This window comes from Streptomyces sp. NPDC102274 (assembly GCF_044766385.1).
In the GTDB taxonomy this organism is placed as follows: Bacteria; Actinomycetota; Actinomycetes; order Streptomycetales; family Streptomycetaceae; genus Streptomyces.
Genome location: NZ_JBIWLW010000023.1, coordinates 1 through 57,135 on the forward strand (window position 1 = coordinate 1; position 57,135 = coordinate 57,135).

A 57,135-nucleotide genomic window follows, 5' to 3' on the forward strand; every position below is an offset into this window, starting at 1 on the left:
GGCACCGCTGGCGCCTACGCCGTCAAGCCCAGGCGCGAGCCAGCCACTACCGCACCCGACGTAACCGACAGTGACACCACCGGCTGTAGTACTAGATGCAATACCGGGTATCGGACCTAGATGACCAGACTCAGCAGCGCCGCCACCACGAAGCCCGCCATCGACAGCACGGTCTCCAGGACCGTCCAGGACTTCAGGGTGTCGCGCTCCGATATGCCGAAGTACTTCGCGACCATCCAGAACCCGCCGTCGTTGACATGCGAGGCGAAGATCGAGCCCGCCGAGATCGCCATGATGATCAGGGCGAGATGCGCCTGCGAGAGGTCCTGGCCCTCGACCAGCGGCACGACGATACCGGCCGTGGTGACGATCGCGACCGTCGCCGAGCCCTGGGCGACGCGCAGGACGACCGAGATCAGCCAGGCCAGCAGGATGACCGGCAGGCCGACGTCGTTGAAGGTGTCGGCGAGGGCGTCCGCGATCCCGCTGCCCTTGAGGACCGCGCCGAAGACACCGCCGGCGCCGACGACGAGCAGGATGTTGCCGACCGGCTTGAGCGAGGCGGTGGAGACAGTCTCCAGGGACTTGCGGGACCAGCCCCGCCTGATGCCCAGCAGGTAGTACGCGAGCAGCAGCGCGATCGTCAGCGCCACGAAGGGGTGGCCGAAGAACTCGATGACCGAGCGGCCCGTCGACGGGTCGAGGGCGATCGACGAGAAGGTCGCGAGCAGGATCAGGAGGAGCGGGGTGCCGATGATCGCGAGGACCGTGCCGAGCGCGACCGGCGTCTCCCGGGGGGTGACACCCGCGGCGCGCTGCTCGGCGGCGACCGCGGCCTTGGCCTCCTCCGCCGCCTCGACCATGTCCTGCGGAACCTCGACGAAGATGCGCTTCCCGATCCAGGCGGCGTAGCCCCACGCGGCGAGAACGGCCGGGACGCCGACTATGACGCCCATCAGGATGACCCAGCCGAGGTCCACCTTGAAGAGTCCTGCCGCGGCCACCGGGCCGGGGTGCGGGGGCAGGAAGGCGTGGGTCATCGAGAGGCCGGCGAGCAGTGGCATCGCGTACAGCATGATCGATTTGCCGGACCGTTTGGTGGCGGCGTACACGATCGGCGCGAGCACGAAGATGCCGACGTCGAAGAAGACCGGGATACCGAAGACGACACCGGTGACGCCCATGGCGAGCGGGGCGCGCTTCTCGCCGAAGAGGTTCAGCAGCCGGGCGCTCAGCACCTCGGCGCCGCCGGACACTTCGAGGATCGCGCCGAGCATGGTGCCGAGTCCGATGATGATCGCGACATGGCCGAGGATGCCGCCCATCCCGGTCTCGATCATCGAGACGGCGGCGGACTTCTGGACCGTACCGAAGAGTTCGGTGACGGAGAGACCCGCCGCGAGGCCGACGGCTATGGAAACGCCGAGCAGCGCCACGAAGGGCTGGAGCCTGACCTTGATGATCAGGAAGAGGAGCAGGACGATGCCGAGGGCGGCGACGGTCAGCAGACCGGCGGTGCCGTCCATCAGGAACAGCAGACCCCCGGTGTGGGGCGGGGTCTCTGGTGGTGCGTCAGCGGCGAGCAGCATGGGGAGCCTCTAGGTCGTGGGCATGGGGGGATCACGACACGGCGCCCGGTCGGCGGGCGCCGTGCCGTACGGCGGCGCGGATACGCGTAAGACGTTCAGCGGTGCGGGTTTCCGGGACAGGGACGACGGGCGACGGAGGGACGGAGCGGCGGCGCGATGGAGCTACGGCTCAGCCGAGGACGGCCAGCGCGTCGATCTCGATCAACAGCCCCTTGGGCAGGCCCACATACACCGTCGTACGGGCGGCGGGCGCTTCCTTCAGACCCTGCTCGCCGAAGTAGGTGTTGTAGATCTCGTTCATCTCGGCGAAGTGGTCGACGTCGGTGAGGTAGACGCGCATCATCATGACGTCGTCCCAGCTCGCGCCGCCCTCCTCCAGGATCGCCTTGACGTTGGCGAAGGTCTGGAGGGTCTGCTCGCGCAGGGTCGGGCCCGCGACGGTGGGCGCCTGGCCCTCGACGGCCGGAAGGAAGCCGACCTGGCCCGCGACCTGAAGGATGTTGCCCTTGCGGACGCCGTGCGAGAACTTCGCCGGCGGGGTGGTGTGTGTCGCCGGGGTCAGCGCGGTCTTGGCGGTCTTGTCGGTCATGAAGCGTCCTTGCTGGGACTGGGGTGGGTGTTGCCGGAATACTCCCCGCTGATCGCGTCGGCGGTACGACGCACCAGCGGGAGCAGGGTGAGGAGTTCCTCGGCGGTGACGACGACATTCGGCGCGGAGACCGACATGGCGGCGACGACCCGGCCGTCCGCACCGCGGATGGGTGCGCCGACGCAGTTGATGGACTCCTCGTGGCCGCCGAGATCGGTGGCCCAGCCCTGTTCGTGTACGGTCGCCAGCTCCTTGAGGAAGGCGGCCGCGTTGGGGCTCGAACGGGGCGTGTACATGGGGTAGTCGAGGCGTTCGGCGAGCGCGCGGCGCTCCGCCTCGGGGAGGTCGGCGAGCAGCAGCTTGGCGACGGCGGCCACGGTGATCGCCACCGGTTTGCCGATCCGCGAGTACATCCGGACCGGGTAACGGCTCTCGACCTTGTCGATGTAGAGGACCTCGCCGTCCTCGTACACCGCGAGATGGACGGTATGGCCGCACTGGCTGTTGAGCGCGACCAGATGGGGGTGGGCGATGTCGCGCATGTCGAGATTCTCGACGGCCTCCTGGGCGAGCGCGAAGAGGCGCGCGCCGAGGCGGTAGCGGTTGTCCTGCTGGCGGTAGACGAGTCCGTGTTCATGCAGCGTACGGAGCAGCCGGAGCGCGGTGGACTTGTGGACGCCGAGCCGGTCGGCGACCCTCCCGAGGTCGGCGGGCCCCTGGGCGAGCAGCGGCAGAATGCTCAGTGCCCGGTCGACGGTCTGGCTCATGGGGTACGTACCTCCTGCTCCGTGACCGCCGTCCAGCCGGGGCCGAGACGAAGTGTGCCCCAGGCGGCGGCGTCGAGGTCCACGAGCCGGTCGGCGTCCGCCCGGGAGGGTGGCGTACCGAGGTCTCCGGGGACGGTGAGGGTCGCCGCGGCCGTCAGATGGCCGTGCCGGAGCCGGGCGGCGGCGGGCAGACCGCGGAGGGTCGCGGAGAGGAATCCGGCGGCGAAGGCGTCCCCGGCGCCGACGGGTGCGACGACATCGACGCGCAGCGCGGGCACGGACGTGACGGTGTCGGCGCCCTCGTCGCCTTGGCCCCCGTCGCTTTGGCCTCCCCCGTCGCCTTGGCCCCCGGTAACGCGGCCCGCGTCCACGCCGCCCACTTCCCGCTCGTACACCGTCGCCCCCGCGCTCCCCCGCTTCACCACCAGCGTCGCCGGCTCCGGGAGCGCGGCCCGGATCGCGTCCCCGCCGTGCAGGCCCCACGCCTCGGCCGCCTCGTCCTCACCGACGAAGACCAGATCGGCGCCCCGGGCGAGATCCAGCAGGACGCGGGCGCCCGAGCCGTCGCGCCAGAGCCCAGGACGGTGGTTGACGTCGAAGGAGAGCAGCGGGCGTCCCGGCGCGCGGGCGGTCAGCTCACGCATCAGGGCGAGGCAGTCGTCCGAGAGCGCGGCCGTGATGCCCGACACGTGCAGCAGGCGCCCGGCCCACAGGTCGTCGTACGACAGGGTCCCCGGCGCCATCGCGGAGGCGGCGGAGCCCGCCCGGTAGTAGGCGACCTCGTGCGCGTCGGTGGCGCGGTCCGTCGCCGTACGGAAGTAGATGCCGGTGGGCCGGTCCGGGTCGCGGCGTACGCCCGAGGTGTCGACCCCGTACGCGGCGATCGCGTCGACGAGATGGTCGCCGAAGCCGTCGGCGCCGACCCGGCTGACCCACTTGACGGTGTGCCCGGCCGCGGCCAGCGCGCAGGCGACATTGGATTCGGCGCCGCCGATCGTACGGGCGAAGGAGGGGACGTCGGCGAGGCGGCCCGGGAGCGAGGGCAGGAAGGTGACCATGGATTCACCGAGGCAGACGACATCCACGCCGGGGTGGAGGTCCGTGTCTACGGTTCCGGTCACTCTGGGGCTCCTCGCCGCTCGACCGGCCCGCGCCGGTCACCGTGACGGGTCACCATTGACCCGCTGTCGGCTCGGATGTTAGACAGCCCTGAGCGATATGCGCAATGGTCATTGCATGTAGTGCAACGATATCGACAGTGGGGAGGCTCCATGGCCGCCGGACGACGAACGGACGAGCTGAACGAGCTCAAGGGGCCCAAGGGGCTCAAGGAATTGAGCGACGAGCGCGTCGACCACCGCTTCAAGGCCCTCCCGCCGGACGCCGACGGCCTCACCGTCGGCGCACTCGCCGCCGAGCGCCGCTCCCTGTTCACCGGTGGCTTCACCACCCCGGTCCTCGCCCTCTCCGCCGAGTCGGTCGAGCACAACCTCGCGCTCCTGGAGACCTACTCCGAGCGCCACGGCCTCGCCTTCGCCCCGCACGGCAAGACCTCCATGTCCCCGCGGCTCTTCGCGCGCCAGCTGGAGCACGGCGCCTGGGGCATCACCGCCGCCGTGCCCCACCAGGCCCGCGTCTACCGCGCGTTCGGCATCCAGCGGATCTTCCTCGCCAATGAAGTGGTCGACGCGGCGGCGCTGCGCTGGCTCGCCGCCGAGCTGGACCGCGACCCCGGCTTCCGCCTCATCTGCTACGTCGACTCCGTGCGCGGCGTCGAGCTGATGGACGAGGCCCTGCGCGCCGCCGGCGCCGGCCGCCCGGTGGAGGTCGTGGTCGAGCTGGGCGCCGGTGAGGGGGCGCGTACCGGCGCGCGTACGGAGGCGGAGTGCGCGGCGGTCGCGGACGCGGTGGCCGCCGTACCGACCCTGCGGCTGACCGGGGTCGCCGGTTACGAGGGCGAGGTGCCGGGAGCGGACGGCGAGAAGGTCCGCGCCTGGCTGCGCCGACTGGTCGCGCTGGCCGCGGAGTTCGACGCGGCGGGGCGGTTCGGGGACACGGACGAGATCGTGCTCAGCGCGGGCGGCAGCGCGTGGTTCGACGCGGTCGCCGATGTCTTCGCGGAGGTCCCCGCCCTCTCCCGGCCCGTGCTGAAGCTGCTGCGCTCCGGCGCGTACGTCTCGCACGACGACGGCCATTACCGCCATCTCACCCCCTTCAACCGCGTTCCAGAGGAGGGTTCCCTCCAGCCCGCCTTCCGGCTCTGGGCGCAGGTCGTCTCCCGTCCGTCGGCCGGGCAGGCGTTCGTCAACGCCGGTAAGCGGGACGCGGCGTACGACCTCGATCTGCCGGTGGCGCAGGTGGTACGGGACGGCAGGACCGGCGAGATCCGCCCGGCGGCGGGGATCACGGTGACGGGCCTGTCCGACCAGCACGGCTGGCTGACCACGGCGCCCGAAGCCGCCCTGGAGGTCGGCGACTGGGTGGGCATGGGGCTGTCCCACCCCTGTACGTCGTTCGACAAGTGGCAGCTGATCCCGCTGGTGGAGGCGGACGGCACGGTCACCGACCTCGTCCGTACGTTCTTCTGAGGAGCCCGCACATGGATCTCGTCATTCGCGACGTACGGGTCATCGACGGCACGGGCGGCCCTTCGTACCGCGCCGATGTCGGCGTCGAGGACGGCCGTATCGCGGCGATACGGCGCGAGGGCGAGCCGCGTCCGTCCGGCGCCCGCGTCCTGGACGCCGCCGGGCTCGCCCTCTCCCCCGGCTTCATCGACATGCACGCGCACAGCGATCTCGCCCTGCTGCGCGACCCCGACCACTCCGCGAAGGCCGCGCAGGGCGTCACCCTCGAAGTGATCGGCCAGGACGGGCTGTCGTACGCGCCCGTGGACGACGCGACCCTCGCGCAGGTCCGGCAGACGATCACCGGCTGGAACGGCGGTGCGCCCGGGGACACCACCGTCGACTTCGACTGGCGCACGGTCGGCGGCTATCTCGACCGGCTCGACCGCGCCTTCGAGGGCCAGGGCTTCGACGGCGGGGGCATCGCGGTCAACGCCGCGTATCTGGTCCCGCAGGGCACGGTCCGTATGTACGCGGTCGGCTGGGACGACCGGCCCGCCACGGACGCCGAACTCGCCCGCATGAAGCAATTGGTGGCCGAGTCGATGGAGCAGGGCGCGGTCGGGATGTCCTCGGGGCTGACCTACACGCCCGGGATGTACGCGAACGACTCGGAACTGGCCGAGCTGTGCCGGGTGGTGGCGCGGTACGACGGCTACTACTGCCCGCATCACCGCTCGTACGGCGCCGGTGCGCTCCAGGCGTACGAGGAGATGGTGACGCTCACCCGGAAGGCGGGCTGCGCCCTGCATCTCGCCCACGCCACCATGAACTTCGGTGTGAACAAGGGCAGGGCGCCCGAGTTGCTCACACTGCTCGACGAGGCCCTGGGCGCGGGCGCGGACATCTCGCTCGACACGTATCCGTACACCCCCGGGTGCACGACGCTCGTCGCGATGCTGCCCAGTTGGGCGAGTGAGGGCGGTCCCGACGCGATCCTGGAGCGGCTGCGCGACGGGGCGACCGCCGAGAGGATCCGCCACCACATGGAGGTCATCGGCGCGGACGGCTGTCATGGCGTGCCCATCGAGTGGGACACCATCGAGATCTCCGGCGTCTCGGCCCCCGGTCTCGCGGACCATGTCGGCAGGACGGTCGCGGACTCGGCGGCGCGGGCGGGCGAGGCCCCGTGGACGACGGCGCGCAGGCTGCTGATCGAGGACCGGCTCGGCTCGACGATCCTCCAGCATGTGGGACACGAGGAGAACGTCCGGCAGATCATGCGCCACCGCGTCCACACGGGCGGCAGCGACGGCATCCTCCAGGGCGCGAAGCCGCATCCGCGCGCCTATGGCACGTTCCCGCACTATCTCGGCCGGTACGCGCGGGAGCTGGGTGTCCTGACCCTGGAGGAGTGCGTGGCGCACCTCACCGCTCGCCCCGCCGCCCGGCTCCGGCTCCCCGACCGGGGCCTGGTCCGCGAGGGCTACCGCGCGGACCTGGTCCTCTTCGACCCGGACACCGTCGCGGCGGGCTCCACCTTCGAGAAACCACGCACGCCGCCGGTGGGCATCCCGCATGTGCTGATCGACGGCCGGTTCGTGATCGAGGACGGCCGCCGCACGAATGTCCTGGCGGGCCGCTCGGTGCGCCGCACCACCTGAACGGCCGATCCCGGCCGGCCGGCGGCCGAGAGCGCCCGGCTCACCGCGGCAAGAAGAATGCCCCGGCGACCACGTGATGGCCGCCGGGGCATTCTCCGATCGCTCAGGCCGAGGCCAGGCGCAGCACCAGCGCGGCGACGGCGAGCAGGAAGAGGACGACGACCGGCGCGATCGCGTAGTCCTTGGCCCGCAGATGCGTGACGGCGGCGCCGATGAAGTAGAGGACCACGCCGATCGCGGCGGCGGCGCCGAGCAGCGGCACCCAGAGCCCGACGATCAGTCCGACAGCGCCCGCCGCCTTCAGCGTGGCAAGGCGCGGCAGCCAGCTCTCGGGCACACCGAGCCCGAGCATCGAGCCGACGATCTTCTCCTGCCGGGTGAAGGTACCGACGGCGGAGCCGGTCAGGGCGACGGCGAGCAGGATGCCGACGACGGCATAGGCGATGAACACGATGACCTCTCGGAAGACATGGATGGCGACTGTCGGCCGCGGGGCACGGGCCTCTGGGAACCGGCCAAGCGGGACGGGTCGAGCGGAACTGCCACCGACCGGGCCCGGCCGATTTCCTCAGTACCTTATTTTAAGTAAGCGAGATCCGCCAGACCCGCGCGCACCGCCCGGCGCGCGCGACGGCGTCGCGAGGCGGGCGAAGTGGTTCTGCGGGGGCGAAGTGGTTCGGACGTGGCCAAAACCACCGGGCACCCCCGCCCGCGGCGCCGTAAGGTGGCCGCCATGCAGGTCATCCAGTCGACGAAGCTCGCCAACGTCTGTTACGAGATCCGGGGCCCGGTCCTCGATGAGGCGATGGCCCTGGAAGCAGCGGGCCACCGCATCCTCAAGCTCAACACCGGCAACCCCGCGGCCTTCGGCTTCGAGTGCCCGCCGGAGATCCTTGAGGACATGCTCCGCAACCTGTCCGGCGCACACGGCTACGGCGACGCGAAGGGGCTGCTGTCCGCGCGCCGCGCGGTGATGCAGCACTACCAGACCAAGGGCATCGAGCTGGGCGTCGAGGACATCTATCTCGGCAACGGCGTCTCCGAGCTGATCCAGATGTCGATGCAGGCGCTGCTGGACGACGGCGACGAGGTGCTCGTACCCGCCCCGGACTATCCGCTGTGGACCGCCTCGGTCTCGCTCGCGGGCGGTACGGCCGTGCACTACCGCTGTGACGAGCAGGCGGACTGGATGCCGGACCTCGCCGACATCGAGCGGAAGATCACCGATCGGACCAAAGCGATCGTGATCATCAATCCGAACAATCCGACCGGCGCCGTCTACGGCGAGGAGATGCTCGGCGCGCTCACCGAGATCGCCCGCCGCCACCATCTGATCGTCTGCTCCGACGAGATCTACGACCGGATCCTCTACGACGGGGCCACCCACACCCCGACCGCCGCCGTCGCGCCCGATCTGCTCACCCTCACCTTCAACGGGCTCTCCAAGAACTACCGGGTGGCCGGGTTCCGCTCCGGCTGGCTGGCGGTCTGCGGCCCCAAGGCGCACGCCGCGTCGTACATCGAGGGGCTGACGATCCTGGCCAATATGCGGCTGTGCGCCAATATGCCGTCGCAGCACGCGGTGGCCACGGCGCTGAACGGCCGGCAGTCGATCCAGGATCTGGTGCTGCCGGGCGGCCGGATCCTGGAGCAGCGGAACACCGCGTACGACCTGCTCACCTCGATCCCGGGCGTGACCTGCGTAAAGCCCAAGGGCGCGCTCTATCTCTTCCCCCGGCTCGACCCCAAGGTCTACAAGATCAAGGACGACCGGCAGATGGTGCTCGATCTGCTGCGCACCGAGAAGATCATGGTCGTGCACGGCACGGGGTTCAACTGGCCGGAACCGGACCACTTCCGGATCGTGACGCTGCCCGCGGCCCAGGATCTGGCCGACGCGGTGACCAGGATCGGCAGGTTCCTGGAGGGATATTCCCAGCCGTAGCCCGCCGCGGTCACTCTTTCGGCGGACACCGCCGGCAGTCGGTCAACGCCGACAGCCGTCAGACCGCTCTCAACTTTAGACTGAATCCAAGGTAGGATGGTCTCCTGACCACGCCAGGAGGCCCTCCTATGTACGAGCCGATCCGTACCAAGTCGGTCCACGCGCTGGCCGACACCGCCGACTTCCCCCACCGCACCCGCGAGGAAGAGCTGAACATCCAGCTCGCCGGGCATCTCTCCGCGCTGCTCGCCGTCACGGACGAGCTCGGCCTCGACGAGGCCGCCGAGTCCATCGCCGGACAGATCGCCAGGCTGCGCGGGGCCCCGCCGGCCCGGCACGCAGGGCTCACCGGCGCCGATCCGGCCGCGCTGCACCGCCGCGCGCTCGCCCTCGCGGGCCGCGCCCTGGTCGTCGCCGCCTCGCGCGCCGACACCGCGGCGGCGATCCTCTCCGCCGAGCGCATGGACGCGCACACCGCCGCGCTGCACGAGCCCCGGCTCGTCGGCGCCCACTGACGGCCCCGGTCCGCGGGCCGCGGAGGCGCGCGGACCGGGCGCCACACATGGCATGGCCCGGTGTATGACGCGGTCCGGTGTATGACGCGGTCCGGTCTCGGTCGCGTCGGGACGAACGGATCCCTCCGGTTCCGCACGTCGGCCGGATCAGGACGAACGCATGCCTCCGGTTCCGCACCGGGATGGGCCCTTCACCTTCCGTACACCCAACTCCCCCCAGAACATAGGCTTCTGGGAGCACGCTTCCCTCGTGAAACGCATCGTAGGAATCGTTCTGGCGGTGCTGCTGATCGGCGGCGTGGCAGCGGCCGTCGTAGCAGGCCGGGAAGACTCGGGAACGAAGACCGTGCGGGGTGTGATCGGTTCGGAGAAGAGCGAGTTCTTCGCCGATCCCGATGTGGTGAAGGCCCTGGCGGACAAGGGCTTCACCGTCAAGACGGAGACCTCGGGTTCCTGGGCCATGGAGGAACTGCCCCTCACCGGCTATGACTTCGCCTTTCCGGCGTCCGAGGCCCCGGCCACGGAGCTGGACACGAAGTACAAGGTGTCCGGCAGCCCGCTGCGGCCCTTCTACTCGCCGCTCGTCGTCGTCGCGCACCGCCCGGTCGCCCAGGTCCTGGCACGCAACGGGCTGGCCACTCTCGACGGGAAGCCGGGCGCCGAAGCGCGCGGCACGCTCCGGATGGACCCGTTCCTCGACGCGGTCCGCGCGGACCGTACCTGGCAGCAGCTCAAGGGCGCCTCGGCGCACGCCGAGCTGAAGGGGACGGTCTTCATCAGCAGCACCGACCCCGAGACCTCCAACTCCGGCGCGCTCTATCTCGCCGCCGCGTCCTTCATCGCCAACGGCGGACTCGTCTCCGACGCCGGTGGAGTCGACCGTACAGCGCCGCTGCTCAGGAAGCTGATCGCGCCGCAGGGTACCCAGCAGACCAGCTCCGACGCGCCGTTCCGGGACTTCATCACCGGCGCGGGCAATCCGCTGGTGCTGGTGTACGAGTCGCAGGTGGCCTCGCTGCTGCTCCAGAAGCAGGACGTCGGAGACATGGTGGTGCTCTATCCGGACACCACGGTCAACAGCGCCCACACTCTCGTCCCGCTCACCGACGACGGCCGCGCGCTCGGCGAGCTGCTCACCACCGACAAACGGCTGCGCGAGCTGGTGGTACGCCACGGCTTCCGCCCGCAGGGAGCGGCGCCCGAGTTCAACGCGGCGACCGCACCCCACGCGGCCTATCTCAACCAGACGCTGACCGGCGTCCACCAGGTGCAAGTGCCCACCACCAAGTGGCTCCAGGCGATGGCGCGGCGCAGCCGCTCCTGATGTTTTCCCGGCATCAGCTCATATTCAGGGGGACCAGATGACCACAGACAACACGGCGGGCGCGCCGAGCGAGCTGATCCTCACGCCGCCCGAGCCCGTCGCCCCGGTGCGTACCGAACAGGCGGCGGGGCTGGTACCGCTCGACGCCTCCGTACGCGACGAGATGACCCGGCGCGCCACGGACTATGTCGGCTCGCTCGCCGGCCTCGACGCGCGCTCGCCCGAATTCACCACGCGCATCGGGGAGATCGCGGCCCTCGGCTCCGGTGAGATCCGCGGCGCCGCCCAGCAGTCCAACCGGATGCTGGACCGTACGATCCGCTCGCTCGCGTCCGGCGGCGAGGAAGCCCAGTCCCGGGTGTCGTCCTCGCTCGTCGAACTGCGCCGTACGGTCGAGGACCTGGACCCGCGCGACACCCCGGGCAAGGGCGCCCGCAAGCTCCTCTCCCGGCTGCCGGGCGGCAACAAACTGCGCGACCACGCCGCCAAGTACGCCTCCTCGCAGGCCACCTTGAACCGGATCGTCAGCTCGCTCAGGGGCGGCCAGGACGAACTGCGGCGCGACAACGCCGCGCTGCACACCGAGCGCACGCGCCTGTGGGAGACCATGGGCAAGCTCCAGGAGTACGCGGTCCTCACCGAGGCGCTCGACACCGCGATCGGGGAGCGCATCACGGCGGTCGACATGACCGACCCGACGCAGGCCGACGCGCTGCGCGCCGATGTCCTCTTCCCCGTCCGGCAGAAGCACCAGGACCTGCTGACCCAGCTCGCGGTGTGTGCGCAGGGCTATCTGGCGATGGACGTCGTACGGCGCAACAACGAGGAGCTGATCAAGGGCGTCGACCGGGCCGCGACCACCACGGTCTCGGCGCTGCGGATCGCCGTGATGCTGGCCTCGGCCCTGGACAACCAGCGCAAGGTGACCGAGCAGGTGAACGTGTTGCGCTCGACCACCGAGGACCTGATCCGGGGCAACGCGGAGATGCTCGCCACCCAGAGCGGTGAGATCCAGCGCATCGCGGCGGACCCGGCGGTCGGGGCGGAGACGCTGCGGTCGGCGTTCCAGCAGATCTACCGGACGCTGGACGCGATCGACACGTACAAGATCCAGGCGACGGAGTCGATGGCGTCGACCGTGGAGTCGCTGACGGCGGAGCTCCGGACCGCGAGCACGCATCTGGAGCGGACCCGGTCCGCGGGCGCGCTGGAAGGCGGCCTTCAGTGAGACGACGGCTGAGGCTGACGGCCACGCTGATCGCGGCGCTGCTCACCGCCACCGCCTGCTCGTCGGGCGGCGGGTCGAAGGACCCCGGCGACGACGGCGCCGACACCGCGTACCACCCCGGCACCCTGCGGGTGCTCGCCTCCAGCGAACTCGCCGACATGCGGGGCGTGCTGGACGAGGCGGAGCGGAAGACCGGCGTGAAGGTACGCCCCACCTGGACCGGCACGCTGGACGCCGCCGAGCTGATCGCGTCCGGCAAGGCCGACGGGAAGTACGACGCGGTGTGGCTGTCGTCCAACGACTATCTGCGGCTGCACCCGGACACGGCCAAGCGCCTCACCAACGAGACACCGGTCATGTCCTCCCCCGTCGCCCTCGGCGTCAAGGCGGCCACGGTCGCCCGGCTCGGCTGGCAGCCGGACGAGGTCACCTGGTCCCAGGTGCACCAGGCGGTGGTGGCCGGGAAGCTGACGTACGGGATGACCGACCCCGTACGCTCCAACTCCGGTTTCTCCGCGCTGATCTCGGTCGCCTCCGGGCTGTCGGGCGCGCAGTCCGCGCTGACGGACACGGATGTGCGCCGGGCGGCGCCGAAGCTGAAGGAGTTCTTCACCGGGCAGAAGCTGACCTCCGGGTCCTCCGGCTGGCTGGCCGGCGCGTACACCCGGCGCGGCAGCGTGGACGCGCTGGTCAACTACGAGTCGGTGCTGCTCTCCATGAACCGCGACAGCCATACCGGACTCACCGTGATCCGCCCGAAGGACGGGGTGGTGACCGCCGACTACCCGCTGACGCTGCTGACATCGGCGTCCCAGGAGGCGCGGGAGTCCGGCCAGGCGCTCACCTCGTATCTGCGCGGCCCGGAGGCGCAGCGGGCGCTGACCGAGGAGACGTTCCGCCGCCCGGTCGTCCCGTCGGTGAAGCCCGCGGCGGGGCTGGACGGCGAGAAGCGGCGCGAACTGCCCTTCCCCGGCTCGCGTTCGGTCGCGGACGGGCTGCTCGACTCGTACGAGAACCAGCTGCGCCGGCCCTCACGCACTGTGTACGTACTGGACACCTCGGGCTCGATGAACGGTGAGCGGCTGTCCCGGCTCAAGGCGGCGCTGGCCGGGCTCACGGGCACGGACGACTCCGCGACCGGGGAGCGCTTCCGGGACCGGGAGGAGGTGACGCTGATGCCGTTCGGCTCGTCGGTGAAGCGGATCCGTACGCATACGGTGGACCCGCGCGACCCGGCCACCGCGCTGAACGGGATCCGTACGGACGCCGGGGCGCTGACCGCGTCGGGCGACACGGCGATCTACAGCAGCCTGCGGGAGGCGTACGCGCGGCTGGGCACGGGCGGCGCCGACGCCTTCACCTCGATCGTGCTGATGACGGACGGCGAGAACACCACCGGGAGCAGCCCCGGCGACTTCGACGCCTTCTACGCGAACCTGCCGGCAGCCCAGCGGGCCACGCCCGTCTTCCCGATCCTGTTCGGCGACTCGGACCGCGCGGAGCTGACGCATATCGCCGATCTGACGGGCGGGCGGCTGTTCGACGCGACGGCCGGCTCGCTCGACGGGGCCTTCGAGGAGATCCGTGGCTACCAGTAGATTCCTCGGATACGTGGAGTCCCGCAAGAACCTCACCGGCAGCGCGGCGGGGCTGGCGGGACTGGCCCTCACCTTCACCGGACTCGCGGGCGCGTACTGGCCGGTGGTCGTCGCCGGACTGTACGGCGCGGGCGCGCTGCTCGCCCCGCCCGAGCGTCCCGAGGCGCCGCCCTTCACCGACCCGTCCGAGCAACTGGACGAGCTGCGCGGTGACTTCGAGCAGCTCATGTCCTATCTGGGCGAGGTGGACCTGCCTCCCGCCGCCGCCGGCCGGCTGACCGAGCTGACCGAAACCCTGGCCGCCCTGCTGGAGCCGGGCTGGGTCACGGACGCCCTGGCCGTGGACCCGGAGGCGGTCCACACCCTGTCCAGGGCGGTCCGCCAGGACATCCCGGAGTCGGTGGACACCTTCGTACGCACCCGCTGGTGGACCCGTCTCCAACCGGGCACCGAGCCGCCGGAACGCCATCTGGAGCGCCAGTTGACGGTGCTCTACGACGAGGCGCGCGCGCTGGCGACGGCGCTGCGGGAGGCGGAGTCGCGCAGGCAGGAGACGCATACGCGGTACTTGGAGGAGCGGAGCAAGGACTGACCGGGGCTGTAGGAACGAACCTGCCGCAGGCCTCGGGCGCGGAATCCTGATCGGCGTGGCCGGAGCCGCCGTGGGCGGTGACGACCCTGCCGACGATGGCGAGGCCGCGGCCCCAGCCGCCCGCTTCCTACCGGTCAACGCTGGACAGACCAGTAGTCCGACAGCATCTCGTTCGGCCAAAGAGGTTCGCGGATTGTGCCACGCGGCCCCATTTCCGTGAAGAAGGGACCCAGGTCATACACGGCTGTGCCGTGGACAGCGTCCAGGTCCGTGACGTGTAGGTCCAGCCCCTCTACCTTCTTCAACCTGGGGAAACTCGTCGCCAGCTGGTTGGGCCTTCGGTGGTTTCGATGCGCGAACGTGCCACTCGGCGGCCAAGCGGGGTTGTTCCGGGGGCTTCGGGCATGGAGGGCAACATCGTCGCTCGACGCTTGGTCGAAGTGCCAGATGACTATCAGATGGGAGAACTCCTCCAAACCCTGAACGACTTCTTGCGGAAAGTCCGGATTGAGGCGAATGATCGACCCGATGTCGCCCCAATAGTCGTCCACCACCTCTGAAACTCCCCCGACCACGGTGCCGATCGGCTTGATTTCGAGCGGTTGCGTCATACCCGCGTCCCCTCACTCGATTCGTTATCGCCAGTCAATGTATCTGTGCCAGGTATGCGGTGGCACGGGCGTCAACAGCCGCGACGGCCGCGATGTTACGCCGCTTGTACGGGGACAGGAGTCGGCGCATATCGACGACAGCTTGACGTGCTCTTCCGGAGTAGATGCCATCTTCCATCGACTCCAGGAGGTTGCTCCAGGTGGCGCAGGCCTCCTCGACACCACCTCCCACCATCTGTGTGGCCCCAAGGTATCCAAGCGTTACAGCGTGTGTGCGCCGGAACGCCGCCCCACGGGTGCGGGCAGAGTGCCGAAATTCGCGCATGGCGCCGCGGTGGTCACCAAGGTCTTTGAGTGTGCACACAGTCTCGTGTGCGAGTGCTGCCTCACCGAAGAAGAACGTCCGATTGGGCTCCGGAATGTCGTCGCTCGCTGTCGCAAGGTCGTCTTCGGCGAGCAGAAGTGCCTTCGTGGCTTGCTGCCTTCGTCCTGTAGCTGCCAGGCTGCGGGCGTGGATCACGCCGAGCAGGGCCCGCTCCCTGGGTGTGGCCGACGCGTAACGATCACCCTGTACAGACGCTGTCGCGAGTTCGAGCCCTCGCTGCGAAAAACCCAGGTCTAGTGACTGGTGGGCCATGGCCCGGAGGATGTGGCCGATGAGGGGAGGGTCATCAGCCTGCGCAGCGAGCTTTACCGCCAGTACGAAGTACTGCTGGCCGATTGCATGTTCGCCGTTGTCAAAGGCCATCCATCCTGAAAGATAAGACAGTTCTGCTGCGGCCGAGAACATCGCACTTCGCACCCGAGCATTCGGAAAGCGACCGTGCAGGAAGTCCCTGACGTCGGAATGCAGATACTGGACAAGAGCCTTTCGGCCGTGTCCGCCCCCTCGCCGCTGGTCCATCCTTGAGAAAGCCACCGTCAATTCCTGGACGGTTGCGACATCGCCCCGGCCAACCCGTTGCCCGCTCAGGGATGTGTCAGTCGGCTGGCGGGCCATCGCTCCCCACCATTCGTGGTTCGGAAATCCTAGGCCGACGGTCGAGTACACCGCACCGGCCAGTAGCTTCCGCCGGTCCCCATCCAAGTCGCATCTCCCCAAGTCGGTCAGCGTGATCAGCGGATCGACACGCCAGTCCAAGGCTCCCGGCGCCGGCGAGTTGGCGACCGTGAAGCCGAGTTCATCGGTGGTCACCACACGCTTCAGACGTCGAGAGAACGCTTGTGCCAAGACTAAGGGGGCACGGCCCGACGGCTGGGTACCGCCAACCCACATGCTCAAGTGCGATCGCCCGATCTGCGTGATTTCGCCTCCGCCGTCATGTGACGACTCAGATACGACACGGTTGTAGGCGTTCACCGCCTGTGCCCGTGACCAGGCCGCTTCGTTGAGCAACCCGGCTAGCCGCTCGTTCCTCACGCGCGTCATGACGCTCCCCTGGCCCTCAGATGATCTTTGACCACTTTGCCGACCTTGCATTGCGGTGAAGCGGTAACGGCATCGGAACATACACCGTAGGGACAGCCCTTAGAGGGCCTGTCTCGATGTCACGCAAGAGGATTCGCCGGCGTTGATCTTTGACCACCTTGACCACCTTGCGGCCCTCGGGGTCATACCCACTTCGCGGTGAACACGGTTCGCTCTAAGTGTCCACCCGCTCACGGTGTTGAGCGAGATGTGAACTCCATGTCGTAGCAACTCCTTTCCGAGCGACGGCCTGAGGGGTACTGGGTGAGAGCCCGACCCACGATGGAGGGGCCTGTGAGTGCGCAAGATGTTGATCCGGTCTTGACTGAGTCCGTGGTCCGTGAATGGTCGATGGACTACACGATGGTCTACGGAGTGGTCTCTCTCGCCCGCATACACGCCCGTAGATACCTGACGCTGATGGATTGGCGTGGGGATGCGGAGAGCGCGGTGCTGATGGTGTCCGAGTTGGTTTCGAACGCCATCGACCACGGTCGCATCCCTGGTCACTTACTGACGGTGCGCCTGGCTATCCACGAGAGCGAGAGGCTGGTCATCGACGTGTCCGATCCCGTGGATTCCTTTCCGAAGTTCGGTGAGGTGATCGAGCCGGGGCCGGATGACGAGAGTGGTCGTGGCCTGCTGATGGTGCGTCATTTCGGGGGCCGACTGTCCTGGTACCCACGGCACGACTACGGCAAGACCGTGCGTGTCCTCGTCGAGCCGGGGGTGGAGGTGTTGTGAGTGTGGCCACTGACATCATCACCCCGGTCCAGTCTCCGCTGGGTCGCAGGTTTTCCGACGACTCGGAGACGCTGGAGCGGGTCCTGTGTGGACTTCAGGGACTGCCCATGCCCGTCATTCTGGAAGGCATCTACGAGAGTCTTGAGGCGGTTCTCGGCGAGTTCGGGGATCCCTCTCCGCCGCATGTCGAGCAACTGACAGAGCAGTTGGGGGCAGCTCTGATGCGGCTCGTGACCGCCATGCTCCGCATGGACCAGGAGCAGCTGGGCCGTGAGGCGGCCGTGGTGACCGAGCGGGCGCGTGCCGTGCGGGTGGAAACGCTGCCGGTGGGGTTCGTAGCTGGCCGGGGACTGATGCGTCGGCGGGCTTTGGCGGCTCTGGATCTCCTGGACCTGCTGATGGAGGAGGCCGGGAGACCACGACCGCGGCGAGGGGGAGGCCAATGGGCTGCGTCTGGCCTCTGAGGGCACGAACGCACCTCGCGCCGGGGTGTAAGGCACAACCTGTCAACGCGTTCTTCGCAGCACGCGGGCGGCATCAACCGCTTCGCGTGCACCCTGTCCGGAGGTCAGGATGTACCCACTGCCCGATCCTGTTGCCGTCGCCGGCGTCGACCACACGGCCTTACAGAACTTCGCGGGCCCTGCGCGGCCAGCTCCGTGTCTCGTTCACCCCGCGCTGCAACATCGCCTGCTGGTTCTGCCACAACGAAGGGGACGTACCGCCCCCGTTGACCCAGCAGGACCGCTCACAGCAGCCGCGCAGCCGCACACTCTCCCCGGACGGCTACCTGACACTGATCGACGCCCTGATGAACACGGGGCTCAAGCGCGTGTACTTCACCGGCGGAGAGCCCCTGACCTCTCCGATGGCCCGGCCTGTCCTGGAGCGACTGCCTGAACAAGGCCCGGACGCCTCCTACACCCTGATCACCAACGGCACCCGCATCCGCACCCACCAGTCCTGGCTGGCCCGCACCCGTCTGGACAAGGTGAAGGTGTCACTGCACTACTTCTCCGACGAAACCCTGCGCGCCATCGCCGGCACCCGCATCGGGATCGACACAGTGCTCGACGGCATCGAGGCGGCCCGCGCGACCTTCGAGCGGGTAGAGCTGAACACCCTGCTCCAGAAAGAGAACGCGCACGAAGTCGAGCGCATCTTGGACTTCGCACTTGAGCGGCGCCTGCCGATGCAGTTCATCGAGCTGGTCAGCACCGGCTTCAACGAAGCGCGAGCCGCCTCCGCTGTGTCGGCCGACGCGATCGTGGCCTATCTGCGCACGCTCACCTCGGACGAGCACACCGAAGTGGCCGGTGTCGGTCAAGGCCGCCGCGTCTTCTGTGTCGAGGGCGTCGAGATCGATGTGATCCACCGAAATCTGGGCCGCCATCACGTCGGCCAGTGCGGCACCTGCCCGCTGCGCTCCCGGTGTGTCGAGGGCTTCTGGGCAATGCGCGTCGATCACGACGGCGGCGTGCAGCCTTGCCTCCTCCGCGACGACCTGCGCATGAATGTCAACGAGCTTCTGGCCGACCCGAAGCGCCCTGTCGAGGCCGTGGCCGGACAGATCACGCGTTTCACCGAGGGGACCCTGTGAGCCTGCCGCCCGCCTACCAACCCCTGTACGACGAGAGCCCGTGCGGTCCGTTCATCGTGCTCGAAGGTGTCTCCGGCATCGGAAAGACCACGCTCACCAGCCTGTTGACGAAGCGCACGGAAGCAAGCAGTCTGCACACGCTGGCGCAGCCGCACACCGGCTGGTCATCAGCGGTGAACGCCAAGCTGCGCCCCCTGCCCCAGTTCGCGTTCTACCTGTCCGGCGTGCTGCACGCCTCTGACTCGTTACGCCTGACTCGCACCCTCGGCCCGGTCGTCGCCGACCGCTACGTCTTTTCCGTGATCGCCTGCCACGCAGCCGCGCACCACGTGGATGTCGACCACGTCTCCCGTCTCCTGGAGCCGTTCCGCCCCTATCTGGAAACTCCGACCCACACGTTCTACCTGCACTGCTCCGAGGCCGCACTACGCGAACGGCTGGCCGGCAAACCGGATGCGAAGAAAGACGACACCGATCTCCTCACCGTTCCGGGCCGCCTGTCCCAACTCCTGGAGAACTTCGCGACTGTGGCCGCCACTGACAACACTGCGGTCTGGGTCGACACCGACGGCAAGACCCCCGACAACCTCGCCGACTGGATCACCACCTACCTGGAGAACGACCGTGCTCAACCCCATCGACGCTGAGGCTGTCATCCGCAACGGCGGCGCGGTCGGCCGATTCCCCGGTCAGATCCACGAGGGCGTCGCCTGGTGGCTGGCGGCCTGTCTGATTGTCACTCAGAAGGCGAGACGCATCGCCGTGGCCCACGACGGGCACCATGCCATCACCGAGTTCGCCGATTCCTTCTGTCGCGGCGCGATCAACGCCCAGCACTATGCCTGCAACGTCCGCTACCTGGGCCATCAGACCGAAGCCCGGCTGCTGCTCGCTCTGAAGGACTTACGAGGAGTTCCCGGCGCTTGGCTGTCCGTGGACGGCTCCAACGACGACGCCATCGTGCACGTCCGGCTCTACAACCGGCAGGGCATCGTCCTCGACGACACCAACGGCCTTGCGGAGATTCGGCGCCTCATCGCCGAGGACCGCGTCCCACTCCCGGTGAACGCGCAGGCCAAAGGAACGATCGAGTCCTGGCATCCGCTACTCACCGACGGAGGCCGTTTGTGATCAACGCAGCCCAGATCATCGATTCCGGGACCAGCATCCTGTTCGTCACCCTGGATTCGTTGCGCCACGACGTCGCCCAAACTGCCTTCGACGAAGGCCGCACTCCGCGCCTGGCCAAACTCCTGCCCGGCGGAATGTGGGAGCGCCGGCAGACCCCCGGCACCTTCACCCTGCCCGCCCACATGGCTTTCTTCTCCGGCTTCCTGCCCAAGCTCCCACACCCCCACCAGCCACCACGGCTGTGGGAATGCCGCCCGCCGGCCTTCAAGACTGTGCCACCCGAGACGTTCGTGTTCGACGCCCCCAATCTCCTCGACGGCCTTGCCCTGCACGGCTACCGCACAGTGTGCGTCGGCGGCGTCACCTACTTCTCCGCTGAGACTCCCCTCGGGTCGGTCCTGCCCGCCATGTTTCAGGAAGCCCACTGGCGGTCCGAGTTCTGCTCCCCGGAGATCGATTCCACCCGCCACCAAGTCGACCAGGCCCTCGCACTTGCCGACACGTACGACGGCCGGCGCCCGCTGTTCCTGTTCGTCAACGTCTCCGCTACGCACGTGCCGCACGGGCACTACCTCGACAGCAGCACAGACACCACTGCCTCGCAGGCCGCGGCGCTCGCGTATGCCGACGAGCACCTGGGGCGGCTGCTCGACGTGCTCACGTCCAAGAGACGGTGGCTGGTCATCCTGTGCGCTGACCACGGCGACGCATACGGCGACGACGGCTATCAGGGCCGCGGCATCGCCCACCCCGTCGCATGGAACGTGCCATACGCGGCCTGGGTGCACGGGTGACCGCTACGCTCAGTCCCCATGAGCGATGGAGTAATGCCCGACGCCTCCGTGGTCGTGGCGCGCGACGCGGACGGCCTGGTCGCCCTGCTGAGCGCCGACTTTCCGGCCCACGGAGGCGAATACCTCTTCCTGCCCGGCGGACGCCGCGAAGACGGCGAAAGCCCCTTGGAGTGCGCGCGCCGTGAACTCCGCGAGGAAGCAGGCGTCACAGCCGAGTCGTGGCATCCGCTCGGTTCGTACGTCATGACGTTGGGCTCCACCGCGCGCATCCACCTGTTCGAGGCCCGTGGCCTCACCTGTGGGCCGCAGGAACTCACCCCCACCGAGGTCGACTTCAAGCTCATGTGTGGCGCATCAGCGATGCGCTGGTGGCCGCAGAAGAAGGCCGCTTCCTCCTGCCCGCCGGGCCGCTGGCCCTCCGGCTGGCCGACCGGCTTGCAACCGCATCGACCGAGCCTCTGACCACTTCGAGCCCAGGCGCCCCAGCCTGATGTGTGCTGTCTGAAGATCCTGACCAACAAGGTCAGGATTTACCGGGGCTTCCGGGGACGCGGGCCGGCGTGCGCCGGTGCCGCCACCCGCCCGCGCCGGCGGGTGGCGGGTGGCGGGGCGGCCGTCAGTCCAGGCGCTCGACCAGGGCGTGGTACTCCTCCCACAGCTCCTTGGGCGCGTGGTCGCCGAAGGTGTTGAGGTGCTCGGGGACGAGCGCCGCCTCCTCGCGCCACACCTCCTTGTCGACCGAGAGCAGGAAGTCCAGCTCGGAGTCGGACAGCGCCAGGCCCTCGGTGTCCAGGGCCTCCTTGGTCGGAAGGATGCCGATCGGGGTCTCGACGCCCGCCGCCCTGCCCTCCAGCCGCTCGACGATCCACTTCAGGACGCGGCTGTTCTCACCGAAGCCGGGCCAGACGAACTCGCCCGCGTCGTTCTTGCGGAACCAGTTCACGTAGTAGATCTTCGGCAGCTTCGACTGGCGTCCTTCCCGCGCGGCGTCCGAGCCGACCTTGACCCAATGGCCCATGTAGTCGCCCATGTTGTAGCCGCAGAACGGCAGCATGGCGAACGGGTCGCGGCGCAGCTCGCCGACCTTGCCCTCGGCGGCCGCCGTCTTCTCGGAGGCGACGTTGGCTCCGAGGAAGACGCCGTGCTGCCAGTCGAAGGACTCGGTGACCAGCGGTACGGCGGAGGCGCGGCGGCCGCCGAAGAGGATGGCCGAGATCGGGACCCCCTTGGGGTCCTCCCACTCGGGCGCGATGATCGGGCACTGCCCGGCCGGGACGGTGAAGCGGGCGTTGGGATGGGCGGCGGGCGTGGTGGACTCCGGCGTCCAGTCGTTGCCCTTCCAGTCGGTGAGATGCGCGGGCGGTTCCTCCGTCATGCCCTCCCACCAGACGTCGCCGTCGTCGGTGAGCGCCACGTTGGTGAAGACCGAGTTGCCCCACATGGTCTTCATCGCGTTGGCGTTGGTGTGCTGGCCGGTGCCGGGCGCGACACCGAAGAAGCCCGCCTCGGGGTTGATCGCGTAGAGCCGGCCGTCCGCACCGAACCGCATCCAGGCGATGTCGTCGCCGATGGTCTCCACGGTCCAGCCGGAGATGGTGGGCTCCAGCATGGCGAGGTTGGTCTTGCCGCACGCGGAGGGGAAGGCCGCGGCGACGTACGTCGGCTCCCCTTGCGGGGGCGTGAGCTTGAGGATCAGCATGTGCTCCGCGAGCCAGCCCTCGTCGCGCGCCATGACGGACGCGATCCGCAGCGCGTAACACTTCTTGCCCAGCAGAGCGTTGCCGCCGTAGCCGGAGCCGTACGACCAGATCTCGCGGGACTCGGGGAAGTGCGAGATGTACTTGGTGGAGTTGCACGGCCACGGCACATCGGCCTCGCCCTCGGCGAGCGGCGCGCCCAGCGTGTGGACCGCCTTCACGAAGAAGCCGTCGGAGCCCAGCTCGTCCAGGACCGGCTGTCCCATGCGGGTCATGGTGCGCATGGAGGCCGCGACATACGCGGAGTCGGTGATCTCGACGCCGATCGCGGAGAGCGGTGAGCCCAGCGGGCCCATGCAGAACGGCACGACGTACATCGTGCGACCGCGCATCGAGCCGCGGAAGACGCCCTCGTCCCCCGTGAAGATCTGGCGCATCTCCGCCGGTGCCTTCCAGTGGTTCGTCGGGCCCGCGTCCTCCTCCTTCTCGGAGCAGATGAAGGTGCGGTCCTCGACGCGTGCCACGTCGGAGGGGTCGGAGGCGGCGTAGTAGGAGTTCGGCCGCTTGATCGGGTCGAGTTTCGTGAAGGTGCCCTTGGCGACGAGCTCCTCGCACAGGCGCTCGTACTCGCTCTCGGACCCGTCGCACCAGACCACCCTGTCCGGCTGCGTTATTGCTGCGATCTCGTCGACCCAGGAGATCAGCTCCTGGTGGTTGCTGGGAACGGTGCTGGGAGCCGCGATATCGCGCGCCACGATTGCTCCTTGATGAGGGTTTTTGAGGTTGTGCCCCTTGGGGGCCGCGACCCGGATGCTTCGTAGCCGCTCATCCGGTGCCGACCGCACTCATTTGATCATCCGACTCATTCGCCCATATGTCCAGAGGGCCTCACACGTGAGCATCGCCACTCGCGTGGCACGCACACGTCATCTCGACGGCACATACATGGCATCCGGGGTCTTCCGTACCGAGGCGTAACCTACGGCCCCGTAGGTAGCATGAGGTCATGACTGACACCACTCCCGATCCGCTCGCCGGCCCCCCGCGGACAGACCCCCCGCGCTCTGGAGGGGGGTCGGTCGAGATCCAGCTGCCGAGCCCGGTCAAACCGAAACTGCGCGGCTGGCTGCACGCGGGGATGTTCCCCGCCGTGCTGATAGCGGGGGTGGCCCTGATCGTCCTGACCGGCTCGACCCGCGCACGTATCGCGTGCGGGATCTACGTACTCACAGCGTGCCTGCTTTTCGGCGTCAGCGCGATATATCACCGCGGCACCTGGGGCCCGCGCGGCGAGGCCGTCCTGCGCCGGCTCGATCACGCCAATATCTTCCTGATCATCGCGGGCACCTACACCCCGCTGACCGTGCTGCTGCTGCCCGACTCGACCGGCCGGACCCTGCTCTGGGCGGTGTGGGCCGCCGCCGCCGCGGGCATCGCCTTCCGGGTCTTCTGGGTCGGGGCGCCGCGCTGGCTCTACACCCCGTGCTATATCGCGATGGGCTGGGCCGCCGTCTTCTTCCTGCCGGACTTCATGCGCACCGGCGGGATCGCCGTGCTCGTGCTCGTGGTCGTCGGCGGGCTGCTCTACAGCGCGGGCGGGGTGATCTACGGACTCAAGCGCCCCAACCCCTCACCGCGCTGGTTCGGCTTCCACGAGGTGTTCCACTCCTTCACCCTCGTCGCGTTCGTCACGCACTTCGTCGGCATCTCGCTGGTGGCGTACCAGCACTCCTGACGCCCACGGATCCGGGTCCGCACAGGGTCCGGGCGCCCGGGGATGCCCGACAATGAGAAACATGGCCGCCATCTCTCACACCCCCCTCACGGCGCAGCAGCCCCAGCTCGGCCTGCGTCAACGCAAGAAGATCAAGACCAGGAGCGCGATCCGCAGAGCCGCCTACGGGCTGATCGCGGAGCAGGGGTACGAGGCGACGACCATCGAGCAGATCGCGGAGGCGTCGGAGGTCTCCCCGTCCACCGTCTTCCGCTACTTCCCCACCAAGGAGGACATCGTCCTCACCGACGAGTACGACCCGGTCATGACGTCCGTACTGCGTGCCCGGCCGACCGGTGAACCCCCGCTCGAATCCATCCGCCACCTCTTCGACCAGACACTTCAGTCCATGCTGACCAGCGAGTACGACGAGGCGATACAGCGGACGAAGCTGATGGTCGAAGTCCCGGCGGTCCGCGCCAGGATGACCGAGGCCATGTCGGTGTCGGCGAAGCTGCTCCGCGATGTCCTCGCGGAGCGCACCGGCCGCGCCCCCGACGACCTGGAGCTGCGGATCTTCGTCGCGGTCATGCTGAGCGTGGTGCGCGAGGTCACGCTCTACTGGGGCGAGCACGGTAACCAGGACGATCTGCGCGTCCTGGTCCACCGCGCTCTGGACAGCGTCGCCGACGGCCTGCGCCTCTGAACTCCCCCGGCACGTTCAGAGGTTGGCGGGGAGGGTGCGGACCGGCGTTGTGCCCCGCCCCCTCAGCGGAAGCGGGGCGTGAGCGTCAGACGCGCCGTGATCGTCTTCGGGCGCTGGTACTCGTGGAGCGCCAGCGTGCTGAGGTCCGTGCCGTGGCCCGACGAACCCCGGCCGCCGTGCGGCAGCTCCGCCGTCTGGACGAGATGGCAGTTGAGCCACGCCTCGCCCGCGTTCAGCCGGCCCGCGAGGTCCAGGCCCGCCGCCACGTCCCGGGTCCATACGCTGGCGGCCAGGGCCTGCGGCACCCCGTTCGCCAGCGCCACGGCCTCCTCCACGCTCTCCGCCGCCTGCACCGTCAGCAGCGGGCCGAACACCTCGTCCACCACCGCCGGATCGTCGTCCGGCAGATCCGCGAGCACGCACGCGGGCCGCCAGAAGCCGCCCTCCTCGCCGGTGTCGAGGGCCTGTCCGGCCGTGACCGTCACCTTCGCCGCCGAGGCGCCCACGATCCGGTCGTAACGCGCCGCCTGGTCGACGTTGTTGAGCGGACCGAAGTCCCGGCCCGCCCGGCGCTCCCGCATCGCGTCGGTGAGCAGGGACACGGCCGACTCGTAGTTCTCGCGGAGCGTGATCACCCGCGCCGGGACGGCGCAGCTCTGGCCCGCGTTGTACGTGGTCGCGAGCGCCAGCTCCGTCCAGGTGTCCTCGGGGGCGTCCGGCAGGACGACGACCGGGCTGTTGCCGCCGAGCTCCAGGCTGACGCGCCGGGTGCCCGCGCGCGCCACCACATCGGCCCCGGCCGCCGCGCTCCCGGTGAAGGCCACCATGTCGATCGCGCCGCCCACCAGCAGCCGCCCGGTCTCCCGGTCGCCGGGCAGGGTCTGTACGACCGCCTCGCCCAGCGCCTCCCCGGCGTGCTCGGCGAGCAGCAGCAGCGAGTCGGGGGTGGTCTCGGCGGGCTTGACGACGACGGTGTTCCCGGCGGCGAGCGCGGGCGCGCAGCGCCAGGTGGCCATCATCAGCGGGTAGTTCCAGGGGACGACGACCCCGGCCACACCGAGCGGCTCCCAGCGGACCCAGCTCTCGTGCCCGGCGACGAAGCCTCCGGCGGCGGGGGCGGGCTGGGTGCGCGCCGCCCAGGCGTAGAAGCGGAAGAGGTCCGCCACGTTCGCCACCTCGCCGGCCGCCTCGTGCGCCGGCTTGCCGGTGCCCGCCCGCTCCAGTGCGGCGTACTCGTCGGCGTGCTCCTCGATCAGCCCGGCGAGCCGGTCGAGCGCCCGGGACCGCTCCCTGGGGGTGCGCGACCGCCAGCCGTCGAAGGCACGGCGGGCCGCGCCGACCACGGCGTCGACGCGCGGGCCGCGGGCGACGGGCGAGCTGCCGCGTATCCGTCCGGTTCGGGGGTCGATGAGCGACACGGTATTCAACGGGGCCTCCATCAGCTGACGTCGTAGGCGCGCAGCCACAGTTCGAGGGTGAGCACGAGCCAGAGTTTGCCGCCCTGCCTGGGCAGCAGCGTGCCCTCCCCCCGCATCCACGAGCGCACCGTGTCCGGCCGGAACAGCCCGCGGGCGCGCGCCTCGCGGCCCAGCAGCAGATCACCCGCCAGCTCCCGCAGCGGTCCGCCGAGCCACTGCTGCACCGGCACCCGCATGCCGCTCTTCGGCCGGTCCACGACCGTGTCCGGCAGCAGATCCCGTACGGCCTCCTTCAGCACCCATTTCTCGACCGCCCCGTTCAGCTTCCACCGGGGCGGCGTGGCGAAGGCGTGGTCCACCACCCGGCGGTCGAACAGCGGGGCGCGGCCCTGGATCCCCTGGGAGGCGGTGAGCCGTTCGACCTTGGTGAGGATGTGATGGGCGCCCTTGGTGCGCAGATTGCAGTGCAGCAGCTGGTTGAGCAGCCGGTCCATCCTGCCGTCCCGGCCCGCGGGCCGCAGATACGGGGCGACGAACCGCCCCGGACCCGGCGCGGTGGCCAGGGCGTCCAGCACGTCGGCGGTGAGCAGCTCGGGCAGATCGGTGAAGCACTTGCGGTACGAACGCAGATACGCCGTCTCGCGCGCGTCCTCGGCGTCGCCGCCCGGCACCTCGCCGCGGTGCATCTCGTACACCAGCATGGGCAGGTTCTTCGGCCCGCCGAACACCGGGTCACCGCCCTCCCCGTTGAGCACGACCCGCGGCCCGTCGCCCGCCACAGCCTCGGCGAGCATCAGATTGGGCACGGTCAGCGGATCGCCCACGGGGCTGTCGAGCAGCGCGGCGGCCTCCGCGAGCCGCGCGGCCACGGCGTCACCGGACACGGTGAGCACGCGGTGGCGGGTGTGGCAGTGCTGGGCGACCAGGCCCGAGTAGCCCAGCTCATGGGGGAGTTCGTCGCCGAAGCTGATGGAGTACGTGTGCACGGGATGGGCGTGCAGCTTCGCGGCGAGCGCGGTCACCAGCGAGCTGTCGACCCCGCCGGAGAGCAGCACACCCACGGCCTCGGCCTCCGGCAGCCGGCGTGCCGTCGCCTCCTCCAGCAGCGCGCGCAGGCGCAGGGCGTAGGTCTCAGGCGGCGCGCCGTCGTCCTCGATCAGCTCCTGGGGCTCCCAGTAGTGCTCCTCCGTGACGGCCCCGTCCACCGCGAGCCGCAGACAGCGCCCGGGGAGCACTTCGCGCACGCCGCGCAGCAGCGTCTCCTCGCCGGGGAGATAGGCGAAGGTCAGGAAGGAGCGTACGGCGGCCAGTTCGAGGCCGGTGCCGAGCGCGGGCCAGCGGCGCAGGGCGCGCAGCGAGGTGGACGCGGCCCAGCAGTCGTCGGCGCGGGCGTAGAACAGCGTGCGGGCGCCCATGTGGTCGCGGATCAGGACCAGTTCCCCGGTCTCGTGCACGGCGAGCGCGAACATGCCTTCCGCCGCCCGGATCCCGGCGGCGCCGAGCCGTACCCAGCAGCGCAGCAGCAGCTCACCGTCCGGGCAGTCGGGCTGGGCGGGGGCACCGGCGCCGGCGAGCGCGGCGAACAGTTCGGGCCGGTTGTGGAGGGTGACCTCGCCGACGGCGGTACGGCCGTACGCGGTGAACGGGCCGGTGGCATGGCCCGGTTCGTCCTCGATCAGCGCCGCGCCCGGCGCACCGGCGCCCACGGCGGCGCCCATCGCCGCGAGATGCCCCGCCGCCCGTTCGGGTGTCGCCGCCAGGCAGGCACAGAAGCGCGCCACGGTCGCCCCTCCTCTCGATCCTTCTCGATGCACGAATTCCCACGGCCTGTCCGGCAGCCGGGCAGCCCAGCAGCCCGGCAGCCACGCAGTCCGGACCAGCTGGACTATCCGAAGTCGTCGTCGCTCCAGCCGCCGCCGTCGTCGGAGTCCCATCCGTCACTGGAGTCCCAGTCGCCGCCGTCGCCGCCGCCGTCCGCGTCACCGTCGCTCGAACCGCCGCCGTCGTAACCCGCGTCCCCGCCGCCGGAAGAGTTCTGGGACGCCGCCTGCTGCTGCCGCAGTTCCTCCTCCTCTTCGGGCGTGAGCTCCTCCGGCGGGAGCTGGGCGGCCGTGACGGCGAGGCTGACGAGCCCGAGCCCGCCCAGCAGCACGCCCATGCGCCCGCCGAACGAGGTCCTGTTGACCAGCATCGTCTCGCCCTGGTCCCAGACCGTGCGGCCGTACCCGATGTCCCTGCCGTAGGTCACCCTGCCGTCGGAGTACAGGCGTTTGATGATGCGTCGGCCGAGCTGCTCGTCCGTGCCGGACGCGCCCTGGTTGTCGTGCCAGCGCACGCGCGTGCCGCCTTCGCGCCGCCGCCACTCCTCACGTCCGTCCCGGTAGCGGCGGTGGACGCTGTTGTCGGCGAGCAGCTCATCCCTGTACTGCGTCTCGCGTGGCCGGTTTATCACCTTTGGTCCCCGTATCCCCTGGTTGGTTCGTCGGCCATGTCATGAATCCCGTCGTACGCAGCTCACGCAGCCCGGTCCAGACGGAGTGGCTGGGCGTCCTCGGTCCGCGTACGAGTCGCAGTACGGTGCGCAGCAGCCGGGCCGGCGGAACGGACTCCACCTCGGCGAAGCGCCCTTCGGCGAGCCAGTCCCGCTCGCGGGCTTCGAGCCCGGCGGGCAGTGTCAGCGGGCCGGGTCCCGGTGCCGGGCCGCGCGGCGAGATCAGATGGAGCGCGGTGGCGTGCCGGGGTACGAGGCCCATCGAGGAGACCCGTACGCCGGGGACCGCGTCGCGCACCCGCGCGGTGAGCGCGATGCCGTCGACGCTCGCGTCGTGCAGTACGTGCACGGTCGCGCCGTCCGCCCTGCCGAGCCCGGTCACCAGCCGTGGGTCGAGCGGCAGGTCGTCGGCGGCGAACACCGGGCAGGCGGCCTCCAGATGCACATCGTTGGCGAGAAGCATCCGGGCCACCTGGCGGCTCTGGCAGACGAGCAGCCGGGGCAGTCCGTAGTCGTGGAGATCGGGCTCGGAAGGTTCGCGAAGCGCAGACGCAGACGCAGACCCAGACGCAGAGGCTGGGGCCAGCAGTCCCGGCACCGCGCCGTGCCGCCGCAGCGCCTCCTCGAACCGCTCGTACCGCACCGGCGGCGCGGGCGTCAGCGGGAGCCTGCGCGGGGCCGCGTGAAACGGGCGCAGGACACGGCACATCTCGTAATACAACTGGAGCTCGGTGAACCGGATCCGGCCCGGCGCGCCCGCGCGCCCTACGGCGGTGGCGAGAGCCCGGTCGAGCAGCCGGTCGCCGACACCCGCGGCGACGCGTGGGGTCATCGGCCGGCCTCGTCCGGCCAGGTGAAGAACCCGACGGCCTCCGCCTTGCGCCGCTCGGGGTCCGTACGGGTCGTGGCGGCGGCGCGTTCGACGGTCTTGGTGACGGCCGCGAGGAGCTTGGCGGGCCGTACGGCGACCAGGGAGACGGTCCAGCCCTTGGCCAGCCAGTCGAGCTCGGCCTTGGTGAGCGTTCCGCTCTCGCCCAGCCACTGGATGAAGTCCGCCGCCGGCTTCGCGCCGCGCCTCGCGGGCGCGCCCGGCGTCGCCATGACGGCGCGCGGCGGCAGCCCCGCGTCGATCACCGTGCGGCCCGGCAACGCCTCACGCGTCCGGATGACCAGCCGGCAGCCGGGCGCGCTCACGTCGTGCAGCACGACGACCGGCATCTCCTCCGGCAGCCGGTCGATCTCGGTGGCGACGGCGACTCCGTACCGGTCCGCCATCTCGTTGGCGACCAGGAAGGCGGCGATGCCCCGGTCCGGGCAGAGCAGCGCGATGCGCGCGCCCTCCGGCACATAGACGCGGCCGAGCGGGAAGTCGTCCACGACCCCGGGCGGGAGCGAACCGTACACGGCCGTCCAGTCATTCACCAGAAGGGAGTGGAACCCGCTGAGCGGATCCGTCGTCCGTTGCCTCCTGCCGCTCATCGCGGCGGCGAACATACCAATGATGAAGATCAGGACGAGGATCCCGCCGAAGATGGCGAATCCGCCCGCGTCCTCGGCGTTCAGTCCGATGATGAGCACGACGATGCCGGTCAGCAGCGGGACCCACAGACATCCCAGGGCCTCCACGACCGGGCTCCGGCTCTTGCCCGGCACCGTCCTGGGCAGCGCCGCGGCCCCGAGCTGCTTGACGGAGATCTTCAGCCGGCCGCCGTCGGTGCGCTTCTGCAGCAGGCGGCGGATCCGTAGGTCACTCATCCGCAGCGAGTTGGTCTTGGGGTCCAGGGCGAAGCGCCGCTTGCACCCGGAACAGGTGCGGTTGGGCCGCTCCCTGTAGAGCAGGTTCTTCTCGCAGAACGGGCAGATCATCGTGGGCCCTCCAGTGCGGAAGCGGCGCGCCGGAGCCCGGCGGCGAGACGCTCCCGCACGGTGGTGGCGCCGATGCCCCTGACGCGCTGGATACGTTCGATGTCGCGCAGCGCGGCGGCCAGCAGCCCGTAGTCGGTGCCCACCCGGGTGACGGTGCCGAGCGTGCCGCGGCCGTGTGCCACGCCCCGGTCGCCGTCCGTGGCGCGGCGCTCGGCCTCCTCGGCGGTGATCGCGTAATCCTCGTGGTCGATACCGAAACCGGTGTTGGCGGCGAGGATGTTCAACGGCTTCGCGCCGCGGTTGGCGAAGGAGTGGGGCATCATCTCGGGGATCCGGATCATGGCCCCCGGAAACAGCCGGATTTCGGTGACCCGGCCGCGCGCCGGGTCGTAGAGACCGCAGGCGGCGTGACCGAGGCTGAGCACGATGTGCTCGCCGCCGTGCGCGTGCGGGGTGAAGGCGCTGCGCGGGCCGACGACCCCGAGCTTGAACGTGGCGTTGGACGGGCGCTCGGGCGAGGTACGCGCGTCACCGACGAGGTAGTGGGCGAACTGCCCGTCGTCGATGAAGCGCAGGAACTCCTCGCTCGGGCCCAGCTCGCGCGCCCCGTCCCGGTCGGCGAACAACACGGTTCCCTCGGGCTTGAGATGGAACAGCTCCACCCCGTGGGGCAGCTCGCGCGACAGCCGCTCCATACCCCGCAGCCCGGGTGTGCCGGTACCGGATTCCACGTCGGACATCAACGCTCCCCCCATCGCGTTGTCGACCACGATCGCATCGTAGAACCGCGACCGGGAACACCTGGAACAGATGATATGGCGGCGCACTGACATCGCCATGAAGTGCGGGGTCCGCGTACGCGGTGAACGGTCCGTGGGTCGCGTGTGTGGTGACGGTCCGTCGGCCGCGTACGCGAGACAGGTGGCCCGGAGGTCAGCGCCACCTCAGCGCCGCCTCACGTCCCCCTTCCCGCACGCCACCCCGTCCCCGTCCGGGTCGAGCCGGAGCGGATCGTCCCCTCCGTTGACCTTCAGCCGCCCGTAGTCGTTCGCCGCGAGCCAGTCGCAGCGCGCCTTCGTCGTCGCCGCGTTCCTCGTCCCCGCGTTCCTCCCCGCGTTCCTCGTCGCCGCGCTCGTACTCCCCCGCACCGTTTCGGGGAAGACCGTCGGTACGCAGACGTTCGCCGAGCCGTAGTGCCGGTCGCATCCCGCGACCTGGGGGCTCACCGGCGCCGAGGTCCGCTTCTTCCGCGGTTTCTCGGGGCTCTGCGCGAGATCCCCGGCGAAGTCGTGGACGTGCGCCGACTCCGCCGCCTTGCCGGCGAGCGCCGGCGGCCCGCCCAGACGCACCCACTCGGCCACCGAGGGCACGCCGTTGGCGTCGACCGCGAAGAGCATGTACCAGCCGGGGGGCGCCAGATTCGGGTTGCTCGTGACATTGAGGTCGACGTTGTTCCCGTCCACCGAGAGCGGCAGATCCACGAACCGCTGGTTGGGGTCGGAGGAGTGGGTGACCGCGGCCGGCCGGATCAGTTCGGCCTTGGCGATCGGCCGGTCGACCGTGATCCGCTGCGTGTCGCCGTACAGCCACTGGTTGTCGATCAGTGACGTGATCCGCGGACGTGGTCCCTTCAGGAGATACGGCGGGGTGTAGAGCGACACCTGATGGTTCCAGGAGCCGTTGCCCGGGTTGTCGCCGGTCGTCATCACCCGGCCGTCCGGCAGCAGGAACGCCGAGGAGTGGTAGCCGCGCGCCTCCGGGTCCACCGCGACCGGATCGAAGGTGTCCGTCACCGGGTCGAACAGCGAGGACTCGTAGACGGGGTTGGCGCGGTTGTGCAGCGCGCCGCCCGTCTCCAGGACCTTGCCGTCGGGCAGCAGCACGGCGGAGCCGTACATCTTGCCCTGTGCCCCGCTCTGCGGCCGCGGTCCGTCGCCGAGGTCGACCGTGCCCTGCGGCAGCAACGGGCCCGGTGCGTAACGGGGGTTGGGCTGCTTGAGGTCGATCAGATCCGTCAGCCGGTTCGCCTCCGGGTTGGAGTCGATATTGCCGCCGCCGATCGTCAGCACCCGCTGGTCCTGCGCGGGCGGCAGCAGCACGCTCGCCGACTGGTCGCGCTCGTCCTTGTTCTGGAGGCCCTCGATCTCGGTCACCGTGTTGGCGTCGTAGTCGTAGACCGACGAGCCGGTGCCGGGCGTGCCGTTGCCGAAGACATGGCTGCCGGAGTAGAAGAGCCGCCCGTCCTGCATCAGGATCATCGACGGGTACAGGCCCCAGTACGACCAGGTCTGGTTGACCTGTCCCGTCGGCAGCCACTTGTCCTGCGCCGCCGACCAGCGCTCGGCGGTCACTGAACCGCTGGAGTCCTCGCGCAGCCCGCCGAAGGACATCACATCGCCATTGCCCGTGATCGTGGCCGACGGATACCAGTGCCCGTCGTTCATGTCATTGGTCCTGGTGTACGTCTCGGTGGCGGGGTCGAAGACGTACGAGTCCTTGAAGCCCTGGTACCCGACCGTGCCGTCCGCCGACGGATAGCCCTTGTTGCCGCTCATCACCAGCACCCGGCCGTCGGAGAGCTGGACATGGCCGGAGCAGAACATGTCGTCGGGGGTGGGGACCGTACGGTACGAGCCGTCCGCCGGGTCGTACACGGCGGAGGTGAACGTACCGGCCTCGAACATCTCCGGGTCGTTGCCGGAGCCGGCGATCAGCAGCACCTTGCCGTTGTGGAGCACCACCGAGTGCATCGAGCGCACCGGGTTCTCCGTCGGCAGCACCTGCCAGCGGCCGTTGGCGCACTCCTCGGCGGTCCCGGTGCACTCCGGTTCGACGGGCGGCGGGGCGACCTCCTCCATCACATAGTCGTCGGTGGTCACACTGCCCGTGCCGTACACCGACACGCCCCAGGTGATCCGGTCGGTGCCGGGCGGAATGACGGGGGTACGGACCTCGGCCCGCTGGTAACCGGCGCTCAGGTCCAGGGTTTTGAGGTCGGTCCAGTACTGCCAGCCCGCCGTGGTGTCATGGCGGAAGAGCGTGATCGCGGCGTCGGGCGTCGTCGATCGGTACCAGAGGGACAGGTCGTACTGCCGCTCGGGCACCACCGCGGGCGCGCACTCCGCGGACTCCGTGATCAGCGCCTTGCGGTCGCCCTCGGTCCGGCGGGTCAGCTCGACCCTCAGCGCCGCGGTGCCGGAGTGGGCGTCGGTGACGGTGTCGAAGGAGAAGTCGTTGTCCCCCCAGCCGGACCGCTCCCAGCAGTACGGCATGGCGTCCGTGCCCGGCGTCTCGAACCCGGAGTTCTTGACGAGGTTCGCGCCGGCCGCGGCGGGCTGCTGGGTGGCGAACAGCAGACCGCCGGTCAGCGCGACGAGGGCGAGGAACGCGGTACGGCGCGACATACGGAACCGGCGCGACATACGGGATCGGCGCGGCGGGACACGCGAAGGGACGGGGCTCATCGGCGCACGCTCCCCTCGGTACGGTCGGCCGCCGCCGCGCGGCTCGCCGAACGGCCCCTCATACGGCCCCTCACATGGCCCTTCGCCCGGCCCGCGCCACGCCTCGCCCGCTCCCGCTTCGGCAGATAGACCAGCGCCTCCGTCCCCACGAACCGCACCACGAACGTCGCCAGCAGCGCGCACGCGGTCGCCGTCAGCACCCCCATCCCGAGCCGACCGACGAACAGCGCGATCAGCGGGATACGGAGCAGCAGATCGGCGTTGGCGAGGAGCGCGAACCGGCTCACCCGGTCCGCCCAGTGCCGGTACGCCCGCCGGTCGCGGAAGAGCAGCAGCTCGATCAGGAGGAAGTTCCACAGGACACCGAACTGGTTGGCCAGCACCTCGGCCGGCAGATAGTGCACCCCGGCCGCCGTGAGCCCGTGCAGCGCGAGCAGGTTCGGTACGAAGCCGGTGAGCCCGATCAGTCCGAAGGCGATCATCCGGGCGAGGGCCTTTCCGGGGGCTCTTCGCGGATCAGGCCGCGGCGTCCGGTGCCGTGCATCGCAAGGCGGAGGATCATTCTCGTACTGGACGTACGTGGACGACTCCGACAACGCGGCGAGGTGCGGTGCCGGGCGTCGCGGGCCCGCGAAGAGCCGCCGGAAAGGCCCGAGTGGTGCGGCCGTCCGCAGCTCGACGAGGTGGCGAAGGAAGCGCAGCCCCTCCTTCGCCGTCGACTTCGACTCGCCCGCGAACCGGTCGCGGAAGACGAACGGGACCTCGGCCGGCCGCTCGGGCCGGCAGCGTACGGCCAGCTCCAGCAGGATCTTGTAGCCGAGCGGTCGCAGCGCCTCCGAGGTGACGGCGGAGCGCCGGATCGCGAAGAACCCGCTCATCGGGTCGCTGATCCCGCGCAGCCCGGCCGGGAAGAGCCCCTTGGTCAGCCAGGTCGCCGCGCGGGACACGGCGACGCGGTAGCCGCCGGCCAGCCCGGCCCGGCTGCCGCCGTCGATATAGCGGCTCGCGACGACGAGATCCGCGGAGGTCCGCTCCCCGGCCGCGACCAGATCGGGGATGAGCGCGGGCGGATGCTGGAGATCGGCGTCCATGACGACGATCCAGTCGGACCCCGCTGCCTTGAGCCCTTCGACGACCGCCCCGCCGAGGCCGCCCTCGGGCTTCTCCCGGTGGATCACGCTCACCGGGAACGGGCAGTCCTGCGCGGCGGATGCGACGACCTCGGGGGTGTCGTCGGTCGAGTCGTCGACGAAGAGCACCTCGCAGGGCAGCCTGGCCGGTACGGCGTCGGTGAGCTGCCGCAGTAACTCCCGTACGTTCCCCGACTCGTTGAAGGTCGGGATGATGATGGTGACGGCGCCGGGCTCGGCGACGACGGTCGCTTCCAGCTCCGGTTCACCGCGCTCCCCGGCACCGATGGGGGGAAGAATGCTCATCGCTCGTCGCCTCCCGCGATCCGGTCACCCTGCGCGATCCCGTCGCTCCGCGCGATCCCGTCGGCCTCCGCGATCCCGTCGGCCTCCGCGATCCGCCGGATCTCGATCCGGTCCTCGCCGTCCCCGAAGACGGCGACGGCGGTCGAGTGCTCCAGCGCGTCCCGCACCTTGGGCAGATTGCGCGCGTCGCGCCGTACGGTCGGGGACGCGACCACATAGTCCAGATCGCGCCAGCCGTCCGGCATGGTCTTGGTGACGGCCGGGTCGAGGTCGGCCTTGTAGAACCAGATCGCGCCGAGCCCCGGTTCGTACCCGGCGTGCACCAGGTCGAGCCAGAGCGCGTCGTCGACCAGCACCCGGGCCCGGGAGGGGTCGGGCACCTCCGTCGCCATCCAGGAAGCGGCCTGCCGGTAGGGGGCGTTGGCGTCGGCCGTCAGCGCGGTGCGATTGCCGTCATACCACCGGGGTACGACGACGACCAGCGCACTCGCGGCGAGCGCCGCCAGCGCCGTCCAGCGGACGGTGGTGAGCGTACGGCCCTCCTGCGGGCCGCGCCGTCTGCGCAGGATCGCGTGGGTGACGGACGCGGCGCCGCCCGCCAGCACCAGCGCCAGGAACGGCAGCCCCTGGATGACATACATCGCGGGCAGATAGCCGGACGGGCGCAGGGCGACGACGGTGAGGATCACCACGGCCAGCGCGGGCCCCGCGAGCGCCCGCGCGGTGACCGACCAGCGCAGCGTGACCATCAGCAGGACGGCGCCCGCGATCCCGCCGAGCAACAGCACCCGGTCGTAGTACAGCCAGGACTGGAGCACCCCGTACGAACCGCTGCCCGGGTCGAGTACGAAGCCGGACCCGGGCCTGCTCATCTGGTACGTGATGCCGTCCCAGAGCGAGACATGCCCGCCGCCGGGCAGCAGCTCCCCCTTGAGCAGCGCCATCAGCGGATAGCAGAGGCCGACCAGGGCGCAGGCGGTGATCGCGCCGGTCACCGCGAACTTCCGGGTGTCGCGATGGCTGTGCCGCCACAGCGTCACCAGCAGCGCGGGCAGGATGACCAGCATGGTCTCCTTCGTGAGCACCCCGACGGCGGCGGCGAGTCCGGCCGCGAAGTGGTGCCAGAGATGCCGGCTGGGCGAGGCCGCGAGGCAGAACGCGAGCAGCATCCACATCACGGCGATGTTGTCGAGGAAGATCTCCCGCTGGAGCACCACGGAGAGCGGGGAGAGCCCGAACAGGACCATCGCCAGCCCGGCGGCCCAGCGCGGCAGCCAGAGCCGCCGGGCCAGTACATAGAGGAAGACCGCGCTCGCCGCGCTGACCAGCAGCATCGCGAAGCGCATCGGGGCGACGGTCATCGTCTCGGGCGAGAGGAGCGAGGGCAGCCAGGTCAGGAAGGCGATCTGCATCCAGCCGAGCGGCGGATGGTCGTACCAGTAGGTGTAGTGGGCGAGGCCCTTGCCCTCCTGGACGGCCCAGGCCTGGGCGAGATAGGTGCCCTCGTCGTCGCTGAGCGTCGGATAGTGCTGGATGTTCCAGCCCTGGACCAGCAGGATCGCGACGAGCAGCGCCCCGCACAGGAGCAGATCGGCGCGGGAGCGCCGGAAACGTATGACCGGCCGGACGGTGAGCCGCGTCGTGCTGACGCCGCGGGCATGCCTCGGCCGCGCGGTGACGGCGGTCGGCTGCTCGGTCGTCACCGTGGGGAGGGTGGAGGTCACGCGTGGACGTCCTCTCGGAGGAGATGCGCGCCGACATGACTGGTCAGCTCCCAGTCGCCGTGCCCCCGCTGCTCGCGCCAGACGGCGCGGATCGCCGCGCCCGCGAGGAGCACCTGGTAGAAGGGGCCGCCGATGATGAGCTTCAGATAGTGCGTGAGCCTGACCCGAAGTCCGTACTGTTTACCGAAGTCATGGAGCCCGACGACCTCGAAGACGAAGGTCACCATGGCGGTGACGAGCGGCAGGAACGTCACGAACGCGACCGTCACCGGCACGTCGAGCAGGAGCGCGATCCCCACGTTGAGCGGGATGATCAGGCCGGTGAACGCCTGGAGGAACGGTGTCATCAGCGTGTAGCGGGCGAGCATCCGCTGTCCGCGCGTGGGCAGTTGGCGCCAGTCCTTCTTGCGGTACACCTGAAGGAAGCCCTGGTTCCAGCGGGTGCGCTGTTTGAGCAGGGACATCAGCGAGCCCGGGGTCTCCTCGCGGGTCACCATGTCGGAGTCGTACGCGACGACGACCTTCTTGCCGACGCTGGAGAGCCGTACGCCCAGATCGCAATCCTCGGCCAGGCAGTTCTGGTCCCAGCCGCCCGCCTCGCGCAGGACGTCGGTGCGTACGAAGACGGTGTTGCCGCCGAGCGGGATGAAGCCCTTCTGGGCATGGAGATGGAGCCTGCTGCGGAACCAGAAGAAGTACTCCAGGCAGTTGCGCAGGCTGTACCAGCTGGAGTGGAAGTTGATCAGCTGGACGCCGCCCTGGACGACATCGGCGCCGGTGGTGCGGAAGGCGTGGTCGACATGGGTCAGCAGCTCCGGGTGGACCTGGTCCTCGGCGTCGAAGACCCCGACGACCTCGCCGGTGCAGTGCGGCAGCGCCGTGTTGAGCGCCTTGGGTTTGTTCTTGGCCTCATGGGTGTCGACGACGACCCTGACCCGGTGCGGGTCGCGGGCGGCGGCCCGTTCGGCGACCGCCGCGGTCTCCGGGTCGTCGTGCCCGACGATGACGATGATCTCGAACCGGCTGTGGCCGGACACCAGCAGCCGCTCGATGGTGTGCTCCAGCACGGCCTGTTCATGACGGGCCGGCACGAGCAGCGAGAACGAGCCCTCGCGACCGCCGTCGGGCCGGTCGAATCTGGTCGCGGCCAGCGTTTCCGGCGTACGCCAGGCATGCATCTGCCACCAGAGCGTGAACGCGGCCATCCAGAACAGCGCCAGTGAAATGGCAGCGACGAATACGGACGTGAACACATGGCCCCCCTCGGCCAGGGCACGCCGCGGCAGGCCCCCCTGGCCGTCGGCTGACCCGTACATCCCCCTGTACGCACAGTCCCCCCGTGCGTACCTGTTGTGACTCTTGTGGAGACAATAAGGGGGACCTGTGACAGTCGGAGGACCGATTGGGTGAATACTGCGTTTCAGGCCGATTCACCACGCGTCGGAAATCAGCCATACGTTACTCGAAAACGCCCAACTCTCCCTTTAGTGCGCTTACTTCCGTCACCGGCGCGGCGCAGACGAACCTCCGGCAGACATAGGCGGCGGCCTCCCCGCCGACCAGCGGACGGTCGGTCAGCAGCGGAAACTCATCGCTTCCGGCCACTCCCGCCGCGACGACCGCACCGGGCGCGGTGCCCAGCAGCGCCGTACGGTGCAGCGCGCTCCGCTCCGGCCCGGTCCCGTCCGCGACTCCCGCCACTTCCCCCGCCGCTGCCCCCGGCTTCTCCACGACCGCGACCTCGCGCGGCCCGTCGAGCAGCGCCTCGGCCACCGCGAGCCCCCAGCCGATGAAGCGCGGCGCCCTCGGCCCAAGCGCCTTGACCACCCCCAACGCCCCTTCCGCGGCGGTGCGATGGGCCTCGGATCCGGTGTGCGCGGCATACGAGAGGAGCGCCCCGGCGGCGGCCGTCCAGCCGGACGGCGTGGCGTTGTCCGTGGGGTCCTGCGGGCGCCTGATCAATTGTTCGGCGTCGTTCGCCGTGTCGTACAGCGTCCCGTCCTCGGCCATGAACCGGTCGACCACAATGTCCAGCAAGAACCCGGCGAATTCCAGCCAAGCCCCCTCACCGGTGACCCCCGCGAGCGTCAGGAAGCCCTCGGCGACATCGCCGTAGTCCTCCAGCACCCCCGCGTTGGCACCGGTGCGGCCGTCCTTCGACGTACGGGCGAGCCGCGCCGCCTCGTCCAGATGCGCCCGCACCAGCAGATCGGCGGCCTCGGTGGCGCGTTCCACCAGATCCGGCCGGTCGAAGTAGGCGCCGGTCTCGGCCAGGGCCGCGATCGCGAGCCCGTTCCAGGCGGCCACGATCTTGTCGTCCCGACCCGGCCTCGGCCGCCCGTCGCGCGCGGCGAGCAGCCGCCGCCGTACGGAGGCGACCCGTTCGGCGTCCACCACCCCGCCGTCCAGGGGCAGTTGCAGCACGGACGCGCCCTCCTCGAAGGTGCCCTGCTCCGTCACCCCGAAGTACCGCGAGGCGAACGCGGCGTCGGACTCCCCCAGTACCTCGCGCAGCTGGTCCGGCGTCCACACATAGAAGGCGCCCTCTACATGCGCGCCGCTGCCGTCGTCACTGTCCGCGTCCAGCGCGGAGGCGAACCCGCCCTCCGCCGTGCGCAGTTCACGCACCATGAAGTCGGCCGTCTCCAGCGCCACCCGCCGGGCCAGATCGGATCCCGTGGCCCGCCACAGATGCGCGTACACCCGGCACAGCAGCGCGTTGTCGTACAACATTTTCTCGAAGTGGGGCACCGTCCACTCACGGTCCACGGAGTAGCGGGCGAACCCGCCGCCGAGCTGGTCGTAGATCCCGCCCCTGGCCATCGCCTCGCAGGTATCGGCCGCCATCTGGAGCGCGCCCTCCGCGCCGGTACGGGCGTAGTGGCGCAGCAGGAACTCCAGCACCATCGACGGCGGGAACTTCGGCGCCCCGCCGAACCCGCCCCGCACCGCGTCGTACTCCCGCGTCAGCCCCAGCAGCGCCTGCGCCAGTTCCTCCTCACCGGGCACCCCGTCCCCCCGGTACGCGAGCGACCGCCCGGCCAGCTCCTCCACGATCCGCGCGGCGACCTCCGCGACCTCCCCGCGCCGGTCCTTCCACGCGGCGCTGACCCCCTCCAGGACCTGCGGGAAGGACGCCATGCCGTGACGGGGCGCGGGCGGGAAGTACGTGCCGAAGTAGAACGGCTCCCCGTCCGCCGTCAGGAACACCGTCATGGGCCACCCGCCCTGCCCGGTGGCCGCCTGAACCGCCTCCATATAGACGGCGTCCACATCGGGCCGCTCCTCGCGGTCGACCTTGACGCTGACGAAGTGGGCGTTCATGTACGTGGCGGTCGTCGGGTCCTCGAAGCTCTCGCCCGCCATCACATGACACCAGTGACAACTGCTGTACCCGACGCTCAGCAGCACCGGCACATCCCGCCGCCGCGCCTCCTCGAACGCCGCGGGTGACCAGGGCCACCAGTCGACGGGGTTGTCGGCGTGCTGGAGGAGGTACGGGGAGGTCTCATGGGCCAGTCGGTTCGCCATGCGCCCCATCCTGCCCCAGCGGGACCGTCGCCCTTCCCGGGCGGCGGCCGCGTGTCCGGGCCCGCCCCGCGAGACCACCGACCGCGTCATGGACCAGTACCGGTCGCACTGGGGCAGGACCGCGGACCGAAGTCGGAGGTGATACCCACTATGAGGTTGCACCTGAACAGGAATCAATACCAATGTGGAGTGACCGGTACACTCGACGTCATGGGATTGCGCGAGCTCAAGGCGACCCGGACCCGGCAGCAGATCGTCGACACGGCACTCAGTCTGTTCATCGACCAGGGGTACGACGCGACGACCATGGAGCAGATCGCCGAGCGGGCCGAAGTCGGCAGCACGACGCTGTACCGCTACTTCCCGAGCAAGGATCTGCTGATCCTGGACCGGCTCACCCAGCCGATGAACCTTGGGGCGTTCCTGCGTGAGCGTCCCGCCGAGGAGCCTCTGAGCGTCGCACTCGGCGCGGCGATCCATGCGTCGTTCGACGTTCTCGATGACGAGGACGGCCGCCTCACGGCGGTACGCCACATCGTCGACAACGCGCCGATCCCCCGAGCCCGCCTCTGGGATCTGGCCGCACAAGCTCAGAGCGAGCTGAAAAAAGCGATCGCCGAGCGCATGGGCCGCCCTGTCGAAGATTTGCTGGTTGTCATGACCGCGCATGTCACGTTCGCGGTGTTCCACATCGCCGGGGAGACAGCGGGGGCAGGGGACCACAAAGCGTCACGCTCCGAGAGTGTCGACGAGCTGCTTCGCACCCTCAACACTTTTGAGTGGGTGGTCCCGGCTCCACCATCCGGCCCCGATACGGTCCGCCCGCGGCCGTAAGTCATCTCGGCGGAAGCCATATCGGCGGACCTGAAGGACTTCTCGGCAGTCGGCCCGTCGGGCGCGGAGCGTCAGGCACGGAAGTAGGATCCGGCGTCCAGGTCCTGGATGAGGCCGGGCCCGCTCGGGGTCCAGCCGAGGAGCTCCCGCGTGCGAGCGCTTGAGGCGGGGATGTCCATGGCGAAGAAACCGCCGATCCACCCGAAGTGCTTCTGTGCGTCCTGCGGTGCGATCGAGGTCACGGGAACGTCGAGTCCTCGCCCGATGGCCTCCGCGATCTCCCGTGTGGGGACTCCTTCCTCGCTCACCGCGTGCAGGAGCGTTCCCGCCGGGGCCTTCTCCAGTCCCAGCCGGGTGATCCGTGCGGCATCCGACCGGTGGACCGCCGGCCAGCGGTTCGTGCCGTCGCCCACGTAGCCGGCGACCCCTTTCTCACGGGCGATCGCGACCAGGGCCGCGATGAAACCGTGGTCGCCGTCGCCGTGCACGGTCGGGGCGAACCGCACGCTCACCGTGTGCACGCCGCGTTCGACGTACTCCAGCGCGAGGTTCTCGCTGCCGCCCCGGGGGGAGTCCGGGCCGTGGAACGGTGACCTGTCGTCCTCGGTCGCCGTCCGGCCCTGCGCCGGACCGGCGACGCCGGACGCCAGCAGAAACGGACGGCCTGATCCGGTGAGGACGTCGCCGATCGTCCGCACCGCGGCCCGTTCGGCCCGGTTGGAGACGGCGGGGTTGTCGAAGTCGTGCTTGTTGGCGAGGTGGAGGACGGCGTCAGCGGTCGCGGCGCCCTCCCGGATGCCGTCGAGATCGTCGAGGTCGCCGCGGCGGACCTGGACACCCTTCGCGTCGAGAGATGCGGCCGAGGTGTCGGAGCGGGCGAGCCCGACCACCTCGTGACCGGCGGCGAGCAGCTCGTCGACCGCGGCCGAACCGATCCACCCGGATGCTCCAGTGACGAAGACGCGCATATGAATGATCTCCTTCGATGATCAAACCTGGTGATTGAAGCGAGCGATGTCAGTCACTGATGTCAGTAACTGCTGTCACTGTAGCCGCCATGTCGGTCACTGTCATCACTGGGGCGCGTTGCGAAAGTGGCGCCGTCCGCCCGCAGGGCGTCACGCGCCAGGCGGGACTTTCGCGACACGCCCTAGAGTGGCGGTCATGGTGCGATGGGAGCCCGGGGCGCGGGAACGACTGCAGGCGGCGGCGATGGATCTCTACATCAGCCGCGGCTTCGACAGGACGACCGCGGCCGACATCGCCCAGGCCGTGGGTCTCACCGAGCGCACGTTCTTCCGCCACTTCGCCGACAAGCGGGAGGTGCTTTTCGGCGGGCAGGAGCTGTTGGAGCAGGCGTTCCTGGACGGGGTGGCCGCGGCCGTGCCGGACGCGTCACCGCTTGAGATGGTCGAGTCCGCTCTGTCGGCCGCGGCGATGTTCTTCTCGGCCGAGCGCCGCGACCACTCCAGGCTGCGGCAGAGGATCATCTCCGAGAATCCCGCGCTGCAGGAACGGGAGTTGCTGAAGTTGGCGGGGCTGGCCACGGCGGTCGCCGCCGCCCTCCGGTCGCGCGGGGTTCCCGAGGCGACGGCCACGCTCGCCGCGGAATCCGGGGTGACCGTGTTCGGCGTGGCCTTCGGGAAGTGGATCGCCGAGGGTGAGGAGCGGCCGTTCCTCGACATCGAGCGCGAGGTGCTCGGCGAGCTCGTGGCGATGGCCGTCGGCGCGACGCGATCCGCTTAGCGAGGGGCGGCGAGGGACCGGGAAGACACACGCGCCCCCTGGCTCCCCTCGCGCCGACGCCGCGTGGGCAGGACAATGTCGTTTCTCACCCACGCTCTTGGAGGGGGACGCATATGCGGGAAAGCCACCGGGCCGAAGCCGAAGGGCTGTTGGTACGTGCCGTGGAGGAAGAGGTACGGCGCTCCGGCGGGCGGACCGAAGGGAACACACTGCTGGCGCGCGGGCGCAGCGCCCTTGACGCCATGGCGGCGGGCGCGGACGAGGAGTACGCCGCGTACGTGCGGGCGCTGGACGCGGAGCGGGCCGAACGGCCGGCGCTGTCGGAGCGGTTCAGCAGACAGTCCATCGGAACGCCCGTACTGGTCACGTCCGTCGCCGCGGTCGCCGCCGTCGGCGCGGATGTCGCGCTGGGCACCGCCACGGGCATCGCGTTCGGCGCCGGGGCCGTCGTCGCGGTCGCCGGGGCCGCGACCACCGTCGCCAAGGTGACCGCCTCGCACTGGCCGGCCGCGCACCGCAGGGCCGGGGCCGCGGGCCAGCCGGGCGGCACCGAGCAGTTGCGGCTCCAGTGGCTGACGGCGCTGGAGGTACGGGGCATCCGCCCGTTCCTCGACCAGCAGCGGGTACTGACCTCCGCGACCCGCCGCACCACCAAGAAGGCCACCGTCGTCCCGCAGTTGCGCGGCGGGGACCGCAGCGCCGCCGCCCGCCGGCGCAGTGTGCTCGAACAGTCCTTCGGTCATCTGCCCGAGCCGGACGGGCCGTTCGCCGGGCGGCGCGCGGCGATGGCGCAGATCGCGCAGTGGGTGCACGCGGCCCGCGTGTCGACGGAGACGAAGCCGACGGTCGTGGTGCTGTACGGCGCGCCGGGCTCCGGCCGTACCGAACTGGCCGTACGGGCCGCGCATCAGCTCAAGGACCAGTTCAGGGGCGCCTGCGTGGTCGACCTGCGCGGCGGCGGCTCCTTCGAGGCGCCGCTGTCGACCCGTGACGCGCTGCTGCATCTGCTCAACCGGCTGGGCGCGCCCCGCGAACAGCTGCTGTTCCGTGAGGGGTCCTCCCCGGAGCAGCAGGTACGGCGGCTGAGCGAGCTGTACCACCAGCATCTGACGGGCCTTCCGGTGACGGTCGTCCTGGACGACGCCTCCGATCCGGAGCAGGTGCGGACGCTGGTGCCCGAACGGTCCGACAGCCTGGTGCTGGTGACGGCGCGCGAGCGGCTCGATCTGCCGGACGACGTACCGGCCTGGGTGCACCAGCTGCCCGTCGAGCCGCTGGACACGGCGGGCGCGGAAGAGCTCCTGAGGGCCATGGCCGAACCGTCCGCCACATCGGCGGCGGGACCGTACGACGCGCAATCCACCGATCTCGTCGGCGAGTTGTGCGGCGGTCTGCCGCTCGCCCTGCGGATCGCCGGGTCCTCGCTCGGGGAGCGTACGGCCCAGCAACTGGCCACCGACCTCGACGCGTACGGTCCGGTCGAACCGGCCGAACGGGCCCTGTGGGTGCGCTACACCGACCAGAGCGACCAGGCGCGCAGGCTGCTGCGCCGCCTCGCGCTGGCCGGCCGCGCCTCCCTCGGCGCGGCAGCGGCCGCCGCGCTGCTGGCGACGGACGAGCAGGAGGCCGGCCGGCTGCTGGCCGAGCTGTCCCGGGCAGGTCTGATCGACCATGTACGGGCCGGCCGTTACCGGCTGCACGACCTCGTCAGGGCCTTCGCGCACGCACGGCTGCGGGACGAGGAGAGCGCCGAGGACCGTACGGCCGCCCAGGAGCGGCTGATCCGGAACTACGGCGAGCTGGCCGACTCCGTGATCCGGCTGGTCGACGGCAAGACCTCCACCCGCGCGGACCTCTTCAAGACCGCGGCGGGCGCGCACGGCTTCTCCTCGCTGGAGTCCGCGCTGCGCTGGCTGGACGAGGAGTCCAGTTTCATCACGGCCGCGCTGCGGCACGCCGAGGGCGTCGACCAGCAGGCCGTACTGAACCTGCTGGGCGCGCTCTGCGACTACTGCCTGCTGCGCGGCGACCTCTACCGGCTGGGCGAGATCAACGAACTGACCCAGGCGGTGGGCCAGGGGCTGCTGCTCCGCTCGGTCCAGTGGCGTACCGGCATCGCGGCCCGGCAGCTCGGCGAGCTGGACAAGGCGCGCACCACCCTGACCACGGTCGTCGGTCTCTACCGGGAGGCGGACCACGACGCGGGCGCCGCCCGCGCGCTGTGCTCGCTCGGCATCACCCTGCACCACCAGGGCAATCTGACTGAGGCGTCGGCGAAGCTGCGCGAGGCGCTCGCGCTCCAGTCCCCGGAGCCGCTGGCCGGTGACCGCGGCTGGACGCTGCACGCCCTGGCGGCCGTCGAGCGCGACCGGGGCTCGCTGGCCGAGGCGTTCACGCTGCTCTCCGACGCGCTCGTACTGCACCGCGAGAGCGAGTCCCTGCACGGCGAGGCGTGGACGCACTTCCAGCTGGGCCAGTTGTATCTGCGGCTGGGCAACGCGGCGCCGGCGGAGGCGGAGCTGCGCGCGGCCCTCGATCTGTACGGCAGGACCCGCGACGGCCGCGGCGAGGCGTGGGCGATGACCCAGCTCGCCCGCACCCGGCTGGTGGACGGCGACCCGGCCCCGGCGGTCGGCGAACTGCGCGACGCCCTCGCCCGGCACCGCGACAACGAGGACGCGCGCGGCGAGGCGTGGACGCTCTACTACCTGGGCCAGGCGCTGGAGGAGACCGGCGACCGCGACCAGGCGGTACGGGAACTGGAACGGGCGCGCACGATGTTCTCCCGTATGCGTGACGTGTACGGGCTGGCCTGCGCCCGGCACCACTCGGGCCGCGTCACCCGCGACCAGCGCGCCGCCCAGACCGGCAACCTCCGCAACTCGGGCTTCGCCCGTCAGCTGCTGACCGACGCCCGCGCGGACTTCCGCCGCATCGGCGTCGCCCACGGCGAGGCCTGGACCTGTCTGGAGCTGGCCATCATCGACGCCGGCAACAACCGTCCCGGCCAGGCGCTCCAGCTCTGCGACGAGGCGATGGCGCTCTTCGCCTCGTACGACGACCACCGCGGCGCCGACTGGGCCCGCTTCCTGCGCTGCACGCTGCTGCCGTACGCCTCGGCGGGCGGTATCGAAGTGGGCTCGGTGGTCGCCGAACAGGAGCTGTCGGACCTCTCCGCCGCCGCCCACGCGGCCCGCGACGGCAAGCTCGCGGAGTCCGTGGCGACGTTCGGGGTCATGCTGGGCCGGGGCGTACGGCTGGAGGACGGCTGGCAGGCGTGGCACCTGGGGATGGTGCCGAACCGCCACGCGCGCGAGGTGATGGGCGTACCGGTGACCGCGGCCACATAGCCGTCTCGCCGTGGCCGTCGCGCCTGGCCCCATGACGCCCTGTGGGTGTCATGGGGCCAGGCGCGACCGAGGCGGCCGCGCTACTCGCCGTGCGGGGTGGCGGACGTCGGCTCGCTCTCCGCGGGCCGCTTCGAGGACGGCGCGGACGCGGCGGGCGTCTGCGCCGGAGGCTCCTCGAAGTTGACCATGTCCATGTGGCGGTTCATCGACTTCATCAGCAGCCACACGCCCCCCGCCATCAACGCGAACACGATGAACCCGAGCACACCGGGCGTCACCTTGTTCTGGTCGAGCTCCTGGGCGAGAGGAGTCGCGAACGCCATCGCCTGAGTCGCATACATATCAGCCATTGTCGCGGATGCCCGCGAACAGGTCGCTCTCGGGGAGGGATGTATCGACGAGCGACTTCGCGAGCTCGTACTCCTCCGTCGGCCAGACCTCCCGCTGGATGTCCATCGGGATACGGAACCAGCCGCCGTCGGGGTCGATCTGGGTGGCGTGCGCGATCAGCGCCTTGTCCCGGATCTCGAAGAAGTCGGCACACGGCACATGCGTGGTCAGTGTCCGCTCCACGCGCTCGAACTCCTTCCAGCGCTCCAGCCACTCGCCGTACGGGGACTCAAGACCCCGGGCGAGCAGCGCCTCGTGGAGCGCGACCGTACGCGGCCGGTTGAAGCCCTGGTTGTAGTAGAGCTTCTCCGGCTGCCAGACCGGACCGAAGTCGTCCTCCGGGTACTTCTCCTTGTCCGCGGCGGCCTCGAACGCCACCATCGAGATCTTGTGGGTCATGATGTGGTCCGGGTGCGGATACCCGCCGTTCTCGTCGTACGTGGTGATGACCTGCGGCCGGAACGACCGGATCATGCGTACGAGACGGCCCGCCGCCTCGTCCACGTCCTCCAGCGCGAAGCAGCCCTCGGGCAGCGGCGGCAGCGGGTCGCCCTCGGGCAGCCCGGAGTCGACGTACCCCAGCCACTCCTGCTTGACGCCGAGGATCTCCCGCGCCTCGTCCATCTCTTTTTTACGGACCTCGTGGATGTGCTCCTCGATATAGGCGTCACCCTGGAGCTTGGGGTTGAGGATGGAGCCGCGCTCGCCTCCCGTGCAGGTCACGACCAGCACGTCCACCCCCTCGGACACGTACTTGGCCATGGTGGCCGCGCCCTTGCTCGACTCGTCGTCGGGGTGGGCGTGAACGGCCATCAGCCGCAGCTGCTCAGTCAAGACTCGATCCTCAGTGATGTGTCGCATCGGACGGCTTCTATAGTGACGGATATCGGGGGACGGAAATTCCGGGTCGCCCGACTCCGAAAGGAACGATCATGGCCGCGGTGCGCGAGGAGCCTCCCCGGGGCCGCTACGGCCGCTCGGCGGACCAGCGCGCGGACCGTGGTCTGAAGGTCGTCGGCGCGGTGCTCGGCGTCGCGCTGATCGGTCTGATCGGCTGGTTCGGCTATCACTACGTGGTCGACCGGAGTGTCTCCGGTGAGCTCATCAAGTTCAAGCGGGTTTCCGCCACCGCGGTCGAGGCGCATCTGGAGGTCCGCAAGGACCGGGACGCCACCGGCAGCTGTACGTTGCGCTCCCTCGCGGAGAGCGGCGCGGAGGTCGGCCGGCTGGACGTGCGCTTCGCCGCGGGCGAGACGCGGATCGACCGGGTCGTCACGGTGCGTACCACGGACAGCGCGACCAGTACCGAGCTGGTGGGCTGTACATCGGACTGAGCCGGTCCCGGGCGCCTCGGCCTTCCAGGCGGCCCTTCCAGGCGCCGGGAGCGGGCGACACGAGCGCGGTGACCCGCCGCCTGTGTCGACGAAGCCCGCGCTGACCTGGGCTGATGTAATTCTGACGGCATTCGTCCTCCCCCTCGCGCCACGAAATTGTTAGGCTCGTGGTTTCGCCCAACCGAGAAGGCACAATCTTCTTGGGTAGGGCGTTGCTTTGTATTCCCGGTACCTACGAGGAGCACCTGTGACCCAGACCAGTGAGAACGTCACCTGGCTCACCCAGGAGGCGTACAACCAGCTGAAGACCGAGCTGGAGTACCTGTCTGGTCCCGCGCGCACGGAGATCTCTATGAAGATCGCGGCGGCCCGTGAAGAGGGCGATCTGCGGGAGAACGGCGGGTACCACGCGGCCAAGGAGGAGCAGGGCAAGCAGGAGCTCCGAGTGCGCCAGCTGACCCAGCTCCTGCAGAACGCGAAGGTCGGCGAGGCCCCGGCGGACGACGGGATCGTCGAGCCCGGCATGGTCGTGACGATCGCCTTCGACGGAGATCCGGACGACACCCTGGACTTCCTGCTGGCCTCGCGTGAATACGCCAGCTCGGACATCGAGACCTACTCGCCGCAGTCCCCACTGGGCAGCGGTGTACACGGCAAGAGGGTCGGTGAGAACGCGGAGTACGAGCTGCCCAACGGCAGGACCGCCTCCGTGAAGATCCTCGAAGCCAAGCCCTACCAGGGCTGAGCCGGGGCCGGTACACCCACGGGTGTACCGGCCTTTACGCTGACCGGATCGGACCGGTACGTATCCGACCGGATCTGGCCGGATCCGAGCCGGGCCTCAGCGGCGGGCGGTGCTCGGTCGCCCGGCGCCCCGGCGCCGCGGGCCTCGGTCCAGAGCCGCGGGCCTCAGTCCAGAATCGTGTAGCCCGCCTTCCGCAGCGCCGCCGCCACCTCCGTGCAGTGCGCGGGCCCCTTGGTCTCCAGATGCACTTCCACGTCCGCCTCGGTCAGCCCGAGCCGCGGATCGGTCCGTACATGGCTCACATCGAGCACATTGGCGTCGGCGACCGACAGCACCCCGAGCATCGTCGCCAGCGCGCCCGGCCTGTCCGTCACTCGCAGCCGCAGACTCAGATAGCGCCCGGCCGCCGCCATGCCGTGGCGCAGGATCCGCTGCATCAGCACGGGGTCGACATTGCCGCCGGAGAGCAGCGCGACCACCGGGCCGTGGAAGGAGCCGGGGTCGCTGAGGAGCGCGGCCACCGGGCTCGCTCCGGCCGGTTCCACCACCAGTTTCGCCCGCTCCAGACAGAGCAGCAGGGCGCTGGACAGCTCGTCCTCGGAGACCGTACGCACCTCGTCGACCAGCTCCTGGATCAGCTGGAACGGGATGTCGCCGGGGCGTCCCACCTTGATGCCGTCCGCCATCGTCTGGGGTGACTCGACCGCCATCGGCCGGCCCGCGGCGAGCGAGGGCGGATACGAGGCGGCGCCCGCCGCCTGGACCCCGATCACCCGGACGTCGGGGCGCAGCGACTTCACCGCGAGGGCGACGCCCGCGGCCAGCCCGCCGCCGCCGATCCCGACGACGATCGTCCGTACCTCCGGGCACTGCTCCAGGATCTCCAGGCCGACCGTGCCCTGTCCGGCGATGACGTCCGGATGGTCGAAGGGATGGATGAAGACCGCGCCGGTGTTCCTGGCGTACTCCTGGGCGGCGGCCAGTGTCTCGTCCACGACCTGTCCGTACAGCCGCACCTCCGCTCCGTAGTCGCGGGTCGCCGCGACCTTCGGCAGGGGCGCTCCGACCGGCATGAACACCGTGGACCGGACCCCGAGAAGGGTGGAGGCGAGCGCGACGCCCTGGGCGTGGTTGCCCGCGCTGGCCGCGACGACGCCCGCCGCGCGCTCCTCCGGGGAGAGGCAGGCGATGCGTACGTAGGCGCCGCGCAGCTTGAACGAGCCGGTCCGCTGGAGGTTCTCGCACTTGAAGAGGACTGGCGCGCCGACCAGCTGCGTCAGATATCTGCTCCCCTCCATGGCGGTCATCCGCGCGACGCCGGACAGCATCTTCTGGGCCCCTCGGATGTCATCGAGCATCACGGGGTGCGAGGGGTGGTGCGCGGGACGAGGCACCGGGCGGGACGTACCGAAGCTCATGGAAGCCAGTCTCGCAGCTCATCGGCCGGGCGGCCGTCGGTGTCCACCACCGGACCCGTGCCCGGGTCACGTACGGCATCGGGTTTTCGCAGTGCAGGTACGGTCCAAGCCATCGCCGCGTACTCTGTCCCCCACCAACCGCCCCCCGCACGAGAGAGCCCCAGCCATGCCCCCCATTCAGGACATGACTTCCGCTGCGTCGGTCTCCAGGGAGACGACGTCCGAACCCTCGGACGGCGCCGGCCTCCTCGATGCCCTCCAGCACCAGGTGGCCGTCTTCGCCCGGCGGGCCGAACAGACCCGGCTCGGTGGTGTGGGCCAGGTCCGCAACTCGATGGACCGTGCCGCGTATCTGCTGCTCAACCGGCTCGACCGGGAAGGCCCGATGGGCGTCAAGGCGCTGGCCGCCGGGATGGGCATCGACTCCTCGACCGTCACCCGGCAGGTCGCGCCGCTGGTCGACACCGGCCTGGTCAAACGCACCTCGCATCCAGAGGACGGCCGCGCGGTCGTGCTCGAACTGTCGGCGCGCGGACTGGCCCGGCTCGAAGAGGTCCGCTCGTCACGGCGCGAGCTGATGGCGCAGGTCACGGCCGGCTGGACGGAGGAGGAGCGGGACTCCTTCACCACCCTGCTGACCCGGTTCAACGGCGCGCTGTCGGCGCGGGCGGCCAGGCTGCCTTCCAGTGAGGGCGGTACGGGCGGTGGGATCGACACGGGCGGTACAGAAGGTACGGATGAGCCGGGGGCGGCTACGCCCTCTTGACCCTGGGCTCTCGCACGACCTCAATTGAGGTCGTGCGAGAGCGGCGGGCTGCCTTGGATCGTCGCCGCGCCCGGGAATTCGAGGCGTTCGCCGCGGGCGCGGCCGGCCGGCTTCTGCATGCGGCCGTACTGCTCACCGGCGAGCCGCCCGGCGCCACCCCGCGGGCCCAGCGCCTGCTGATCGCGGCGCTGTCCCGTACGTACGCGGAGTGGGACCGGCTCAGCGGTGACGAGGGCGAGGATCCGTACGACCGCGCCCGGCGGGAGCTGGTGCTGCGCTTCGCCCGCGAGGCCGCCTGGCGCGAGCTGTCCTGGCGCGGTCGCCGCCCGAGCGGTGTGCTCGGGCGGCTCGGCCCGCAGGAACGTGTCGTGCTGGTGCTCCGCCTGTTCGAAGGGCTGGCCGAGGAGCAGACCGCCGCGCTGATCGGTCTCCCGCAGGAGCGGGTCCGCGTGATCTGCGCACGGGCGATCTCGGCGATGCGGGAGCCGTCGCCGGGACGCCGTACGAGGCCCGGTCCGTCCGGGCTCCGGGAGGCGGGCCCATGAGGGGCGCCGACCGGAAGCGGGCGGAGGTGCTGCGGATGATGCTGGATCCGGTACGTCCCGACGTACCGGCCGATGTCGTCCGCCGCGCCACCGAACGCGGCGCCCGGCTGCTGCGCAGGCGCCGGACGGCGCGGCGGGTGCTCTGGACGCTGCTGATCGTGGCGCTGGTCGTGTTCGGCGTCTGGGCGTCGGCCGCACATCCGTGGTCGGTGCCGCCGGCGGAGACGACACCGCCGCTGGAGGACTGGTGACGGTCCGGCCGGTCGGCCTCCAGCGGCGGTGAGCGGTCGGCGGTCCGGCGGTCGGCGGTCCAGGTCCAGCGGTCAGCGGTCAGCGGTCAGCGGTGAGAGGGCCGCTCAGCCCAGTCGGCCCAGCCCAGCCCAACTCAGCTCAGCCCAGCTCAGCCCAGCGCCTGCTGGAGATCGGCCAGCAGATCGTCGGCGGACTCGATCCCGACGGAGAGCCTGACCAGGTCGGAGGGCACCTCCAGCGCCGAGCCCGCCGCCGAGGCGTGCGTCATCCGGCCGGGGTGCTCGATCAGGGACTCGACGCCGCCGAGGGACTCCCCGAGCGTGAACAGCTTCGCGCGGTCGCAGACCGCGACCGCCGCCTCCTCGCCGTCCTTGACCTGGAAGGAGATCATTCCGCCGAACGCCTTCATCTGCTTGGCGGCGACCTCGTGCCCCGGGTGCTCGGGCAGCCCCGGGTAGAGGACCTTGGAGACGCGCGGGTGCGTGGTGAGCATCTCGGTGATGCGCGTGGCGTTCTCGCTGTGCCGGTCCATCCGTACGGCGAGGGTCTTGATGCCGCGCAGCACCAGCCACGCGTCGAAGGGACCGGCGACGGCGCCCATCGCGTTCTGGTGGAAGGTCAGCTCGTCGGCCAGCTCCGCGTCATCGACGATCAGCGCGCCGCCGACGACGTCGGAGTGCCCGCCCATGTACTTCGTCGTCGAGTGGACGACGACGTCGGCGCCCAGCGCCAGCGGCTGCTGGAGGTAAGGGCTGGCGAAGGTGTTGTCGACGACGAGCTTCGCCCCGGCCGAGCGTGCGATCCCGGCGAGTTGGGCGATGTCGGTGATGTTGAGGAGCGGGTTCGAGGGGGTCTCGACCCAGATCGCCTTCGTACGCGGGGTGAGCGCGGCCTGTACCGCCGCCGGGTCCGAGGTGTCCGCGACGGAGAAGTCCACGCCCCAGCGGGAAACGACCTTGGCGAAGAGCCGGAAGGTGCCGCCGTAGGCGTCGTTCGGGATCACGACATGGTCGCCGGGCGCCAGCAGCGTACGCAGCAGGCAGTCCTCGGCGGCGAGCCCGGACGCGAAGGCGAGCCCGCGCCGGCCGCCTTCCAGGGCCGCGAGGTTCTCCTCCAGCGCGGTACGGGTGGGGTTGGCGCTGCGGCTGTACTCATAACCGCCGCGCAGGCCGCCGACGCCGTCCTGCTTATAGGTGGACACCTGGTAGATCGGCGGGACGACGGCGCCGGTGAGGGGGTCCGCGGTGTTGCCCGCGTGGATGGCGCGAGTCTCGAAGTGGTGCTGCTCGCTGGAGTGCTGGTGGCTCATGGGTCCTGAGGGTAGCGCCGGTGCGGCTCCCGGCGGCGGGTCGTGGTGCGGTGCGGTGCGTTGTGGTTCGGGCGCGGCGCGGTTCGGGGTGCCGGGGGCCGGGGCGGGGCGGGGCGGACAGGCGCGGGGGCGGGCGCGTTCGCATGGTTCGGGATCCGGGACAATGGGGCCATGGAGATTCTCTGGTTCCTGATCGCGATGGGCCTGCTGGCCGCGGTCGTCGTTCCGTACATCCGGCGCAGCAGGGGCGGTATCCGCCAGGTCGCCCCGGGATCGCCCGATGCCGCCGACCCGGCCGCGTACGGCTTCGTACGGCAGGAGGCGCTGGACGTCCGGCTGCCGGGTCCCGACCAGGACCTCCTGGACGTACTCGACGTCGTGCAGCGCACGCAGGACTGGCGGGCCGCCGCGCAGCTGCTCGCGGGCACCGCGAAGGAGGGCGAGGTGCGCTGGCAGCGCGTGCAGGCGTTCGCCGGGGCGGCCTCGCTGGAGCTCCAGGCGGCGTCGGCGGGCGCGCCGGCACCGGAAGGACAGCGCCCGGCGGGCGGCGCGTGGCTGCGTGCCTGGCGCGCGGAGTCGCCCAAGGACGCGGGCGGGGCGGCGGTGCACGCGGAGTTCCTGGTGCAGCAGGCGTGGCGGTCCTCGGCCGCCGGGACCGATGAGTTCCGGATCATCCTGGAGGAGGCCCGTACGGTGTGCGGCGAGGCGGCCCTGCTGGCGCCCGGTGACCCCGTGCCGTACATCATCGAGCTGGCCGTGGCCCGTGGACTCGGCTACTCCCCCGAGCGGTTCGACCAGCTGTGGGCGAAGGTGATCGACCGCGCTCCGGCGCACATGGGGGCGCATCTGGCGGCCCTGCACTACTGGTGCGAGAAGTGGCACGGCTCCCGCGACGAGGCCGACCGGTTCGCGACCGCCGCCGCGGCACGCGCGCCACGGGGCTCACTGCTGGCGGCGCTGCCGCTGTTCGCGGTGTTCGAGCACCTCCCCGAGGTCAATCTCGTGCAGGGCTTCTACCAGAGCGCGGTGGTCACGAAGGCGGTGGAGGGAGCGCTCTTCGCGGTCCACGCGGCCCGGCAGGACGACCCGATGCTCCCGCACGTACGGCATCTGCTGATCCTCTTCCTCGTACGCTCCGAGCGCTGGGCCGAGACGATGAACCAGCTGGTCCGGGTGGACGGCCATGTCGGGGCGCTGCCGTGGACGCACGACGGCGACCCGGCGGCGGAGTACACGGTGTACCGCGCGCTGGCGGTGGCAGGGTACGAGGCGAACGGCGGCAGCCCGGCGACGCTGCCGCGCTGAGCCGCCGGGCCCCGGAATGTCCGGGACCCCTCATACGTTCCTCAAGACAGGACCCCAACACTTGAGGAGAGCCATGTTCCTGCGCCGCACCCCCGAGCTCCCCACCCCCGAGCAGGCCCTGCGCGGCCGCCCGGAGCCCACGTTCGCGGTCCCCTCCCGCCACACGGTCCTCGGCAACCCGTTGCTGGGCCCGTACCCGCAGGGCCTGGAGATCGCCGACTTCGGCCTCGGCTGTTTCTGGGGCGCGGAGCGCACGTTCTGGCAGAAGGAAGGCGTCTGGACCACTCTGGTCGGCTACCAGGGCGGCTCCACGCCGAACCCCACCTACGAAGAGGTCTGCTCCGGCCTGACGGGCCACACCGAAGCGGTCCGCGTGGTCTACGACCCCAAGGTCGTCTCGTACGCCGACCTGCTGAAGCTCTTCTGGGAGTCCCACAACCCGACCCAGGGCTTCCGCCAGGGCAACGACGTCGGCACGCAGTACCGCTCGGCGATCCACACGCACACCCCGGCCCAGGCCGAAGCGGCGGAATCCTCCCGCGCGGCCTACCAGAAGGTCCTGACGGGCAACGGCTACGGCACGATCACCACGGAAATCCTCCCGGCGGAAGGCCGCACCTTCTACCCGGCGGAGGCCGAGCACCAGCAGTACCTGGACAAGAACCCGGCGGGCTACTGCGGCCTCGGAGGCACGGGCGTCTCCTGCCCGATCGGCGTGGCCGCGGTCTCGTCCGGCGAGTGACCCGAGGACGTCGGGCTCCACACTCGATCGAGTGACATCGTCCGGGCGACCGAAAGTGCCTGAAAGGGCCTGAAAGGGCCTGAAGAGGTTGGTTCCTCTTCAGGCCCTTTCGTCTTCGTCGAGATCCGCGTGACGCGGTCAGGCGCGGTAGTAGTCGGCCAGCGCGGTGAACGCGGCTTTCGGTTCCCAGGGCATGTCGGGATAGGTGTCGCCCTGGCGGTTGTCGAGGACCTTGACGATGCCGGGGCTGGCCAGGTCGAGGTCGTCATGGGGATCGCCGTCGGGGCGGTGGGGGAAGTTGCCGAGCGCGAAGAGGAACGCGAAGGTGCTGTCGACGCCCGCGGCGTCGTAGATCTCCAGCAGCTCGCGCAGGTAGGTGGCCTGGCCGGCCTCGTCGCGGATGTATGCGCCGTTGAGCCGGATGGGCGCGCCGGTGTTCTTGTCGTTCTCGACGATCTCCATGAAGCGACCGCCCAGGTCACCCGCACCGCGATAGGCAGCGGTGCCGAACTCGGTGATCGCGACCGGCTTTCCCTGTGCGACGAGGGTGCGCACGCCCTCGGTGAACCGGTCGGCGACCTCGGCCGACCGGTACAGGTCCATGGACACGATGTCGAACAGGGTCCAGTCGACGCGTTCGAGCGGTATGGCGGCGTAGGTGACCCTGCCGCCGAAGTGCTCGCGCACGAGGGGCACGGCCTTGCCGAGGAAGTCGTTGACCTGTGCGCCGAGTTCGCCGACCAGCTCGTGCAGGCGCTCCCGCTGGTTCAGCAGTAGCTCAAGCCGGTCGTCCTGGGTGTCGCCGGGCAGGAACCCCTTGTTCATCAGGCACAGCTCGGCCCCGGCGACGAACACGATGTCGGCTCCCCGCTGCCGCAGCCGCTCCGCCCGCTCGGCACAGTCGGCGAACAGCGCGAGCATCTGCTCGGTGCCCAGCTCAAGCGGGTAGGGCGAGAACCAGACCTCCAGGCCGAGGTCGGCGGCGCAGGTCGCGGCCAGCTCCAGCCGCTCCGGATCACCGCCGATGACGCGGACCGCGGTGCAGTGCAGGTCGTCACGGATGACGCCCAGCTCGCGCTTGACCACGTCCGGGTCGAAGCGCTCACGGGAGATCTCTCCGTCGCGGACGAAGCCGGTGTCGTAGCTGATGCCCTTGGCACGCATGGGTCTGGTCCTTCCTGCCGGGTACGAGGGTTCGAGAGTAGGCGCAAAAAATGCGTGCACGCAAGTTTGCGCGCGCGCATGGAAGATGGGATGCTGCGGTGGTGACGACACGACGAACCGGGTTGCGCGAGCGGAAGAAGCAGGCCACCCGGGTGGCGTTGCGCGAGGCGGCGCTGCGGTTGGCCCTGGAGCGTGGGCCGGACAACGTTCGCGTCGACGACATCGCGGAAGCTGCCGGGGTCTCGCCACGCACCTACAACAACTACTTCTCCAGTCGTGACCAGGCGATCGTCGCCGCCATCACCGCCGAACGGGAATCCCGGGTGGCGGCAGCGGTGGCCGCCCGGCCCGCCGACGGCCGGCTCGCCGATGCCGTCGTCGACGCGATCGTGGAGCAGTACACCGACCCGGGTGAACGCGACCGCGACGTGCTGCTGCTGATCACCACCAGTCCGACGCTGC

Annotated in this window: 53 protein-coding genes (1 of these 53 only partly in view); 28 read left to right on the forward strand and 25 right to left on the reverse strand. The window is 70.2% G+C overall.

Features of this window, described 5'->3' with window-relative positions:
* Positions 1-116: 116 nt before the first annotated feature.
* From ACIRQP_RS27125 to ACIRQP_RS27140, 4 genes are all read right to left on the reverse strand, one after another.
* Positions 117-1,589: a GntP family permease gene (locus tag ACIRQP_RS27125; RefSeq protein ID WP_403893811.1), complete on the reverse strand. Its 1,473-nt coding sequence runs from the start codon at positions 1,587-1,589 to the stop codon at positions 117-119.
* A 169-nt stretch (positions 1,590-1,758) separates the two neighbouring features.
* Entirely contained in the window at positions 1,759-2,178 is a 420-nt protein-coding gene (locus ACIRQP_RS27130) for a RidA family protein (RefSeq protein ID WP_403893813.1), read from the reverse strand.
* Entirely contained in the window at positions 2,175-2,945 is a 771-nt protein-coding gene (locus ACIRQP_RS27135) for an IclR family transcriptional regulator (RefSeq protein WP_403893815.1), read from the reverse strand. Before ACIRQP_RS27135 ends, ACIRQP_RS27130 begins: the two co-directional genes overlap by 4 nt.
* A complete protein-coding gene (locus ACIRQP_RS27140) occupies positions 2,942-4,066 on the reverse strand; it encodes a sugar kinase (RefSeq protein ID WP_403893817.1) in 1,125 nt (374 codons plus the stop codon). The genes ACIRQP_RS27135 and ACIRQP_RS27140 overlap by 4 nt, the downstream gene beginning before the upstream one ends.
* Before the next feature lie 150 nt (positions 4,067-4,216).
* On the opposite strand from ACIRQP_RS27140, the gene ACIRQP_RS27145 reads away from it, so the two are divergent.
* Both ACIRQP_RS27145 and ACIRQP_RS27150 read left to right on the forward strand, forming a co-directional pair.
* The gene (locus ACIRQP_RS27145; protein WP_403893819.1) at positions 4,217-5,533 is read left to right on the forward strand and encodes an amino acid deaminase; all 1,317 of its coding nucleotides are present in this window, start codon (positions 4,217-4,219) and stop codon (positions 5,531-5,533) included.
* Positions 5,534-5,544: 11 nt separating this feature from the next.
* Positions 5,545-7,176 carry an amidohydrolase family protein gene (locus tag ACIRQP_RS27150; RefSeq protein WP_403893821.1) on the forward strand — a complete coding sequence of 544 codons (1,632 nt, stop codon included), beginning with the start codon at positions 5,545-5,547 and terminating at the stop codon, positions 7,174-7,176.
* A gap of 103 nt (positions 7,177-7,279) precedes the next feature.
* Here the strand turns inward: ACIRQP_RS27150 and ACIRQP_RS27155 are convergent, their stop codons facing one another.
* Positions 7,280-7,627: a DoxX family protein gene (locus ACIRQP_RS27155; protein WP_403893823.1), complete on the reverse strand. Its 348-nt coding sequence runs from the start codon at positions 7,625-7,627 to the stop codon at positions 7,280-7,282.
* A gap of 282 nt (positions 7,628-7,909) precedes the next feature.
* Here ACIRQP_RS27155 and ACIRQP_RS27160 point away from each other — a divergent pair, with 282 nt between their 5' ends.
* The 6 genes from ACIRQP_RS27160 to ACIRQP_RS27185 all read left to right on the forward strand — a co-directional run bounded on the left by ACIRQP_RS27160 (position 7,910) and on the right by ACIRQP_RS27185 (position 14,378).
* The gene (locus ACIRQP_RS27160; RefSeq protein ID WP_403893825.1) at positions 7,910-9,121 is read left to right on the forward strand and encodes a pyridoxal phosphate-dependent aminotransferase; all 1,212 of its coding nucleotides are present in this window, start codon (positions 7,910-7,912) and stop codon (positions 9,119-9,121) included.
* 128 nt (positions 9,122-9,249) lie between these two features.
* Complete coding sequence (locus ACIRQP_RS27165) at positions 9,250-9,636, forward strand: hypothetical protein (RefSeq protein WP_403893827.1); 387 nt, start codon at positions 9,250-9,252, stop codon at positions 9,634-9,636.
* A 223-nt stretch (positions 9,637-9,859) separates the two neighbouring features.
* A complete protein-coding gene (locus ACIRQP_RS27170; protein ID WP_403894105.1) occupies positions 9,860-10,960 on the forward strand; it encodes a hypothetical protein in 1,101 nt (366 codons plus the stop codon).
* A gap of 37 nt (positions 10,961-10,997) precedes the next feature.
* Entirely contained in the window at positions 10,998-12,188 is a 1,191-nt protein-coding gene (locus ACIRQP_RS27175; RefSeq protein WP_403893829.1) for a toxic anion resistance protein, read from the forward strand.
* Entirely contained in the window at positions 12,185-13,786 is a 1,602-nt protein-coding gene (locus ACIRQP_RS27180) for a substrate-binding domain-containing protein (RefSeq protein WP_403893831.1), read from the forward strand. Before ACIRQP_RS27175 ends, ACIRQP_RS27180 begins: the two co-directional genes overlap by 4 nt.
* Entirely contained in the window at positions 13,773-14,378 is a 606-nt protein-coding gene (locus ACIRQP_RS27185) for a hypothetical protein (protein ID WP_403893833.1), read from the forward strand. Before ACIRQP_RS27180 ends, ACIRQP_RS27185 begins: the two co-directional genes overlap by 14 nt.
* A 134-nt stretch (positions 14,379-14,512) precedes the next feature.
* On the opposite strand, the gene ACIRQP_RS27190 is transcribed toward ACIRQP_RS27185, so the two are convergent.
* Positions 14,513-14,989 carry a TrmO family methyltransferase gene (locus ACIRQP_RS27190; RefSeq protein WP_403893835.1) on the reverse strand — a complete coding sequence of 159 codons (477 nt, stop codon included), beginning with the start codon at positions 14,987-14,989 and terminating at the stop codon, positions 14,513-14,515.
* A gap of 34 nt (positions 14,990-15,023) precedes the next feature.
* Positions 15,024-16,184, reverse strand: a complete 1,161-nt coding sequence (locus tag ACIRQP_RS27195; RefSeq protein ID WP_403893837.1) for a Tat pathway signal protein — start codon at positions 16,182-16,184, stop codon at positions 15,024-15,026.
* A gap of 567 nt (positions 16,185-16,751) precedes the next feature.
* Between ACIRQP_RS27195 and ACIRQP_RS27200 the strand changes: the two genes are divergently transcribed.
* The 7 genes from ACIRQP_RS27200 to ACIRQP_RS27230 all read left to right on the forward strand — a co-directional run bounded on the left by ACIRQP_RS27200 (position 16,752) and on the right by ACIRQP_RS27230 (position 21,188).
* Positions 16,752-17,201 (forward strand): ATP-binding protein, encoded by a 450-nt coding sequence (locus ACIRQP_RS27200; protein ID WP_403893839.1) that lies wholly within the window; start codon positions 16,752-16,754, stop codon positions 17,199-17,201.
* A 2-nt stretch (positions 17,202-17,203) separates the two neighbouring features.
* The gene (locus tag ACIRQP_RS27205; RefSeq protein ID WP_403893841.1) at positions 17,204-17,665 is read left to right on the forward strand and encodes a DUF6415 family natural product biosynthesis protein; all 462 of its coding nucleotides are present in this window, start codon (positions 17,204-17,206) and stop codon (positions 17,663-17,665) included.
* A gap of 86 nt (positions 17,666-17,751) precedes the next feature.
* The gene (locus tag ACIRQP_RS27210; protein WP_403894108.1) at positions 17,752-18,801 is read left to right on the forward strand and encodes a radical SAM protein; all 1,050 of its coding nucleotides are present in this window, start codon (positions 17,752-17,754) and stop codon (positions 18,799-18,801) included.
* Entirely contained in the window at positions 18,798-19,448 is a 651-nt protein-coding gene (locus ACIRQP_RS27215) for a thymidylate kinase (RefSeq protein WP_403893843.1), read from the forward strand. Before ACIRQP_RS27210 ends, ACIRQP_RS27215 begins: the two co-directional genes overlap by 4 nt.
* The gene (locus ACIRQP_RS27220; protein WP_403893845.1) at positions 19,426-19,932 is read left to right on the forward strand and encodes a hypothetical protein; all 507 of its coding nucleotides are present in this window, start codon (positions 19,426-19,428) and stop codon (positions 19,930-19,932) included. The genes ACIRQP_RS27215 and ACIRQP_RS27220 overlap by 23 nt, the downstream gene beginning before the upstream one ends.
* Complete coding sequence (locus tag ACIRQP_RS27225) at positions 19,929-20,726, forward strand: STM4013/SEN3800 family hydrolase (RefSeq protein WP_403893847.1); 798 nt, start codon at positions 19,929-19,931, stop codon at positions 20,724-20,726. Before ACIRQP_RS27220 ends, ACIRQP_RS27225 begins: the two co-directional genes overlap by 4 nt.
* 18 nt (positions 20,727-20,744) lie before the next feature.
* A complete protein-coding gene (locus ACIRQP_RS27230; protein ID WP_403893849.1) occupies positions 20,745-21,188 on the forward strand; it encodes an NUDIX domain-containing protein in 444 nt (147 codons plus the stop codon).
* A gap of 154 nt (positions 21,189-21,342) precedes the next feature.
* On the opposite strand, the gene ACIRQP_RS27235 is transcribed toward ACIRQP_RS27230, so the two are convergent.
* Positions 21,343-23,178 carry a phosphoenolpyruvate carboxykinase (GTP) gene (locus ACIRQP_RS27235; protein ID WP_403893851.1) on the reverse strand — a complete coding sequence of 612 codons (1,836 nt, stop codon included), beginning with the start codon at positions 23,176-23,178 and terminating at the stop codon, positions 21,343-21,345.
* Positions 23,179-23,429: 251 nt separating this feature from the next.
* Here ACIRQP_RS27235 and ACIRQP_RS27240 point away from each other — a divergent pair, with 251 nt between their 5' ends.
* Entirely contained in the window at positions 23,430-24,158 is a 729-nt protein-coding gene (locus ACIRQP_RS27240; RefSeq protein ID WP_403893853.1) for a hemolysin III family protein, read from the forward strand.
* Positions 24,159-24,219: 61 nt separating this feature from the next.
* Entirely contained in the window at positions 24,220-24,843 is a 624-nt protein-coding gene (locus ACIRQP_RS27245) for a TetR/AcrR family transcriptional regulator (RefSeq protein WP_403893855.1), read from the forward strand.
* Between the two features lie 62 nt (positions 24,844-24,905).
* On the opposite strand, the gene ACIRQP_RS27250 is transcribed toward ACIRQP_RS27245, so the two are convergent.
* The 11 genes from ACIRQP_RS27250 to ACIRQP_RS27300 form a co-directional block, all read right to left on the reverse strand.
* A complete protein-coding gene (locus tag ACIRQP_RS27250) occupies positions 24,906-26,261 on the reverse strand; it encodes an aldehyde dehydrogenase family protein (RefSeq protein ID WP_403894111.1) in 1,356 nt (451 codons plus the stop codon).
* Positions 26,262-26,281: 20 nt separating this feature from the next.
* Positions 26,282-28,042 (reverse strand): asparagine synthetase B family protein, encoded by a 1,761-nt coding sequence (locus ACIRQP_RS27255; protein ID WP_403893857.1) that lies wholly within the window; start codon positions 28,040-28,042, stop codon positions 26,282-26,284.
* Positions 28,043-28,146: 104 nt separating this feature from the next.
* Positions 28,147-28,713: a hypothetical protein gene (locus ACIRQP_RS27260; protein WP_403893859.1), complete on the reverse strand. Its 567-nt coding sequence runs from the start codon at positions 28,711-28,713 to the stop codon at positions 28,147-28,149.
* Complete coding sequence (locus ACIRQP_RS27265) at positions 28,676-29,584, reverse strand: hypothetical protein (RefSeq protein WP_403893861.1); 909 nt, start codon at positions 29,582-29,584, stop codon at positions 28,676-28,678. The genes ACIRQP_RS27260 and ACIRQP_RS27265 overlap by 38 nt, the downstream gene beginning before the upstream one ends.
* Complete coding sequence (locus tag ACIRQP_RS27270) at positions 29,581-30,618, reverse strand: hypothetical protein (RefSeq protein ID WP_403893863.1); 1,038 nt, start codon at positions 30,616-30,618, stop codon at positions 29,581-29,583. The genes ACIRQP_RS27265 and ACIRQP_RS27270 overlap by 4 nt, the downstream gene beginning before the upstream one ends.
* Positions 30,615-31,388, reverse strand: a complete 774-nt coding sequence (locus tag ACIRQP_RS27275) for a cupin domain-containing protein (RefSeq protein ID WP_403893865.1) — start codon at positions 31,386-31,388, stop codon at positions 30,615-30,617. The genes ACIRQP_RS27270 and ACIRQP_RS27275 overlap by 4 nt, the downstream gene beginning before the upstream one ends.
* 174 nt (positions 31,389-31,562) lie before the next feature.
* Positions 31,563-34,022 (reverse strand): galactose oxidase-like domain-containing protein, encoded by a 2,460-nt coding sequence (locus ACIRQP_RS27280; RefSeq protein ID WP_403893867.1) that lies wholly within the window; start codon positions 34,020-34,022, stop codon positions 31,563-31,565.
* Positions 34,023-34,078: 56 nt separating this feature from the next.
* Positions 34,079-35,518 (reverse strand): glycosyltransferase, encoded by a 1,440-nt coding sequence (locus ACIRQP_RS27285; RefSeq protein WP_403893869.1) that lies wholly within the window; start codon positions 35,516-35,518, stop codon positions 34,079-34,081.
* Positions 35,515-37,242 carry an ArnT family glycosyltransferase gene (locus ACIRQP_RS27290; RefSeq protein WP_403893871.1) on the reverse strand — a complete coding sequence of 576 codons (1,728 nt, stop codon included), beginning with the start codon at positions 37,240-37,242 and terminating at the stop codon, positions 35,515-35,517. Before ACIRQP_RS27290 ends, ACIRQP_RS27285 begins: the two co-directional genes overlap by 4 nt.
* Positions 37,239-38,495 (reverse strand): glycosyltransferase, encoded by a 1,257-nt coding sequence (locus ACIRQP_RS27295; protein ID WP_403893873.1) that lies wholly within the window; start codon positions 38,493-38,495, stop codon positions 37,239-37,241. The genes ACIRQP_RS27290 and ACIRQP_RS27295 overlap by 4 nt, the downstream gene beginning before the upstream one ends.
* A gap of 205 nt (positions 38,496-38,700) precedes the next feature.
* Positions 38,701-40,773, reverse strand: a complete 2,073-nt coding sequence (locus tag ACIRQP_RS27300) for a thioredoxin domain-containing protein (RefSeq protein WP_403893875.1) — start codon at positions 40,771-40,773, stop codon at positions 38,701-38,703.
* 210 nt (positions 40,774-40,983) lie between these two features.
* On the opposite strand from ACIRQP_RS27300, the gene ACIRQP_RS27305 reads away from it, so the two are divergent.
* Positions 40,984-41,607, forward strand: a complete 624-nt coding sequence (locus ACIRQP_RS27305) for a TetR/AcrR family transcriptional regulator (RefSeq protein ID WP_403893877.1) — start codon at positions 40,984-40,986, stop codon at positions 41,605-41,607.
* A gap of 71 nt (positions 41,608-41,678) precedes the next feature.
* On the opposite strand, the gene ACIRQP_RS27310 is transcribed toward ACIRQP_RS27305, so the two are convergent.
* Positions 41,679-42,575 (reverse strand): SDR family oxidoreductase, encoded by an 897-nt coding sequence (locus ACIRQP_RS27310; RefSeq protein WP_403893879.1) that lies wholly within the window; start codon positions 42,573-42,575, stop codon positions 41,679-41,681.
* A 196-nt stretch (positions 42,576-42,771) separates the two neighbouring features.
* On the opposite strand from ACIRQP_RS27310, the gene ACIRQP_RS27315 reads away from it, so the two are divergent.
* A complete protein-coding gene (locus tag ACIRQP_RS27315; RefSeq protein WP_403893881.1) occupies positions 42,772-43,353 on the forward strand; it encodes a TetR family transcriptional regulator in 582 nt (193 codons plus the stop codon).
* Positions 43,354-43,466: 113 nt separating this feature from the next.
* Entirely contained in the window at positions 43,467-46,703 is a 3,237-nt protein-coding gene (locus ACIRQP_RS27320) for a tetratricopeptide repeat protein (protein ID WP_403893883.1), read from the forward strand.
* Between the two features lie 80 nt (positions 46,704-46,783).
* Here the strand turns inward: ACIRQP_RS27320 and ACIRQP_RS27325 are convergent, their stop codons facing one another.
* Both ACIRQP_RS27325 and mca read right to left on the reverse strand, forming a co-directional pair.
* A complete protein-coding gene (locus ACIRQP_RS27325) occupies positions 46,784-47,044 on the reverse strand; it encodes a hypothetical protein (RefSeq protein WP_403893885.1) in 261 nt (86 codons plus the stop codon).
* A 1-nt stretch (position 47,045) separates the two neighbouring features.
* Positions 47,046-47,927, reverse strand: a complete 882-nt coding sequence (gene mca / locus ACIRQP_RS27330; RefSeq protein ID WP_403893887.1) for a mycothiol conjugate amidase Mca — start codon at positions 47,925-47,927, stop codon at positions 47,046-47,048.
* A 98-nt stretch (positions 47,928-48,025) separates the two neighbouring features.
* Here mca and ACIRQP_RS27335 point away from each other — a divergent pair, with 98 nt between their 5' ends.
* Complete coding sequence (locus tag ACIRQP_RS27335; protein ID WP_403893889.1) at positions 48,026-48,427, forward strand: DUF4307 domain-containing protein; 402 nt, start codon at positions 48,026-48,028, stop codon at positions 48,425-48,427.
* A gap of 247 nt (positions 48,428-48,674) precedes the next feature.
* Positions 48,675-49,172, forward strand: a complete 498-nt coding sequence (gene greA / locus ACIRQP_RS27340; protein WP_403893891.1) for a transcription elongation factor GreA — start codon at positions 48,675-48,677, stop codon at positions 49,170-49,172.
* A gap of 164 nt (positions 49,173-49,336) precedes the next feature.
* Here greA and ilvA read toward each other — a convergent pair whose 3' ends face one another.
* The gene (ilvA, locus tag ACIRQP_RS27345) at positions 49,337-50,590 is read right to left on the reverse strand and encodes a threonine ammonia-lyase (RefSeq protein ID WP_403893893.1); all 1,254 of its coding nucleotides are present in this window, start codon (positions 50,588-50,590) and stop codon (positions 49,337-49,339) included.
* A 166-nt stretch (positions 50,591-50,756) separates the two neighbouring features.
* Between ilvA and ACIRQP_RS27350 the strand changes: the two genes are divergently transcribed.
* The 3 genes from ACIRQP_RS27350 to ACIRQP_RS27360 are packed head-to-tail and all read left to right on the forward strand — an operon-like array spanning position 50,757 to position 52,152.
* Complete coding sequence (locus ACIRQP_RS27350; RefSeq protein ID WP_403893895.1) at positions 50,757-51,356, forward strand: MarR family winged helix-turn-helix transcriptional regulator; 600 nt, start codon at positions 50,757-50,759, stop codon at positions 51,354-51,356.
* A gap of 32 nt (positions 51,357-51,388) precedes the next feature.
* Positions 51,389-51,901, forward strand: coding sequence for a sigma factor-like helix-turn-helix DNA-binding protein (locus tag ACIRQP_RS27355; RefSeq protein ID WP_403893897.1), 513 nt, complete (start codon positions 51,389-51,391; stop codon positions 51,899-51,901).
* On the forward strand, positions 51,898-52,152 hold the full coding sequence (locus tag ACIRQP_RS27360) for a hypothetical protein (protein ID WP_403893899.1): 255 nt from the start codon (positions 51,898-51,900) through the stop codon (positions 52,150-52,152). The genes ACIRQP_RS27355 and ACIRQP_RS27360 overlap by 4 nt, the downstream gene beginning before the upstream one ends.
* 149 nt (positions 52,153-52,301) lie before the next feature.
* Here ACIRQP_RS27360 and ACIRQP_RS27365 read toward each other — a convergent pair whose 3' ends face one another.
* Positions 52,302-53,462, reverse strand: coding sequence for a cystathionine gamma-synthase (locus tag ACIRQP_RS27365; protein ID WP_403893901.1), 1,161 nt, complete (start codon positions 53,460-53,462; stop codon positions 52,302-52,304).
* A 171-nt stretch (positions 53,463-53,633) separates the two neighbouring features.
* Between ACIRQP_RS27365 and ACIRQP_RS27370 the strand changes: the two genes are divergently transcribed.
* Both ACIRQP_RS27370 and msrA read left to right on the forward strand, forming a co-directional pair.
* Positions 53,634-54,767 (forward strand): hypothetical protein, encoded by a 1,134-nt coding sequence (locus ACIRQP_RS27370; RefSeq protein ID WP_403893903.1) that lies wholly within the window; start codon positions 53,634-53,636, stop codon positions 54,765-54,767.
* A gap of 73 nt (positions 54,768-54,840) precedes the next feature.
* On the forward strand, positions 54,841-55,509 hold the full coding sequence (msrA, locus tag ACIRQP_RS27375) for a peptide-methionine (S)-S-oxide reductase MsrA (RefSeq protein WP_403893905.1): 669 nt from the start codon (positions 54,841-54,843) through the stop codon (positions 55,507-55,509).
* A gap of 138 nt (positions 55,510-55,647) precedes the next feature.
* On the opposite strand, the gene ACIRQP_RS27380 is transcribed toward msrA, so the two are convergent.
* The gene (locus tag ACIRQP_RS27380) at positions 55,648-56,673 is read right to left on the reverse strand and encodes a hypothetical protein (protein WP_403893907.1); all 1,026 of its coding nucleotides are present in this window, start codon (positions 56,671-56,673) and stop codon (positions 55,648-55,650) included.
* Positions 56,674-56,774: 101 nt separating this feature from the next.
* Between ACIRQP_RS27380 and ACIRQP_RS27385 the strand changes: the two genes are divergently transcribed.
* Positions 56,775-57,135 carry the 5' portion of a TetR/AcrR family transcriptional regulator gene (locus ACIRQP_RS27385; RefSeq protein ID WP_403893909.1) on the forward strand. Its footprint extends 293 nt past the window's final position, so 361 of the gene's 654 nt are visible here — the first part of the coding sequence; it begins with the start codon at positions 56,775-56,777; the stop codon falls past the right edge of the window.

Bases quoted from the DNA above. Each gene is read 5' to 3' on its own strand.
- ACIRQP_RS27230 (WP_403893849.1), top strand. From the start codon at position 20,745: ATGAGCGATGGAGTAATGCCCGACGCCTCCGTGGTCGTGGCGCGCGAC.
- ACIRQP_RS27240 (WP_403893853.1), top strand. From the start codon at position 23,430: ATGACTGACACCACTCCCGATCCGCTCGCCGGCCCCCCGCGGACAGAC.
- ACIRQP_RS27320 (WP_403893883.1), top strand. From the start codon at position 43,467: ATGCGGGAAAGCCACCGGGCCGAAGCCGAAGGGCTGTTGGTACGTGCC.
- ACIRQP_RS27285 (WP_403893869.1), bottom strand. From the start codon at position 35,518: ATGAGCATTCTTCCCCCCATCGGTGCCGGGGAGCGCGGTGAACCGGAG.
- ACIRQP_RS27245 (WP_403893855.1), top strand. From the start codon at position 24,220: ATGGCCGCCATCTCTCACACCCCCCTCACGGCGCAGCAGCCCCAGCTC.
- ACIRQP_RS27175 (WP_403893829.1), top strand. From the start codon at position 10,998: ATGACCACAGACAACACGGCGGGCGCGCCGAGCGAGCTGATCCTCACG.
- ACIRQP_RS27160 (WP_403893825.1), top strand. From the start codon at position 7,910: ATGCAGGTCATCCAGTCGACGAAGCTCGCCAACGTCTGTTACGAGATC.
- ACIRQP_RS27125 (WP_403893811.1), bottom strand. From the start codon at position 1,589: ATGCTGCTCGCCGCTGACGCACCACCAGAGACCCCGCCCCACACCGGG.
- ACIRQP_RS27150 (WP_403893821.1), top strand. From the start codon at position 5,545: ATGGATCTCGTCATTCGCGACGTACGGGTCATCGACGGCACGGGCGGC.
- ACIRQP_RS27335 (WP_403893889.1), top strand. From the start codon at position 48,026: ATGGCCGCGGTGCGCGAGGAGCCTCCCCGGGGCCGCTACGGCCGCTCG.
- ACIRQP_RS27325 (WP_403893885.1), bottom strand. From the start codon at position 47,044: ATGTATGCGACTCAGGCGATGGCGTTCGCGACTCCTCTCGCCCAGGAG.
- ACIRQP_RS27190 (WP_403893835.1), bottom strand. From the start codon at position 14,989: ATGACGCAACCGCTCGAAATCAAGCCGATCGGCACCGTGGTCGGGGGA.
- ACIRQP_RS27135 (WP_403893815.1), bottom strand. From the start codon at position 2,945: ATGAGCCAGACCGTCGACCGGGCACTGAGCATTCTGCCGCTGCTCGCC.
- ACIRQP_RS27365 (WP_403893901.1), bottom strand. From the start codon at position 53,462: ATGAGCCACCAGCACTCCAGCGAGCAGCACCACTTCGAGACTCGCGCC.
- ACIRQP_RS27265 (WP_403893861.1), bottom strand. From the start codon at position 29,584: ATGACCCCACGCGTCGCCGCGGGTGTCGGCGACCGGCTGCTCGACCGG.
- msrA (WP_403893905.1), top strand. From the start codon at position 54,841: ATGTTCCTGCGCCGCACCCCCGAGCTCCCCACCCCCGAGCAGGCCCTG.
- ACIRQP_RS27270 (WP_403893863.1), bottom strand. From the start codon at position 30,618: ATGATCTGCCCGTTCTGCGAGAAGAACCTGCTCTACAGGGAGCGGCCC.
- ACIRQP_RS27360 (WP_403893899.1), top strand. From the start codon at position 51,898: ATGAGGGGCGCCGACCGGAAGCGGGCGGAGGTGCTGCGGATGATGCTG.
- ACIRQP_RS27130 (WP_403893813.1), bottom strand. From the start codon at position 2,178: ATGACCGACAAGACCGCCAAGACCGCGCTGACCCCGGCGACACACACC.
- ilvA (WP_403893893.1), bottom strand. From the start codon at position 50,590: ATGAGCTTCGGTACGTCCCGCCCGGTGCCTCGTCCCGCGCACCACCCC.
- ACIRQP_RS27380 (WP_403893907.1), bottom strand. From the start codon at position 56,673: ATGCGTGCCAAGGGCATCAGCTACGACACCGGCTTCGTCCGCGACGGA.
- ACIRQP_RS27305 (WP_403893877.1), top strand. From the start codon at position 40,984: ATGGGATTGCGCGAGCTCAAGGCGACCCGGACCCGGCAGCAGATCGTC.
- ACIRQP_RS27310 (WP_403893879.1), bottom strand. From the start codon at position 42,575: ATGCGCGTCTTCGTCACTGGAGCATCCGGGTGGATCGGTTCGGCCGCG.
- ACIRQP_RS27370 (WP_403893903.1), top strand. From the start codon at position 53,634: ATGGAGATTCTCTGGTTCCTGATCGCGATGGGCCTGCTGGCCGCGGTC.
- ACIRQP_RS27350 (WP_403893895.1), top strand. From the start codon at position 50,757: ATGCCCCCCATTCAGGACATGACTTCCGCTGCGTCGGTCTCCAGGGAG.
- ACIRQP_RS27145 (WP_403893819.1), top strand. From the start codon at position 4,217: ATGGCCGCCGGACGACGAACGGACGAGCTGAACGAGCTCAAGGGGCCC.
- ACIRQP_RS27280 (WP_403893867.1), bottom strand. From the start codon at position 34,022: ATGTCGCGCCGTACCGCGTTCCTCGCCCTCGTCGCGCTGACCGGCGGT.
- ACIRQP_RS27315 (WP_403893881.1), top strand. From the start codon at position 42,772: ATGGTGCGATGGGAGCCCGGGGCGCGGGAACGACTGCAGGCGGCGGCG.
- ACIRQP_RS27165 (WP_403893827.1), top strand. From the start codon at position 9,250: ATGTACGAGCCGATCCGTACCAAGTCGGTCCACGCGCTGGCCGACACC.
- ACIRQP_RS27300 (WP_403893875.1), bottom strand. From the start codon at position 40,773: ATGGCGAACCGACTGGCCCATGAGACCTCCCCGTACCTCCTCCAGCAC.